Source organism: Micromonospora sp. NPDC048907, assembly GCF_055586885.1.
Map to the genome: position 1 here is coordinate 110824 of NZ_JBVJHI010000010.1, position 55221 is coordinate 166044.

Annotated in this window: 55 protein-coding genes, 1 tRNA gene and 1 pseudogene (2 of these 57 cut by a window edge); 39 read left to right on the forward strand and 18 right to left on the reverse strand. The window is 74.3% G+C overall.

The window, feature by feature from the left end; genetic code table 11:
• The 3 genes from ACZ6PY_RS27910 to ACZ6PY_RS27920 form a co-directional block, all read left to right on the forward strand.
• Window positions 1-7, forward strand: partial view of a dihydrofolate reductase family protein gene (locus ACZ6PY_RS27910; protein ID WP_466077408.1) — the 3' portion only. It extends 602 nt beyond the left edge of the window; only the last 7 of its 609 coding nucleotides appear in the window; the start codon falls outside the window, past its left edge; it ends in the stop codon at window positions 5-7.
• Between the two features lie 102 nt (window positions 8-109).
• Window positions 110-661, forward strand: coding sequence for a GrpB family protein (locus ACZ6PY_RS27915; RefSeq protein WP_466077411.1), 552 nt, complete (start codon window positions 110-112; stop codon window positions 659-661).
• Window positions 625-1110, forward strand: coding sequence for a hypothetical protein (locus tag ACZ6PY_RS27920; protein WP_466077414.1), 486 nt, complete (start codon window positions 625-627; stop codon window positions 1108-1110). The genes ACZ6PY_RS27915 and ACZ6PY_RS27920 overlap by 37 nt, the downstream gene beginning before the upstream one ends.
• A gap of 3 nt (window positions 1111-1113) precedes the next feature.
• On the opposite strand, the gene ACZ6PY_RS27925 is transcribed toward ACZ6PY_RS27920, so the two are convergent.
• Window positions 1114-1189, reverse strand: a tRNA-Arg gene (locus ACZ6PY_RS27925).
• A 167-nt stretch (window positions 1190-1356) separates the two neighbouring features.
• Here ACZ6PY_RS27925 and ACZ6PY_RS27930 point away from each other — a divergent pair.
• Window positions 1357-2094, forward strand: coding sequence for a hypothetical protein (locus ACZ6PY_RS27930; protein WP_466077417.1), 738 nt, complete (start codon window positions 1357-1359; stop codon window positions 2092-2094).
• Window positions 2095-2104: 10 nt separating this feature from the next.
• Here ACZ6PY_RS27930 and ACZ6PY_RS27935 read toward each other — a convergent pair whose 3' ends face one another.
• Together ACZ6PY_RS27935 and ACZ6PY_RS27940 are read right to left on the reverse strand one after the other, a co-directional pair.
• The gene (locus ACZ6PY_RS27935; protein WP_466077420.1) at window positions 2105-3115 is read right to left on the reverse strand and encodes an alpha/beta hydrolase; all 1011 of its coding nucleotides are present in this window, start codon (window positions 3113-3115) and stop codon (window positions 2105-2107) included.
• 88 nt (window positions 3116-3203) lie between these two features.
• Window positions 3204-3614, reverse strand: a complete 411-nt coding sequence (locus ACZ6PY_RS27940) for an HPF/RaiA family ribosome-associated protein (RefSeq protein WP_466077423.1) — start codon at window positions 3612-3614, stop codon at window positions 3204-3206.
• A gap of 278 nt (window positions 3615-3892) precedes the next feature.
• On the opposite strand from ACZ6PY_RS27940, the gene ssb reads away from it, so the two are divergent.
• The 3 genes from ssb (at window position 3893) to ACZ6PY_RS27955 (ending at window position 7366) form a co-directional block, all read left to right on the forward strand.
• The gene (gene ssb, locus ACZ6PY_RS27945) at window positions 3893-4720 is read left to right on the forward strand and encodes a single-stranded DNA-binding protein (RefSeq protein ID WP_466077426.1); all 828 of its coding nucleotides are present in this window, start codon (window positions 3893-3895) and stop codon (window positions 4718-4720) included.
• Between the two features lie 94 nt (window positions 4721-4814).
• Complete coding sequence (locus tag ACZ6PY_RS27950) at window positions 4815-5828, forward strand: cobalamin biosynthesis protein (protein ID WP_466077429.1); 1014 nt, start codon at window positions 4815-4817, stop codon at window positions 5826-5828.
• Entirely contained in the window at window positions 5825-7366 is a 1542-nt protein-coding gene (locus tag ACZ6PY_RS27955) for a cobyric acid synthase (RefSeq protein ID WP_466077432.1), read from the forward strand. The genes ACZ6PY_RS27950 and ACZ6PY_RS27955 overlap by 4 nt, the downstream gene beginning before the upstream one ends.
• A gap of 108 nt (window positions 7367-7474) precedes the next feature.
• Here ACZ6PY_RS27955 and ACZ6PY_RS27960 read toward each other — a convergent pair whose 3' ends face one another.
• Window positions 7475-7876, reverse strand: a complete 402-nt coding sequence (locus ACZ6PY_RS27960) for a rhodanese-like domain-containing protein (protein ID WP_466077577.1) — start codon at window positions 7874-7876, stop codon at window positions 7475-7477.
• Window positions 7877-7900: 24 nt separating this feature from the next.
• Between ACZ6PY_RS27960 and ACZ6PY_RS27965 the strand changes: the two are divergent.
• From ACZ6PY_RS27965 to ACZ6PY_RS27980, 4 genes and pseudogenes are all read left to right on the forward strand, one after another.
• A pseudogene (locus tag ACZ6PY_RS27965) lies at window positions 7901-8684 on the forward strand (uridine kinase family protein); the annotation flags it as partial.
• The gene (locus ACZ6PY_RS27970) at window positions 8662-10029 is read left to right on the forward strand and encodes a M20/M25/M40 family metallo-hydrolase (RefSeq protein ID WP_466077435.1); all 1368 of its coding nucleotides are present in this window, start codon (window positions 8662-8664) and stop codon (window positions 10027-10029) included. The pseudogene ACZ6PY_RS27965 and the gene ACZ6PY_RS27970, both read left to right, overlap by 23 nt.
• A gap of 78 nt (window positions 10030-10107) precedes the next feature.
• Entirely contained in the window at window positions 10108-10314 is a 207-nt protein-coding gene (locus ACZ6PY_RS27975) for a hypothetical protein (RefSeq protein WP_466077438.1), read from the forward strand.
• Window positions 10315-10422: 108 nt separating this feature from the next.
• Window positions 10423-12006 (forward strand): ATP-dependent DNA ligase, encoded by a 1584-nt coding sequence (locus ACZ6PY_RS27980; RefSeq protein WP_466077441.1) that lies wholly within the window; start codon window positions 10423-10425, stop codon window positions 12004-12006.
• A 31-nt stretch (window positions 12007-12037) separates the two neighbouring features.
• On the opposite strand, the gene ACZ6PY_RS27985 is transcribed toward ACZ6PY_RS27980, so the two are convergent.
• Window positions 12038-12853 carry an SURF1 family cytochrome oxidase biogenesis protein gene (locus ACZ6PY_RS27985; protein ID WP_466077444.1) on the reverse strand — a complete coding sequence of 272 codons (816 nt, stop codon included), beginning with the start codon at window positions 12851-12853 and terminating at the stop codon, window positions 12038-12040.
• Window positions 12854-12988: 135 nt separating this feature from the next.
• Here ACZ6PY_RS27985 and ACZ6PY_RS27990 point away from each other — a divergent pair, with 135 nt between their 5' ends.
• Complete coding sequence (locus ACZ6PY_RS27990; RefSeq protein WP_466077446.1) at window positions 12989-14356, forward strand: cobyrinate a,c-diamide synthase; 1368 nt, start codon at window positions 12989-12991, stop codon at window positions 14354-14356.
• Window positions 14353-14922 (forward strand): GNAT family N-acetyltransferase, encoded by a 570-nt coding sequence (locus ACZ6PY_RS27995; protein WP_466077448.1) that lies wholly within the window; start codon window positions 14353-14355, stop codon window positions 14920-14922. The genes ACZ6PY_RS27990 and ACZ6PY_RS27995 overlap by 4 nt, the downstream gene beginning before the upstream one ends.
• Window positions 14923-15037: 115 nt before the next feature.
• Here the strand turns inward: ACZ6PY_RS27995 and ACZ6PY_RS28000 are convergent, their stop codons facing one another.
• Window positions 15038-17170, reverse strand: a complete 2133-nt coding sequence (locus ACZ6PY_RS28000) for a transglycosylase domain-containing protein (protein ID WP_466077451.1) — start codon at window positions 17168-17170, stop codon at window positions 15038-15040.
• Window positions 17171-17302: 132 nt separating this feature from the next.
• On the opposite strand from ACZ6PY_RS28000, the gene cobC reads away from it, so the two are divergent.
• The 3 genes from cobC to cobA are packed head-to-tail and all read left to right on the forward strand — an operon-like array spanning window position 17303 to window position 20731.
• Window positions 17303-18385 (forward strand): Rv2231c family pyridoxal phosphate-dependent protein CobC, encoded by a 1083-nt coding sequence (gene cobC, locus ACZ6PY_RS28005; protein WP_466077454.1) that lies wholly within the window; start codon window positions 17303-17305, stop codon window positions 18383-18385.
• Window positions 18385-19455, forward strand: coding sequence for a nicotinate-nucleotide--dimethylbenzimidazole phosphoribosyltransferase (gene cobT / locus ACZ6PY_RS28010; RefSeq protein WP_466077580.1), 1071 nt, complete (start codon window positions 18385-18387; stop codon window positions 19453-19455). The genes cobC and cobT overlap by 1 nt, the downstream gene beginning before the upstream one ends.
• A gap of 52 nt (window positions 19456-19507) precedes the next feature.
• Window positions 19508-20731 carry a uroporphyrinogen-III C-methyltransferase gene (gene cobA / locus ACZ6PY_RS28015; protein ID WP_466077457.1) on the forward strand — a complete coding sequence of 408 codons (1224 nt, stop codon included), beginning with the start codon at window positions 19508-19510 and terminating at the stop codon, window positions 20729-20731.
• A gap of 55 nt (window positions 20732-20786) precedes the next feature.
• Here cobA and otsB read toward each other — a convergent pair whose 3' ends face one another.
• Together otsB and ACZ6PY_RS28025 are read right to left on the reverse strand one after the other, a co-directional pair.
• A complete protein-coding gene (gene otsB, locus ACZ6PY_RS28020) occupies window positions 20787-23348 on the reverse strand; it encodes a trehalose-phosphatase (protein ID WP_466077583.1) in 2562 nt (853 codons plus the stop codon).
• Between the two features lie 35 nt (window positions 23349-23383).
• Window positions 23384-24784 (reverse strand): alpha,alpha-trehalose-phosphate synthase (UDP-forming), encoded by a 1401-nt coding sequence (locus tag ACZ6PY_RS28025; RefSeq protein ID WP_091269672.1) that lies wholly within the window; start codon window positions 24782-24784, stop codon window positions 23384-23386.
• 307 nt (window positions 24785-25091) lie between these two features.
• Between ACZ6PY_RS28025 and ettA the strand changes: the two genes are divergently transcribed.
• From ettA to ACZ6PY_RS28045, 4 genes are all read left to right on the forward strand, one after another.
• Window positions 25092-26768, forward strand: coding sequence for an energy-dependent translational throttle protein EttA (ettA, locus tag ACZ6PY_RS28030; protein WP_466077459.1), 1677 nt, complete (start codon window positions 25092-25094; stop codon window positions 26766-26768).
• On the forward strand, window positions 26761-27204 hold the full coding sequence (locus tag ACZ6PY_RS28035; RefSeq protein WP_466077462.1) for an acyl-CoA thioesterase: 444 nt from the start codon (window positions 26761-26763) through the stop codon (window positions 27202-27204). The genes ettA and ACZ6PY_RS28035 overlap by 8 nt, the downstream gene beginning before the upstream one ends.
• The gene (locus tag ACZ6PY_RS28040; RefSeq protein ID WP_466077465.1) at window positions 27201-27869 is read left to right on the forward strand and encodes a DUF8185 domain-containing protein; all 669 of its coding nucleotides are present in this window, start codon (window positions 27201-27203) and stop codon (window positions 27867-27869) included. Before ACZ6PY_RS28035 ends, ACZ6PY_RS28040 begins: the two co-directional genes overlap by 4 nt.
• 131 nt (window positions 27870-28000) lie before the next feature.
• Window positions 28001-28588 (forward strand): type III secretion system chaperone family protein, encoded by a 588-nt coding sequence (locus tag ACZ6PY_RS28045; RefSeq protein WP_466077468.1) that lies wholly within the window; start codon window positions 28001-28003, stop codon window positions 28586-28588.
• Window positions 28589-28628: 40 nt separating this feature from the next.
• Here the strand turns inward: ACZ6PY_RS28045 and ACZ6PY_RS28050 are convergent, their stop codons facing one another.
• The 3 genes from ACZ6PY_RS28050 to ACZ6PY_RS28060 all read right to left on the reverse strand — a co-directional run bounded on the left by ACZ6PY_RS28050 (window position 28629) and on the right by ACZ6PY_RS28060 (window position 31794).
• Window positions 28629-29048 (reverse strand): globin, encoded by a 420-nt coding sequence (locus ACZ6PY_RS28050; RefSeq protein WP_466077470.1) that lies wholly within the window; start codon window positions 29046-29048, stop codon window positions 28629-28631.
• A gap of 49 nt (window positions 29049-29097) precedes the next feature.
• A complete protein-coding gene (locus tag ACZ6PY_RS28055; protein ID WP_466077473.1) occupies window positions 29098-30480 on the reverse strand; it encodes an MFS transporter in 1383 nt (460 codons plus the stop codon).
• Between the two features lie 249 nt (window positions 30481-30729).
• The gene (locus tag ACZ6PY_RS28060) at window positions 30730-31794 is read right to left on the reverse strand and encodes a mechanosensitive ion channel family protein (protein WP_466077586.1); all 1065 of its coding nucleotides are present in this window, start codon (window positions 31792-31794) and stop codon (window positions 30730-30732) included.
• Between the two features lie 269 nt (window positions 31795-32063).
• Between ACZ6PY_RS28060 and ACZ6PY_RS28065 the strand changes: the two genes are divergently transcribed.
• Window positions 32064-32603 carry an HNH endonuclease gene (locus tag ACZ6PY_RS28065; RefSeq protein WP_313718606.1) on the forward strand — a complete coding sequence of 180 codons (540 nt, stop codon included), beginning with the start codon at window positions 32064-32066 and terminating at the stop codon, window positions 32601-32603.
• A 9-nt stretch (window positions 32604-32612) separates the two neighbouring features.
• Here ACZ6PY_RS28065 and ACZ6PY_RS28070 read toward each other — a convergent pair whose 3' ends face one another.
• From ACZ6PY_RS28070 to ACZ6PY_RS28080, 3 genes are all read right to left on the reverse strand, one after another.
• Entirely contained in the window at window positions 32613-33485 is an 873-nt protein-coding gene (locus tag ACZ6PY_RS28070; RefSeq protein WP_466077476.1) for a class F sortase, read from the reverse strand.
• A 13-nt stretch (window positions 33486-33498) separates the two neighbouring features.
• Window positions 33499-34008, reverse strand: a complete 510-nt coding sequence (locus ACZ6PY_RS28075; RefSeq protein ID WP_466077479.1) for a hypothetical protein — start codon at window positions 34006-34008, stop codon at window positions 33499-33501.
• 91 nt (window positions 34009-34099) lie between these two features.
• A complete protein-coding gene (locus tag ACZ6PY_RS28080; RefSeq protein ID WP_313718609.1) occupies window positions 34100-34570 on the reverse strand; it encodes an Lrp/AsnC family transcriptional regulator in 471 nt (156 codons plus the stop codon).
• Between the two features lie 142 nt (window positions 34571-34712).
• Between ACZ6PY_RS28080 and ACZ6PY_RS28085 the strand changes: the two genes are divergently transcribed.
• From ACZ6PY_RS28085 to ACZ6PY_RS28150, 14 genes are all read left to right on the forward strand, one after another.
• Window positions 34713-35597: a tryptophan 2,3-dioxygenase gene (locus tag ACZ6PY_RS28085; RefSeq protein ID WP_466077483.1), complete on the forward strand. Its 885-nt coding sequence runs from the start codon at window positions 34713-34715 to the stop codon at window positions 35595-35597.
• Between the two features lie 11 nt (window positions 35598-35608).
• Window positions 35609-36916: a kynureninase gene (gene kynU / locus ACZ6PY_RS28090; protein WP_466077486.1), complete on the forward strand. Its 1308-nt coding sequence runs from the start codon at window positions 35609-35611 to the stop codon at window positions 36914-36916.
• Window positions 36917-36971: 55 nt separating this feature from the next.
• Window positions 36972-38306 carry an FAD-dependent oxidoreductase gene (locus ACZ6PY_RS28095; protein WP_466077489.1) on the forward strand — a complete coding sequence of 445 codons (1335 nt, stop codon included), beginning with the start codon at window positions 36972-36974 and terminating at the stop codon, window positions 38304-38306.
• Between the two features lie 20 nt (window positions 38307-38326).
• Complete coding sequence (locus ACZ6PY_RS28100) at window positions 38327-39808, forward strand: 2-hydroxymuconic semialdehyde dehydrogenase (protein ID WP_466077590.1); 1482 nt, start codon at window positions 38327-38329, stop codon at window positions 39806-39808.
• A 56-nt stretch (window positions 39809-39864) separates the two neighbouring features.
• Window positions 39865-40665 (forward strand): 2-keto-4-pentenoate hydratase, encoded by an 801-nt coding sequence (locus ACZ6PY_RS28105; protein ID WP_466077492.1) that lies wholly within the window; start codon window positions 39865-39867, stop codon window positions 40663-40665.
• Window positions 40662-41648, forward strand: a complete 987-nt coding sequence (locus ACZ6PY_RS28110) for an acetaldehyde dehydrogenase (acetylating) (RefSeq protein WP_466077495.1) — start codon at window positions 40662-40664, stop codon at window positions 41646-41648. Before ACZ6PY_RS28105 ends, ACZ6PY_RS28110 begins: the two co-directional genes overlap by 4 nt.
• The gene (dmpG, locus tag ACZ6PY_RS28115; protein WP_466077498.1) at window positions 41645-42766 is read left to right on the forward strand and encodes a 4-hydroxy-2-oxovalerate aldolase; all 1122 of its coding nucleotides are present in this window, start codon (window positions 41645-41647) and stop codon (window positions 42764-42766) included. Before ACZ6PY_RS28110 ends, dmpG begins: the two co-directional genes overlap by 4 nt.
• Entirely contained in the window at window positions 42763-43536 is a 774-nt protein-coding gene (locus tag ACZ6PY_RS28120) for a 2-keto-4-pentenoate hydratase (RefSeq protein ID WP_466077501.1), read from the forward strand. Before dmpG ends, ACZ6PY_RS28120 begins: the two co-directional genes overlap by 4 nt.
• Entirely contained in the window at window positions 43533-43955 is a 423-nt protein-coding gene (locus ACZ6PY_RS28125) for a RidA family protein (protein ID WP_313718617.1), read from the forward strand. Before ACZ6PY_RS28120 ends, ACZ6PY_RS28125 begins: the two co-directional genes overlap by 4 nt.
• Complete coding sequence (locus ACZ6PY_RS28130; protein ID WP_466077504.1) at window positions 43952-44476, forward strand: 3-hydroxyanthranilate 3,4-dioxygenase; 525 nt, start codon at window positions 43952-43954, stop codon at window positions 44474-44476. Before ACZ6PY_RS28125 ends, ACZ6PY_RS28130 begins: the two co-directional genes overlap by 4 nt.
• Complete coding sequence (locus tag ACZ6PY_RS28135; RefSeq protein WP_466077507.1) at window positions 44476-45477, forward strand: amidohydrolase family protein; 1002 nt, start codon at window positions 44476-44478, stop codon at window positions 45475-45477. Before ACZ6PY_RS28130 ends, ACZ6PY_RS28135 begins: the two co-directional genes overlap by 1 nt.
• A 66-nt stretch (window positions 45478-45543) precedes the next feature.
• The gene (locus tag ACZ6PY_RS28140; RefSeq protein ID WP_466077510.1) at window positions 45544-47007 is read left to right on the forward strand and encodes an amidase; all 1464 of its coding nucleotides are present in this window, start codon (window positions 45544-45546) and stop codon (window positions 47005-47007) included.
• 55 nt (window positions 47008-47062) lie between these two features.
• Window positions 47063-47368: an aa3-type cytochrome oxidase subunit CtaJ gene (ctaJ, locus tag ACZ6PY_RS28145; RefSeq protein ID WP_466077512.1), complete on the forward strand. Its 306-nt coding sequence runs from the start codon at window positions 47063-47065 to the stop codon at window positions 47366-47368.
• Window positions 47355-47768, forward strand: a complete 414-nt coding sequence (locus ACZ6PY_RS28150; protein WP_262284599.1) for a DUF5130 domain-containing protein — start codon at window positions 47355-47357, stop codon at window positions 47766-47768. Before ctaJ ends, ACZ6PY_RS28150 begins: the two co-directional genes overlap by 14 nt.
• A gap of 63 nt (window positions 47769-47831) precedes the next feature.
• Here ACZ6PY_RS28150 and ACZ6PY_RS28155 read toward each other — a convergent pair whose 3' ends face one another.
• Entirely contained in the window at window positions 47832-48395 is a 564-nt protein-coding gene (locus ACZ6PY_RS28155; RefSeq protein WP_466077515.1) for a Uma2 family endonuclease, read from the reverse strand.
• A gap of 84 nt (window positions 48396-48479) precedes the next feature.
• Window positions 48480-51026: an aminopeptidase N gene (pepN, locus tag ACZ6PY_RS28160; protein WP_466077518.1), complete on the reverse strand. Its 2547-nt coding sequence runs from the start codon at window positions 51024-51026 to the stop codon at window positions 48480-48482.
• A gap of 225 nt (window positions 51027-51251) precedes the next feature.
• On the opposite strand from pepN, the gene ACZ6PY_RS28165 reads away from it, so the two are divergent.
• From ACZ6PY_RS28165 to ACZ6PY_RS28180, 4 genes are all read left to right on the forward strand, one after another.
• The gene (locus ACZ6PY_RS28165) at window positions 51252-51875 is read left to right on the forward strand and encodes a mycothiol-dependent nitroreductase Rv2466c family protein (protein WP_313718622.1); all 624 of its coding nucleotides are present in this window, start codon (window positions 51252-51254) and stop codon (window positions 51873-51875) included.
• A 188-nt stretch (window positions 51876-52063) separates the two neighbouring features.
• Window positions 52064-52435, forward strand: a complete 372-nt coding sequence (locus ACZ6PY_RS28170) for a hypothetical protein (protein ID WP_466077521.1) — start codon at window positions 52064-52066, stop codon at window positions 52433-52435.
• 91 nt (window positions 52436-52526) lie between these two features.
• The gene (locus tag ACZ6PY_RS28175; RefSeq protein ID WP_262287462.1) at window positions 52527-53726 is read left to right on the forward strand and encodes a DUF1015 family protein; all 1200 of its coding nucleotides are present in this window, start codon (window positions 52527-52529) and stop codon (window positions 53724-53726) included.
• 72 nt (window positions 53727-53798) lie between these two features.
• Window positions 53799-54269, forward strand: a complete 471-nt coding sequence (locus ACZ6PY_RS28180; protein WP_466077525.1) for a ribose-5-phosphate isomerase — start codon at window positions 53799-53801, stop codon at window positions 54267-54269.
• Window positions 54270-54306: 37 nt separating this feature from the next.
• Here ACZ6PY_RS28180 and ACZ6PY_RS28185 read toward each other — a convergent pair whose 3' ends face one another.
• Window positions 54307-54732: a hypothetical protein gene (locus tag ACZ6PY_RS28185; protein ID WP_466077527.1), complete on the reverse strand. Its 426-nt coding sequence runs from the start codon at window positions 54730-54732 to the stop codon at window positions 54307-54309.
• Between the two features lie 47 nt (window positions 54733-54779).
• On the reverse strand, window positions 54780-55221 hold the final stretch of the coding sequence (locus ACZ6PY_RS28190) for a GNAT family N-acetyltransferase (protein WP_466077530.1). 779 nt of this gene lie beyond the right edge of the window; 442 of the gene's 1221 nt are visible here — the last part of the coding sequence; the start codon falls outside the window, past its right edge — the gene reads right to left on this strand; the stop codon is at window positions 54780-54782.

Here is a 55221-nt window from a genome sequence, read left to right on the forward strand (position 1 = left end):
CGTCTGACCGCGCGGCGCGATCGTGGGCGGTGACCGGAAACGCGACGCCCAGAGCATGCGCCCGCCCCACGCGCAGTCGCGCCGGCGGACGCGCCGCTACGGTGACGACGTGGAGGACGACGCGCGCGTGGTCGAGGTGGTGCCCTACGACCCGGCCTGGCCGGAGCTGTTCGAGGCGGAACGGCGGCTGTTGTCGAAGGCGCTGCCCGAGGCGCTGAGCGTCGAGCACATCGGATCCACGAGTGTCCCCGGCCTGGCGGCCAAGGCCGTCATCGACATCATGGTGGTGGTGCCGGAGGTGGGCGCTGTCCTCGCCGACCTCCGGCCGCTCGAACAGCTCGGGTACGTCTACCGCCCGTGGGTCTTCCCCGAGGACCGCGATCACCTGTTCTTCCCGAAGGACACCGCCGGGAAACGGAGCCACCACCTGCATGTCTTCGGCGTCCGGTCGCCGGTGCCGGGAGAGAACCGGATCTTCCGCGCCCACCTCGAGGCCAACCCGGCCGCCGCGCGCCGGTACGAGGCGGCGAAGAGGCGCGCGGCCGACCTGCATCCGCACAGCCGGGCCCGGTACGGCGCCGCGAAAGAGGAGACGATGGCGCAGTTGTCGGCTGAGGCCCGCACGTGGAGCGATTCAGCGCGGCGGCAGTCGCCGTCGTGACGGCCGAAGCAGCGGGGGCCTTTCGCCGGACGGCGATCGAGCGATCCGATCAGCGGATCTCCTGGGAACGGACGGACCAGGCCTTCTTCGCCGCCGGAGCGTGTCACATCCTGGCCTGGGTCTGCCGGGAGTCCCATCCCGACCGGCTCATCGAGATAGCCGGGGTGCGCATGGCGGGAGACTGGCAGGTCTTCCACGTCTACGCGCTCTGGGACGGCTGGGCGTTCGACCACTCGGGCTGGAATCCCGAGCCGCGACTGATGGCGGTGAACACGGCCTTCGAGGGCCGCCCGCTGGAGCGCATCACGATCACCGAAGGCCTCGCGCAGTTCTGCGCGACCCACCACTCCCGCATGCCCGACCAGTACTGGCGGGACCCGCTCCCACGCGCCCGCGACTACGTGAGCCGATACACCCCACCCTGGACGAGCTACCGGCCATCGACCTGAAGGTGGTGCGCCCGGCAGGATTCGAACCTGCGGCCTTGGGATTAGAAGTCCCCTGCTCTATCCGCTGAGCTACGGGCGCGCGTCGACGGTGTCGCGCCAAGAGGGTACCGCCGACCCTCGGCTCGCCGGGGGAACGGGTGGTAGCGGCCACGTCGCCGCTCACCGTCCTACGCCGGGCCGCGGCGGGCATCCCGGATTTCCGGGTCACGGCCCACCCGCGGCGGGCGGGTCCGTACCCTCGGCGTCGTGCTGCTCGACCAGGAAACCGAGAACGAGATCGCGTACGAGCTGTGCCAGCTCCTCGGCCGCGCCATCCTGCCCGTGAGCGGGTCGGAGGGGCCCGGTGCGCCGGGTACGACCTTCGGGACCGCCTTCTTCTACGCCGAGCTGGTCGGCGCGACCGACGACGGTGAGGTGGTGCAGGAGTGGCTGCTCACGGCCGCCGCGACCACGCGGACCCCGTACGGGGAGATCGGGCTGCGGCCGAGCGTCACCGAGCCGGCGGGGGCGGCCGCGGAGCCGATCGAGCTGCCCAATTTCGCCTACCGGTGGCTGCACCTGCCGGAGATCGGCCTGGCCGCCATGCCCACGGGCGGGCTGCACGGGCACGCCGAGGACGAGGGCTGGCGCTGGCGTACCCAGCAGGTGACCGACGCGGTCGCCGCGCCGGCCGGCACGGTCGCCCGGCTCGGCGCGGAACCCGGCTCGGCGTTCGTGCTGGCGCTCGGCGTCGGTGACGACGGGTCGCGGCCGCTGGAGGCGGTGATCGAACGGGTGGCCCGGGCCGGCGACGGGGTGCGGGTCACCACCGAGCTGCCGTCCGGGTACGTGGGCGCGCCCGTGTTCGGCGTCGAGGCGCTCGACGGGGAGCTGTCGCTGCGCTGCCTGGGCCTGCTGCTGCCGGCGGACGGCGGCGGCCACCCGGTCGCGACGTTCGACCGGATCCGGTCGGCGCTGGCCGCGGCGACCGCCGGTTACCGCTGACCGGCCCGGCTCATCCCTCGGCGGTCGCGCCGGCCGTCTCGTCGGCCGGCCGCCGCGGGGCCGGCGCGGTCGGCCCCGCGCCGAGGAAGCCCTCCGCCCAGCGCCCGACCTCCGTGAAGACCTTTTCGCGTACGGCCGGGCCGGACAGGGTCAGGTCGTGCAGCCCGCCGTCGAAGCGGGCCAGGGTGACGTGCCGGCCGAGCCGGGGCGCCCAGCGCACCATGTGCTCGACGTCGAGCACCGCGTCGGCGAGGGTTGCCGACTCGTGCCACTTCGTGCCCCGGTAGCTGCGGGTGGAGCAGGCCAGCAGCACCGGCACCGGGATGTCCAGGCCGGCCCGGAGCTGGCGTTGACCGGCGCGGATCGCGTTGATCCAGCCGGCGCGCACCGGGAACCCGGCGAGCGGCTTCCACGCCAGGTCGTACCGCCACTCGCCGCGGTGGTCCGCGTGCAGGCTCTCGCCGTACACGGTGCCCAGCCCGAACGGGAGGATGCGCTGCGGCGCCCGGCGGCCCAGCCGGGAGACGGCGGCCGCGAGGGGTCGACGGACCAGCCAGGGCGCGTTGATGTCGAAGAAGGGGCTGTTCAGGACGATCCCGTCGACCAGGCCGGCCTCGCGGCGGGCGTGCGCCCAGAGCGAGATGATCAGGCCGCCGGTGGAGTGGCCCATGGCGAGCAGGGTGTCGTGCCCCTCGTCCTCGCGGATGATCTTCGCGGCGGCGTCCAGCTCGGGGAAGTAGTCGCTCAGGTCGCGGCAGAAGTTCGGGGTCTGGTGCGGTTGCAGGCTGCGGCCGTACTTGCGCAGGTCGAGCGCGTAGAAGTCCCAGCCGCGCTCGGCGAAGAAGTCGGCGACGTGGGTCTGGAAGAAGTAGTCGACGAAGCCGTGCACGTAGAGGACGGCCCGGCCGGTGGGGCGCTCCGCCCGCCGGCGGACCAGGGTGGCGACGACCGGTCCCTCGTCGTCGGTGCCCAGGTCGATCGTCTGCCGCTCGTACGGCGGTCCCAGCACGTCGGGTTCCACGACCGCGACGGTACGCCGCCAAGCTACCCGGCGGTAGCCCCCGCCCCCGCCCGCCGGCATCCGGTGCGGGCGGGGGCGGGGGTGGGTCTCAGGCGGTCTCCGCGTCGGCCCGCTCGGCGGCCTGCGCCGGGACGCTCTCGGGCTGGTCCGTCTCGCGCAGGTGCTTGTTGTGGCGCGGCTCCTGCCGGGTCTTCGCGTCGTTGAGCCGGCGGCGCAGGTCGTCCCGGACGTCGTTGAGCGCGGCGTGCAGGTCCTCCTCGCCGGAGGTGGTGACGATCTTCTGCCGGCCCGCGACCCAGCACTCCAGGGTGACCTTCTGGCCCTTGGCGTTCCGGTCCTTGACCGACACCTCCAGCTCGGTGGCATCGGCGTGGAACCCGGCGAGCCGGGCGTCGAGGGTCGCGAACTGCTCCGCGATCCAGTTGCGGTCGCCCTGGGAGAATCCGGCGCCCACCCGCAGGCACTCGGCCACGGTCGCGGGGTTCGCCACGGCGCTCATCGCCGGGCCTCGCAGACGTCTCGGAGAAGCATCGGCGCTCCCTTTCTCTCGGTTGATCAAGTTCTTACCCAATCCGGGCAGGTCCGGAACCCGGCCTGCTGATCATGTTCTTCCGCAGGTCAGGGCCACCGGGCCGCCGGTCCTAGCAGACCGGGACCGTGATCAGGTGGTTGTCCACAGCCGGTCCGGTCGTCCACAGCCCGGCCCGGGACGGCTGGCTCCCGGGCGCTCGCCGGCCGAGGCTCGGCCCCACAAGCCGAGTTCCCCTGGGAGGGGCGATGTTCGATACGTACGTCACGATCGTCGGCAACGTGCTGACCGCGCCGGAGTGGCGCCGGACCACCCAGAGCAACACCCTGGTGGCCAACTTCAAGGTCGCCTCGACCGCCCGCCGCCTCGACCGCGAGAGCGGCCGCTGGGTCGACGGCAACAGCCTCCGGGTGCGGGTGAACTGCTGGCGGAGGCTGGCCGAGGGGGTGGCCGCCTCGGTGGCGGTCGGCGACCCCGTGGTGGTGGCGGGGCGCCTCTACACCCGCGACTGGACCGACGACGCCGGCAACCACCGCACCCTCTACGAGCTGGAGGCGGTCGCCGTGGGGCACGACCTGTCCCGGGGCCGCGCCCGGTTCCTCCGCAACCGGCCGGGCATGACGACCAGCACCGTCGAGGACGCCGAGGCGGAGAGCCGGGTGCACGGCGAGGCCACCGAGCCGGTGCCGGCCGCGCAGGCCCCGGCGTCGCTCGACGACCGGCCGTTCGACGACGAGTTCCCGCCGCCCGAGTTCAGCGTCTCCCGTGTCGGGCTCTCCGCCCGGGCGGACGCGTCGCCGGGCGACCTCGACGAGCTGGCCGACCCGTTCGACGAGCGGCCCGACGGCCCGGCCGCCGAGCCGGACGAGCTGGGCGCCGACCCGGACGAGCTGGGCGCCGACCCGGACGAGTTGGCCGCCGAGCCGGACGACGACGAGCGGGGCGCGGAGCCGGTCCCCGGAACGCGGGGCGCCGGGCCGGCCGCCGGCGAGCCGGATCCGGCCGCTGCGAGTGCGGGAGTCACCGGGACCGGCCGTGGCCGGCGGGGCCGGGGGCGGACCCCGGTGCCCGCCTGAGCAGCCCCGGATCGTGCAACGGGGGAGCGGGGTGGCGACGCCGGCGTGGCCACCCCGCCGTACGACTAGGCTGGCCGGCCGGAGGTGGTGACGGGTGCGGCAGGCGACCGCCATGGCGAACGCGGCGGGACTGGTGGCGGGCTACGCCCTGGACTCGCTGCTCGGCGATCCCCGACGGTGGCACCCGGTCGCCGGCTTCGGCCGGGCGGCCGGCGCCCTGGAACGACGGATGTACCGACCCGAGCGATCGGCCGGCGCGGCGTTCGCCGCGCTCGCGGTCGGTGCGCCGGTGCTGCTCGGGGCGGCCGCCGGCCTCGCCACCCGGCGGCACCCGGTGGCCCGGGCCGCGCTGGTGGCCGCCGGTACCTGGACGGTGCTCGGCGGGCGCACCCTGCGGCACGAGTCGCGGCTCATGGCCCGGGCGCTGCAGGCGGGTGACCTGCCCGCCGCCCGCGGCCGGCTCAACCACCTCTGCGGGCGGGACCCGTCGGCGCTGGACGAGCCGGAACTGGCCCGGGCCACCGTCGAGTCGGTCGCCGAGAACACCTCCGACGCCGTGGTCGCCCCGCTGGTCTGGGGCGCCGTCGCCGGGCTGCCCGGCCTGCTCGGCTACCGGGCGGCGAACACCCTCGACGCCATGGTGGGCCACCGCTCGACGCGCTACGCCCGCTTCGGCACCCCGGCCGCCCGCCTCGACGATCTGCTCAACCTGGCGCCCGCCCGGCTGACCGGGCTGCTCACCGTCGCCGTGGCGCCGACCGCGCACGGGGACCGTGCCACCGCCTGGCGGGTCTGGCGACGGGACCGCAACGACCACCCGAGCCCCAACGCGGGCCAGTGCGAGGCGGCCATGGCCGGTGCGCTCGGCGTCCGGCTCGGCGGGCGCAACGTCTACTTCGGACGCGAGGAGACCCGGCCGTTCCTCGGTGACGGGCCCCGGCCCGAGGCGCGGCACCTGAAGCGGGCCGCCCGGATCTCCGGTGCGGTAGGCCTGGCCGCGCTCGGCCTCGCGGCGGCGTACCCGGTGACCGTCGGTCGCCTCGTCGGCGCGACCGGCCGCGCCGCGCTGCGCGCGCTCACCGCGGCGCGACCGGGGAGCGAACGGTGAGCGGCGGGCTGCTGGTCGCCGGGACCACCTCCGACGCCGGCAAGAGCGTGCTCACCGCCGGCATCTGCCGCTGGCTGCGCCGCCGGGGTGTGTCGGTCGCCCCGTTCAAGGCGCAGAACATGTCCAACAACTCGGCCGTGGTGGTCGGGCCGGACGGGCGCGGCGGCGAGATCGGCCGCGCCCAGGCCATGCAGGCCGCCGCCTGCGGGCTCGCGCCGGACCTGCGCTTCAACCCGGTGCTGCTGAAGCCGGGCAGCGACCACGCCAGCCAGGTGGTGCTGCTCGGCGAGGCGGTCGACACGGTCACCGCCGGCAACTACCGGGAGCTGCGTCCCCGGCTCGCCGAGACGGCCTACGCGGCCCTCGCCGGGCTGCGGGCCGAGTACGACGTGGTGATCTGCGAGGGCGCGGGCAGCCCGGCCGAGATCAACCTGCGGGCCGGCGACTACGTGAACATGGGGCTGGCCCGGCACGCCGGCCTGCCGGCCGTCGTGGTCGGCGACATCGACCGGGGCGGGGTGTTCGCCTCGATGTTCGGCACGGTCGCGCTGCTCGACCCGGCCGACCAGGCCCTCGTGGCCGGCTTCGTGATCAACAAGTTCCGGGGCGATCTCGGGCTGCTCCGGCCGGGGCTGGACATGCTGCACCGGGTCACCGGCCGCCCCACCCTCGGCGTGCTGCCCTGGGCGCTCGACCTCTGGCTCGACGCGGAGGACTCGCTCGCGTACGGGCGGGTGCTCGGCCGGCCGGCGGCGCCAAGGGGCACCGATTGGCTCGACGTGGCGGTGGTCCGGCTGCCCCGGATCAGCAACGCCACCGACGTCGAGGCGCTGGCCACCGAGCCGGGCGTCCGGGTGCGGCTCACCATCGAGCCGGCCGAGCTGGCCGCCGCCGACCTGGTGGTGCTGCCCGGCTCCAAGTCGACAGTGGCCGACCTGGCCTGGCTGCGGGAGACCGGCCTGGCCGACGCCGTCCTGGCGCACGCCGCCGCGGGGCGGCCGCTGCTCGGCATCTGCGGCGGCTTCCAGATGCTGTCCCGGGCCATCCACGACCCGGTGGAGAGCCGCCAGGGCAGCGTGCCCGGCCTGGGGCTGCTCCCCGTCGAGATCACCTTCGATCCGCGCAAGACGGTCCGGCGTGCCGCCGGCACCGCCGCCGGGGACGTGCCGGTCCACGGCTACGAGATCCACCACGGCCAGGTCTCGGCCGCCGACCCGGGCCTGCCGCCGCTGCTCCGCTACGCCGACGGCGCCGGCGAGGGAGCCCGGCTGGGTCCGGTCCACGGCACCCACTGGCACGGCGCCTTCGAGTCCGACGCCTTCCGGCGCCGCTTCCTCACCGAGGTCGCCGCGCTGGCCGGGCGGACCGGGTTCAAGGTCGCACCGGACACCTCGTTCGCGGCCGCCCGGGAGCGGACCCTGGACCTGCTCGGCGACCTGGTCGAGGAGCACCTCGACACCGACGCGCTGTGGCGGCTCATCGAGTCCGGCCCGCCCGCGGATCTGCCGTTCATCCCACCCGGCGCGCCGACCGCCTGAGGGCCGGTGCGCGCCGACCGCCTGAGCGCCGGTGCGCGCCGACCGCCTGAGCGCCGGTGCGCGCCGACCGCCTGTGCGCGCCGACCGCCTGTGCGCGCCGATCGCCGGTCAGTAGCGGACGTCGGCGGGGCGGTCGGACATCGGCAGGCCCGCCTCCTGCCAGCCCTGCACGCCGCCGATCATGTCGGTGGCATGGCGCAGGCCGAGCGCCTGGAGGCCGGCGGCCGCCAGGCTGGAGCTGTAGCCCTGCCGGCACACCACCACGATCTGCCGGTCGTAGCTGGTCGACTCGGGGATGCGCCAGGCGCTGGCCGGATCCAGCCGCCACTCCAGCACGGTCCGGTCGATGACGATCGCCCCGGGCAGCTCGCCCTGCTCGCGGCGCTGCGCCTCGCTGCGCGTGTCGACCAGCAGCGCCCCGGCGCGGACCGCCTCGACGGTGTCGTGCGGGGTGAGTCGGTGGAGGCCGGCGCGGGCCTGTTCGAGGAGGGCGTCGACGCCCGGACTCATCACGTCATGGAGCACCTCCCGATGATGCCCACGGCGGAGCGGGCCCGCCCGGTGAACGGCCTGCTGGTGCCGCAGGATCCAGCGGACGGGGGACGGCTAACGTCGGCCGGGTGACGGTGGCGGTGGTCGAGGCGTACGCCGGGTTGGCCCGCCGGGTGCTGGCCGGGCCGGCGCGGTTGGGGCGTACCCGCCTGGTGGCGGTCGACGGGCCGAGCGGCGCGGGCAAGAGCGTGTTCGCGACGCGCCTCGCGGACGCCGTCGCGGCGCTGCCCGGCGGCGCCCGGCCGCCGGTGGTCCGCACCGACGACCTGCTCGACGGCTGGGACGACCAGCTCACCTTCTGGCCCCGGCTGGAGCAGTGGGTGCTCGGTCCGGTCCGGGCCGGCCGGCCGGGGGCCTACCGCCGGTACAGCTGGGTGCGCCGGTGCTTCCTGGACCGGCCGGTGCCGGTGCCGGCCGGGCCGGTGCTGATCGTCGAGGGGGTGAGCGCCGCGCGGGCGGCGATCCGGCCGGAGCTGACCCTGTCGGTCCTCGTCACCGCGCCGGCCGGGTTGCGGCTGTCCCGGGCGCTCGCCCGCGACGGCGCGGAGATCCTGCCCGAGCTGCGCCGCTGGCACGCCGGGGAGCGGGCGCACTTCGCCGCGGACGGCACGGAGGCCGCGGTGGACCTGGTGGTCGACGGCGCCCCCGACCTGCCGCACGACGCGGACCGCTACTACGTCCGCCGGCCCGCGGGGACGGGCTCGGACGGCGGGGTCCGGTAAGGCCGGCATACGATTCCGGTCATGACCACTCCGATCCTCTCCGAGTCCGAGGTGCGGGCCGCCGTCGAGCGGGAACTGCCCGGCGTCCGTGCCGACCTCGAGCGACTCGTCCGCATCCCGGGCATCGCCTTCGCGGGCTTCGACCACTCGCACGTGGAGCGTTCCGCCGAGGCGGTGGCGGAGCTGCTGCGCGGCTGCGGCCTCGACACGAAGATCGTGCGTTCCGGCGGCCAGCCGGCGGTGATCGGGACGAAGCCGGCCCCGCCCGGCGCGCCCACCGTCCTCCTGTACGCCCACCACGACGTCCAGCCGGTCGGTGACCTCTCGCTCTGGGAGTCCGACCCGTTCGAGCCGGTGGAGCGGGACGGCCGCCTCTACGGCCGCGGCGCCGCCGACGACAAGGCCGGCATCATGGCGCACGTCGCGGCGCTGCGCGCGTTCGGCGACCGGCTTCCGGTCGGCGTGGTCCTCTTCATCGAGGGCGAGGAGGAGTACGGCTCGGACTCGCTGGAGCGGCTGCTGGCCGAGCACCGCGACGAGCTGGCCTCGGACGTCATCGTGATCGCCGACTCCGGCAACTGGGACATCGGGGTGCCCGCGCTGACCACCTCGCTGCGCGGCATCGTCAACTGCTTCGTCGAGGTGCGCACCCTCGACCACGCGGTGCACAGCGGCATGTTCGGCGGCGCCGTGCCGGACGCGCTCACCGCCCTGGTGAAGCTGCTCGGCACGCTGCACGACGACGCCGGGAACGTGACCGTCGAGGGGCTGGTGGGCCGGGAGGGCGCCACCGTCGACTACCCGGAGGACCGGTTCCGCGCGGAGGCCGGGCTGATCGAGGGCGCGCAGCTCTTCGGCAGCGGCCGGATCACCGACCGGCTCTGGACCAAGCCCGCCCTGGCCATCCTCGGTGTCGACGCCCCGGCCACCGGGGAGGCGCCGAACGCGCTGGTCCCGGCCGCCAAGGCCAAGCTGAGCGTGCGGCTGGCGCCGGGCGACGACCCGAAGCAGGCGTACGCGGCGCTGACCGCGCACCTGGAGAAGCACGCGCCGTGGGGCGCCCGGGTGACGGTGACCTTCGAGCACGACGGCGCGCCCTGTGTCATCGACGCCACCGGGCCGATGTTCGAGGCGGCGCGCGCGGCGTTCCGGGGCGCCTGGGACGGCACCGACCCGGTCGACATCGGCGTGGGCGGGTCGATCCCCTTCATCGCCACCTTCCAGGAGATGTTCCCCGGCGCGGCGATCCTGGTGACCGGTGTGGAGGACCCGCACGCCCGGGCGCACGGGCCGAACGAGAGCCTGCACCTGGGCGAGTTCGCCCGGGTCTGCGTGGCCGAGGCGCTGCTGCTCGCGAAGGTCGCCGAGGCGGCCGCGAACCGCTCCTGAGGCGTCGAAACCGTAACTTCGGGGTCGATGTCGGAGTTTGCGGTGTGTCGGGCGGCGGGGTGTTATAGCCTCTCGAACATGCGTACGAATGACGAGATGTCGCGGCTCCAGGCCGCCGTCAGTGCTCTGGGGGACGTCGATGTCTCCGCGTGGCCCGAGGACGCGCTCAAGGACCAGCTCGGCGAGCTCTCGGCCGTCCTGGTCGCGCTCGACACGCTGCTCACCCGGGTCGCCGACGAGGTGCGCGCCCGCGGCCTCCGCATCGAGGAGCCCGTCTCGGCCTGAGCCGGCCGCCGCCTGCCCGCTCGTGGGGAGTTGACGTTCCTGGGGGACGCCAACCCCCCACGGCCGGGAAGCGCCCGGCTGTCGGGGGTGGCTGGCAGGATGAGGGACGTGCGCTTCCTTGAGCTGGCGGCCACGTCGGCGGCCGTGGGCGCCACCAGCGGCCGACGGGCCAAGGTGGAGCTGCTGGCCGCCGCGCTGCGGTCGCTCGATCCCGACGAGGTGCCGGCGGGCGCCGGCTACCTGGCCGGCGAGCTGCGGCAGCGGCAGACCGGGGTGGGTTGGGCGAGCCTGCGTGACCTGCCCCCGCCGGCGGCCGAGCCGAGCCTGACCGTGGGCGGCGTCGACGCGGCGATCGAGGAGATCGCGGCCGTCGGCGGCGCGGGCTCGCAGGCCCGGCGGCGCGAGCTGCTCGGCCGGCTCTTCGCCGCGGCCACCGCCGACGAGCAGCGGCTGCTGGCCGGCCTGTTCCGCGGCGAGCTGCGCCAGGGCGCCCAGGCCGGCCTGCTCACCGAGGCGGTGGCCCGGGCCGCGGACGTGCCGGTCGCCGCCGTGCGGCGAGCCCTGCTGCTCGCCGGTGACCTGCGGGCGGTGGCGGTCGCGGCGCTCTCCGGCGGGGCGGCCGCGCTGGCCGGGTTCGGGCTCCAGGTGGGCCGCCCGCTCGCCCCCATGCTGGCGCAGAGCGCGCCCTCGGTCGACGAGGCGCTCACCGCCACCGGCACCCCGGCGGTGGTCGACGTCAAGCTCGACGGCATCCGCATCCAGGTGCACCGGTCCGGTCCGGACATCGCGGTGTTCACCCGGAGCCTCGACGACATCACCGGCCGGCTGCCCGGGGTCGTGGCCGCGGTCCGCGCGCTGCCCGCCCGCGAGCTGGTGCTCGACGGCGAGGCGATCGGGCTGGACGCCGAGGGGCGCCCGCTGCCCTTCCAGGAGACCTCCAGCCGGGCCGCCCGGCGCATCACCCCGAGCACCACCGGCGGCACTCCGGTGGCACCCGCCGTGCTCGCCGCGGCCGAGCGCACCGGCGAGACGGTGCTGACGCCGTACTTCTTCGACCTGCTGCACCTCGACGGCACGGACCTCATCGACCTGCCCGGCCGGGAGCGGTGGGCCGCGCTGGCCGGCGCGGTCGACCCGGCGCTGCTGGTCGGCCGGGTGGAGGTGGACGACGCCGAGCAGGCCGGCGCCGCCTTCGCGGCGGCGGTCGACGCCGGCCAGGAGGGGGTGGTGGTCAAGGACCCGGCCGCCCCCTACGACGCCGGCCGGCGGGGCGCGGCCTGGGTCAAGGTGAAGCCGCGGCACACCCTCGACCTGGTGGTGCTGGCGGTCGAGTGGGGCAGCGGCCGGCGGCAGGGCTGGCTCTCCAACCTGCACCTGGGCGCCCGCGATCCGCGCACCGGCGACTTCGTCATGCTCGGCAAGACGTTCAAGGGGCTCACCGACGAGCTGCTGCGCTGGCAGACCGAGCGGTTCCTCGCGCTGGCCGTGGAGAAGGGCGACTGGGTGGTCCGGGTCCGGCCGGAGCAGGTGGTCGAGATCGCCTTCGACGGGGTGCAGACCAGCAGCCGCTACCCGGGCGGGATGGCGCTGCGCTTCGCCCGGGTGCTCCGCTACCGGGACGACAAGAGCGCCGCCGAGGCGGACACCATCGACGCGGTCCGGGCCATCCACGCCGGTCGGGTCACCGGCTGACCCGAGGGCCTGGTCCGCCGCCGAGCGGGGATCAGGTGGCGGCCGGCTCGGCGGCCCGGTCCACCGGCTCGCGCGGCCCGTCGAGGCCGGCCAGCCGGCGCGCCTCCCGCCGGGCGACCCAGCCGTAACCCACCAGGCTCATGCCGGCGAAGAGCCACCACTGCAGCACGTAGCCGAAGTTCTGCCAGTTGTTGGTGTGCCCGATCGGCACCGCCTGGAACGTGGGGTCGGCGGCCGGGGTCTGCTGGTCGAGCAGCACGTAGCCGCCGGACACCGGGTAGGGCAGCTGCTTCGCCAGGCGGGGGATGCTGATCCGCCGGGTCTCCAGCTTGCCGTCGCGCCGGTCGACCGCGCCGCCGCCGCTCTCGCTGGACACCAGCCGGCCGGTGACCGTCACCGCGCCGGCCGGCGCGGCCGGCACCGGCGGCTGGGCGGTGGCGTTCCCGCCGGGGACGGGCGGGACCCAGCCGCGGTCGACCAGCACGGCGCTGCCGTCGTCGAGGACCAGCGGGGTGAGCACCTCGAAACCGACCTTGTTGTCGACGGTGCGGCCGCGGACCAGGACGACGTTGGCGCTGTCGTACCGGCCGGTGGCGGTGACCCTGGTCCAGGTGAGCCGGTCGGCCGGGGCCGGGCCGGTGGTGCCCGGGCCGCCGGTGGGCGCCGGCAGGGCCTCGCGCAGCGGCGCGGGGGTCATGGTGGCGCCGGCGTCGATCCGCTCGTTGATGGCCGTCCGGCCCCGGTAGCGGTCCAGCTGCCAGTTGCCGAGGAAGACCATCACCGCGGCAGCGACCAGGGTCAGCGCGAGATAGCCGAGCCAGCGTGGGGTCAGCAGAAACCGGTACACGTTGGCCAAGGCTACCCGTATGAGCGGCGCCACTGGCCCGCGCCGGGCCGGATCGGGCCGGTCGCCGGCCGCCGTGCGTCGGTCCGGGCGGGTATGGTCACGCGGGCGGAAACCACCCCAGAGCAGGAGTCGATGATGACCGTCGTGCCGCGCGTCGTGCTGAGCGCGCCCTCCTCGGGGCACGGCACCGGTGCCCTCTCGCTGGGCCTGCTCGCGGCCCTCGCCGACCGCGGGCTGGACGTGGCCGGGTTCAAGATCGGGCCGGACCAGGTCGACGCGGCCTACCTGGGGTTGGCCGCCGGGCGCCCGGGGCGCAACCTCGACCCGCGGCTGGTCGGCCCGGAGCGGGTCGCCCCCCTCTTCGCCCACGGCGCCGCCGGCGCGGGGTTCGCGCTGGTCCAGGGCACCATGGGGCTCTACGACTCGATCGCCGGCCGGCCGGAGACCGAGTCCACGGCGGCCGTCGCGACCGCGCTGCGCAGCCCGGTGGTGCTGGTGGTCGACGTGGCCGCGATGGGTCAGTCGGTGGCCGCCCTGGTGCACGGCTTCCGGGCCTACGACGAGCAGCTCTGGCTGGGCGGCGTGATCCTCAACCGGGTGGCGTCGCCCCGGCACGAGGCGATGCTGCGGGAGGCGCTCGACGACGTGGGGGTGCCGGTCTACGGCGCGCTGCGCCGCCACGAGCTGCCTCCGGTGCTGCCCGCCCGCCGGCACGGCCTGGTGCCGGTGGTCCAGCGCGACGCCGAGGCCCAGCGGGCGGTGCGCCGCCTCGGCGAGGCGGCCGCCGCCACGATCGACCTCGACCGGCTGCTGGCGCTGGCCCGGTCCGCCCCGGAGCTGACCGCCGCGCCGTGGTCGCCGGAGCCGGCCGACCCGCCCGCCGCCGGGGAACGGCCGGTGGTCGCCCTGGCCGGCGGCCCGGGTGGCAGCTACAGCCACCCGGAGACCGCCGAGCTGCTGCGCGCGGCCGGCGCCGAGGTGGTCACCGTCGACCCGCTGCGCGACGGGTCGCTGCCCGCCGGCACCCGCGCGCTTGTCGTCGGCGGCGGGCTCCCGGAGACGTACGCGGAGCAGCTCTCCGCCAACCGCCGGCTCTGCATCGCGGTGGCCGAGCTGGCCCGCACGGGGCGTCCCGTGGTCGCCGAGGGTGCCGGCCTGCTGTGGCTGGCCCGGGAGCTGGACGGCCTGCCCATGTGCGGGGTGCTCGACGCGGTCGGCGCCAGCCGGGACGGCCTGGTCGTCGGCTACCGGGAGGCGACCGCGGCCGTCGACAGCGTGGTGGCCCGGGCCGGCGCCACGGTGGTGGGGCACAAGCAGCACGCCGCGGTGCTCACCCCGCGGGCCGGGGAGCGGGCGGCCTGGCGCTGGGAGGGTGGGGCCCCGGAGGGGTTCGTGTGGCGGGGCGTGCACGCGTCGCAGCTCGTGCCGCACTGGGCCGCGTACCCGGGGATGGCGGCCCGGCTGGTCGCGGCGGCCGTGGCCCCCGCGGAGGCCCCGGCGTGATCGGGCAGGTGGCGGTGCGCCGGTTCCCGGCGCTGACCGTCTCCACCCCGCGCACCGAGGTGCGCCAGCTCGCCGCGGCGGACGCCGAGGCGGTCGACGAGGTGTTCGCGGACCGGCAGACCCAGCGCTGGCTGCCGCTGGCCGACTCCTCGGGGCAGATCGACGGGCGGGCCTGGTGCACGGAGCTGGCCCGGCAGCGCCGGGACAGCGGCGACGGCGACCACTGGGCGGTGGTCCGCCGCGAGGACCGGCGGGTGGTCGGGTGTCTGTGGACCCGCCGCACCGACTGGGGCGCCCGGCTGACCGAGGTGTCCTACGCGATCGCCCCGCACGCCCGCGGCTACGGCCTGGCCGCCGAGGCGGTCGACGCGGTCGCCATCGCGCTGATCCTGGAGCACGGCTTCCAGCGGGTCGAGCTGCGGGTGGCGCCCGGCAACGTCGCCTCCCGCCGGGTGGCGGAGAAGGCCGGCTTCAGCTACGAGGGCCTGCTCCGCAACGCCGGCTTCGTGCACGGCGCCCGCGTGGACCTGGAACTCTGGTCCTTCGTGAGCGCCGACCTCCGCTGATCCCCGGCCACCGGAAGTCGATCAAGAGGTTCGCGCGCGGAACCGGCTGGTTCCTGACGCAAACCTCTTGATCGACTAACCCGGGCGCACCCCCGGGCGGTTCGGGGTGGTGCGGTCAGCCCACGATCTGGTCGCTGGGTGGGGTGAACTGGCGGGTGGGTTGGCCCTTCAGGGCGTCGCGGAGGGTCATGGCCACCGCGTTCACCGGGATCATCGACTGGCCGTCGCCCACCGCGTTGAACGGGTTGTCCGGGTCGGCGATGAAGCTCGCCGCCGCCAGTTCCGGCGTGTAGCCGACGAACCAGGCCGACCGGGTGCTGTCCGTGGTACCCGTCTTGCCGGCGACCGGTCGGCCGACCGTGCCCCGCACGCTGTCCGCGGTCGACCAGCCGCCGCAGCCCCCCTTGGCCGGGGTGTCACCGGTCGGGCAGCGGGCCGCGTCGGTGGCCGCCCGGGCCGCGTCGGCGCTGACCACCTGCCGGCAGCGCGGCTTGGCGATCTCCCGCTGCACCCCGCCCGGCGTCCGGTACGCGGCCGGCGTGCCGTCCCGGTTCATGATCGAGTTGACCGGGATCGCCTCGCAGTAGCGTCCGTCGGCGGCGACGGCCGCGTACGCGTTGGCCATCTCCAGCGGGGTGGCGTCGGAGACGCCCAGGGTGAACGCTCCCCACTTCTTCACCTTGGTCGGGGACGCCTGGTCGCGGTCCACGTCGGTGCGCCAGCGCAGCCCGAGCTGTTCGGCCAGCCGGACCGCCCGGTCCGCGCCGACCTGCTCCTCCAGCCACACGAAGTACGTGTTCACCGACTTCCCGAAGCCGGACCACATGGTCTGCTGGCCGGTCATCGCGCCGCTGGCGTTCGACGGGGCCCAGCCGTCGTACACCGACGACTTGTACCGGTACGGGGCGTTGAACGAGGTCGAGAGCTTCATCCCCGAGTCGAGGGCGGCGAGCATCGGGAACATCTTGAACGTCGATCCGGCCTGGTAGCCGGGGAGCGTGCCGCCGCCGAGCAGCGGCGCCACCGTGTTCGGGTAGTTCGCCTTCACCTTCGGGCCGGCCTCCGGATTGGAGCTGGGCCCGTTCTCGCTCAGGTCCAGGGAGTAGTTCCGGTTCACCGCCATCGCCTTGATCCGCCCGGTGCCGGGTTCGGCGACGACGACCCCGTTGGCGAACGGACTGCCGGTGTTGTCCTTGGCGCCGACGTTCTTCTCGGCCGCCGCCTGGATCTTCGGGTCGATGCTCAGCACGATCCGGTAGCCGCCGCGGCGCAGCTTGTCCATCCGTTCCAGCCGGTTCTCCCCGAACGCGGGCTGCGCGCTCCACCAGTTCTTCAGGTAGTCGCAGGCGAAGCCCCAGGTGCGGTACTGGTTGTTGATCGAGGCGCAGTCGTTCGGCGGGTCGGTGAGCTTCAGCTTGATCGGCTCGGCCTTGGCCGCCGCCGCGGCGTCCGGCGAGAGGTAGCCGAGGCGGGTCATGTTGTCGAGCACGTAGTTGCGCCGCCCGGTGGCGTCCTTCTGGTCGGAGGTGATCGGGTCGTACTCCGACGGGGACTTGACCAGGCCGGCCAGGGTGGCCGCCTCGACCGGGGTGAGGGTGGCCGGTGTCTTGGAGAAGAAGATCTGCGAGGCCGCGTAGATCCCGTACGCCCGGTGGCCGAAGTAGGCCGAGTTCAGGTAGCGCTCGAGGATCTGTTCCTTGCTGACGTGCTTCTCGATGTCCAGCGCCATGCGCATCTCCTTGACCTTGCGCAGGCTGGTCTGCTGGGTGGCCTCCTGGACCTCCTTCGGGGTCTTCGCGCTGTCCCGCAGGGCCATCCGGACGTACTGCATGGTGATCGTCGAGGCGCCCTGGGAGACGCCGCCGGACCGGGCGTTGGACACGAAGGCGCGGGCCACGCCCTTCGGGTCGACGCCGTGGTGCTGGTAGAAGCGGTTGTCCTCGGCGGCGACGATCGCCTGCTGGATGTTCGGCGACATGTCGTCGATCTTGGTGTACTGCCGGTACTCCTCGTAGAACATCGTCAGCACGGTCTTGCCGTCCGGCGCGTACAGGTACGAGGTCTCGGCGGGCAGCGCGGTCTTCAGGATGTTGGTCTTCTGCTCCACTGCGTGTGCGGTGGCCTTGGCCCCGATGCCGGTGACGGCGGCCAGCGGATAGGCCGCGGCGGCGACCACGATGCCGGCGATGAGTCCGGCGCGGAGGAGGGGCACGGCACGACCAGCGGAGGCAAGGGGTCGGTTGCTCACGTGGTCAAGCTATGACATTTCCGATTCGGAAATGAGAAGAATTCATAAACGGGCGAGTGGTTCAGCGGTGGTGACGCGGCCCACGCCGGGATGCGCTGTCCCGGGCGGCGGCTTCCCGGCAGGATCGCGGACATGCGTGCTCAGCTGATCGGGACCGCCGCCGCGGCGGCCGAGCCCGACCTCGGCCACCACGGGGACGCCGAGGCCACTCCCGGTCTGGTCGACCTGGCGGTCAACGTCCGCCGCGCCCCGATGCCGGACTGGCTGGCCGACCCGCTGGTCGCCGCCATGGGCGCGCTCGCCGCGTACCCGGATCCCGGCCCGGCCCGGGCCGCCGTCGCCGCCCGGCACGGGCGTCCCCCGGAGGAGGTACTCCTCACCGCCGGCGCCGCCGAGGGCTTCGTGCTGATCGCCCGGGCACTGCGCGAGGCCCGGCGGCCGGTGGTGGTCCACCCGCAGTTCACCGAGCCGGAGGCCGCCCTGCGGGCCGCCGGCCACACCGTCGAGCGGGTGCTGCTCGACCCGGCCGACGACTTCCGGCTCGACCCGGCCCGGGTGCCCGCCGACGCCGACCTGGTGCTGCTCGGCAACCCCACCAACCCCACCTCCGTGCTGCACCCCGCCGGGGCGCTCGCCGCGCTGGCCCGCCCCGGCCGGGTGCTCGTGGTCGACGAGGCGTTCGCCGACACCACGGCGGCCCCCGGCGTGGACGGCGAGCCCGAGTCCCTCGCCGGCCGCCGCGACCTGCCCGGTCTCGTCGTGGTCCGCAGCCTCACCAAGACCTGGGGACTGGCCGGGCTGCGGATCGGCTACCTGCTCGGCGACGCCGCGCTGCTCGCCCGGCTCGCCGCCGCCCAGCCGCTCTGGGCGGTCTCCACCCCGGCGCTCGCCGCCGCCACGGCCTGCGCGTCCCCGGCCGCCGCCGCGGCCGAGCGCGCCATCGCCGCCGGGCTCGCCGCCGACCGCGACCACCTGGTGGCCCGCCTGTCCGGCCTGCCCGGGGTACGCGTCGTGGGCCGCCCCGCCAGCGCCTTCGTCCTGGTCCACCTGGCCGGCGCCGCCGGCGTGCGCGAGCGGCTGCGGGAGCGCGGCTGGGCGGTCCGCCGCGGCGACACCTTCCCCGGGCTGGGCCCGGACTGGCTGCGGATCGCGGTGCGCGATCCGGCAACGACCGACGCCTTCACGGACGTGCTGGCGGAGATCCTGGAGGCATGATGTTGGAGTCCACCGTCGCGGCGATCCGGCCGCTCGACGAGGCCGCCATGGCGGCGGCCCGCGAACTCCACGGCCGGCTGACCAAGCCCGCCGGCTCGCTCGGCGCCCTGGAGCCGCTCTCCGTACGCCTCGCCGGCCTCGCCGGGACCTGCCCGCCGCCGCTGCCCGAGCCCGCCGCGGTGGCGATCTTCGCGGGCGACCACGGCGTGCACGCCCAGGGCGTCACCCCGTGGCCGCAGGAGGTCACCGCCCAGATGATCGGCAACTTCCTGGCCGGCGGCGCGGTGGTCAACGCGTTCGCCCGCCAGGCCGGCGCCTCGGTCACCGTGGTGGACGTCGGTGTGGCCACCCCGCTCCCGGCCGACCCCGCCCCCGACCCGGCCGGCCCCCGCCTGGTCGCCGCGAACGTGCGGCCCGGCACCCGGGACCTGACGGTCACCGCCGCGCTCACCCGCGACGAGGCCCGCGCGGCCGTGGAGGTGGGCATCCGGGTGGCCGGGGAACTGGTCGACGCCGGGGCGGGCATCCTGCTCACCGGGGACATGGGCATCGGCAACACCACCCCGGCCGCCGCGCTGATCGCCGCGTTCACCGGGGCCGACCCGGCGGCGGCGACCGGGCGGGGCACCGGGGTGGACGACGAGACGTACGCCCGCAAGGTCGGCGTGGTGCGGGCGGCGCTGGACCGGCACGCGCCCGACCCGGCCGACCCGCTCGGGGTGCTGGCCGCGGTCGGCGGCCTGGAGCACGCCGCGCTCGCCGGGCTCATCCTCGGCGCCGCCGCGCGCCGCGTCCCGGTGCTGCTGGACGGCGTCATCGCGGTCAGCGCCGCGCTGGCGGCCGCCGCGTTCGCGCCGGACGCGGTCGGCGCGATGGTCGCCGGGCACCGCTCGGCCGAGCCGGGCGCCACGGCCGCGCTGCGGCACCTCGGGCTGGACCCGCTGATCGACCTCGGGCTGCGGCTCGGCGAGGGCACGGGCGCGCTGCTCGCGCTCCCGGTCGTCACGGGCGCGGTCCGGGTGCTGCACGAGGTCGCCACCTTCGACTCGGCGGGGGTGGCCGAGAAGTGAGCGGGCGCAACCTCCGGTTCAGCGTGTTCCGTCGCAGCGGGACGGCGACGACGTGAGCGGCAACCCGTACCCCCTCGGGTTGCGGCTGGCCGGCCGGCGGGTGGTCGTGGTCGGCGGGGGAGCGGTGGCCACCCGGCGGGTGCCCGCGCTGCTCGACGCCGGGGCGGACGTCCTGCTGGTGGCGCCGGAGCTGACCCCGGCGCTGCGGGCGCACGTGGACGCCGGCCGGCTGCACTGGGAGCCGCGCCGGTTCGCCCCGGCCGACCTGGACGGCGCCTGGCTGGTCCAGGTGGCGGTGGACGACCGGATCGCCGCGGCCTCGGTCAGCGCCGCCGCCGCCGAACGGCGCATCTTCTGCGTCCGCGCCGACGACCGGACCGCCGCCACCGCGTGGACCCCGGCGGTGACCCGGCACGGCCCGGTCACCGTGGCCGTGCTCGGCGGCGGCGACCCCCGCCGCGCCATGAACGTCCGGGACGCGATCCGCGCGCTGCTGGGTGCGCGGACGGACCCGCTGCTGGCGCCCGCGGAGGTGCCCGCCGCCGCGGCCGGCGGGCGGGTGGCGCTCGTCGGGGCGGGCCCCGGCGACCCCGAGCTGATCACCGTGAAGGGCTGGCGGCTGCTGACCGAGGCGGACGTGGTGGTCGCCGACCGGCTCGTCCCCGGGCTGCTCCTCGACGAGCTGCGGGCGGACGTCGAGCTGGTCGACGCCTCCAAGATCCCGTACGGGCCCGCGCGGGCCCAGGAGGAGATCAACCGAATCCTGGTGGACCGCGCCCGGGCCGGGAAGGTCGTGGTCCGGCTCAAGGGTGGCGACCCGTACGTCTTCGGCCGGGGCGGCGAGGAACTGCTGGCCTGCGCCGAGGCGGGCGTGCCGGTGACCGTGGTGCCCGGGGTGACCAGCGCGATCTCGGTGCCCGCGGCGGCCGGGGTGCCGGTCACCCACCGCGCCGTGGCGCACGAGTTCACCGTGGTCTCCGGGCACGTCGCGCCGGACTCGCCCGACTCCCTGGTCCGGTGGGAGTCCCTCGCCGGCCTGCGCGGCACCCTGGTGATCCTCATGGGCCTGAAGAACCTCGCGGCGATCAGCGCCGCCCTCGTGGCGCACGGCCGGCCGGCGGACACCCCGGCCGCGGTGATCCAGGAGGGCACCACCGGCGGGCAGCGGGCCCTCCGCTCGACCCTCGGCGCGGTGGCCGCCGACGTGGCGTCCGCCGGCCTGCGCCCACCCGCCGTCGTCGTGGTCGGCGACGTCGTCGGCGCCCTCGACGCCTGAGCACGCGAGCGGCCCGGGACCAACCGGTCCCGGGCCGCCGCCGTGGCCGGTCAGGTCACTGCTTGAGCATGTTGTCCAGCATCAGGGCGCAGCGGATCAGCCCGAGGTGGCTGTAGGCCTGCGGGTGGTTGCCCAGCCCGCGCTCGGCCAGCGGGTCGTACTGCTCGGGGAGCAGACCGGTCGGCCCGGCCGTGTCGACCATCTGGGCGAACAGCTCCTCCGCGTCGCTGCGCCGGCCGGTGCGCAGGTACGCCTCGATCAGCCACGCCGTGCAGATGTGGAAGCCGCCCTCCCGGCCGGGCAGGCCGTCGTCCCAGTGGTAGCGGTAGACGACCGGTCCGCTGCGCAGCTCCGCCTCGATCTTCAGCACCGTGGACAGGAAGCGCGGGTCGTCCCCGGCGAGCAGCCCCGAGATGCCGATCCAGAGCGACGAGGCGTCCATCTCCTCGTACCCGTAGGCGACGCTGTACGCCTCGGCCTCCGGGTGCCAGCCGTGCTCCAGCACGTTGTCGGCGATCCGGTCGCGCAGCTCGACCCACTCCGGCCGGTCCTCGCCGCCGTGCTGCCGCACCACGTGCAGCGCCCGGTCGACGGTCATCCAGAGCATGACCTTGGAGAAGACGTGGTGCCGGGGCGGGAGGCGGGCCTCCCAGATGCCGTGGTCGGGCTCGTGCCAGCGGCGGCGGACCGCCTCGACCATGTTCTCCAGCACCCGCCACTCGTCGTCGCGGACCGAGCCCCGGGCGTCGGCCACCGCGGCGATCAGGTCCGCGACCGGCCCGAAGACGTCGAGCTGGAGCTGGTGGTTGGCGAGGTTGCCGACCCGGACCGGCCGGGAGCCGGCGTAGCCGGGCAGGGTGTCGATGACCGCCTCGGCCCCCAGCTCGTAGCCGTCGACCGTGTAGAGCGGGTGCAGCCGCTCCGGGTGCCCGCCGGTGCGGTCGATGACGCCGTCGACCCAGCGCAGCAGGCCTTCCGCCTCCTCGGTGGAGCCGAGGTCGACGAGCGCGCGGGCGGTCATGGCCGCGTCGCGCAGCCAGCAGTAGCGGTAGTCCCAGTTGCGGACGCCGCCCAGCTCCTCGGGGAGCGAGGTGGTCGCCGCGGCGAGGATCGAGCCGGTCGGCTCGTGGCAGAGCCCGCGCAGGGTGAGCGCGCTGCGGGCCACCAGGTCCCGGGCCGTGCCGGGCAGCCGCAGCGAGGCCACCCAGTCCTTCCAGGGCTGCTCGGCGGCGGCCTGCCGCTCGTGGATCGGCACCCGGTGGTGTTCCAGGCTCTGGGTGCCGAAGCGCAGCTCCAGCACCACCTGTCCGCCGGCGGCGGACAGGTCCACGACGGCCTTGGCGGTCTCGTAGCCGGCGTCGTTGGTGACCTCCCACTCGACGCCCGGCGAGTAGAGGGCCACCGGCTCGTTGGAGCCGAGCACCAGCAGCCCGTCGTCCAGCGGCTGGAGCTGCACGGCGACCTGGCCGAACTCGGGGCGCGGGGCGAACTCGATCCGGGCCCGCCCGCTGCCGCTGAGCACGCGGACCAGCGTCGAGTCGCCGGTGACGACCGCCGGGTCGTCGGGCGTGGTCTCCCTCGCCGGCAGGTCCAGCCAGTCGGTCACGGTCAGGCCGGACCAGCGGGTCTCCACCGTCATGGTGTTGCTGCGGTAACGCTGGCCGAGCGGGATGCCACCCCGCTGGGGGCCGACCGTGAAGTGCCCGGCCGGGCTGCCGCCGACCAGGTCGGCGAAGATGGCCGCGGAGTCCGGCTTCGGGTGGCACAGCCAGGTGATCTTGGCCTCGGGGGTGACCAGCGCGACCGTGCGGCCGTTGGCCAGCATCGAGTGCCGCTCGATCGGCACCGCCCGCTCGCCGAAGAGCCAGTGCCGCCGGGTCTCCAGCAGCAGGCCCAGCGCCCGGGCCGCCTCGATGGGCTCGGCCACCCGGAAGTCGGCCCGGGTGTCGCCCGGGCCGATCTTGATGCCGACGTCCGGCCCGTGCAGGTTGCCGAAGGCGTTCTCGTCGGTGACGTCGTCGCCGATGAACAGCACCGCGCTGGCCGCGAGCTGGGTGCGGAGCTGGTCGACGGCGGTGCCCTTGTGGGTCGCCACCACCGACAGCTCGATGACCTCCTTGCCCTGGGTGACGGTGACGTCCGCCCAGGTGGCGGGGCCGCTGCGGACCGCCTCGATGGCCGCGGCGGCGATCTGCGGGTCCACCCCGCGGGTGTGCACCGCGACGCTTGCCGGCTTGCGCTCCAGGCGGATGCCCGGGTGGGCCGCGGCGATCTCGCGCAGCTCGTTGCGGAGCCGGTGGCGGACCGCGATCAGCTCCGGCGTCAGCCGCTCGACGAAGCCGATGTCGAACTCCGAGCCGTGGCTGCCGACCAGGTGCACCTCGCTGGGCAGCCGGGAGAGCGTGGCCAGGTCACGCAGCGCGCGGCCGGAGACCACGGCGACGCTGGTCTGCGGCAGGGACGCGAGAGCCCGGACCGCGGCCACCGACTCCGGCAGCGGCACGGCCTTGCTCGGGTCCTCGACGATCGGAGCCAGGGTGCCGTCGTAGTCGCAGGCGACCAGGAGCTGGGGGACCCGGGCGATGCGGCCGATCGCGGCGCGCAGCTCGGGATCCATCACCCCGCCGGGCGGAGTGGTGGCGGCAGAGGAGCTCACGCCGCCTCCGCATCGGGCACGCCCAGTTCGGTCAGGAAGGACTTGGCCCAGTGGCCCACGTCGTGGCTGCGCAGGTGGCGTTGCATTATCCGCATCCGGCGGCGGGCCTCGGGTTTCTCGACGTGCACGGCGCGCAGCAGCGCGTCCTTGACCGCGTCGGGGTCGTGCGGGTTGCACAGGAACGCCTGGCGCAGCTCGGTGGCGGCGCCGGCGAACTCACTGAGCACGAGCGCGCCGCCCTGGTCGGCGCGCGATGCGACGTACTCCTTGGCCACCAGATTCATTCCGTCTCGCAGCGGGGTCACCATCATCACGTCTGCCGCGACGTACATCGCGGCGAGTTCGGAGCGACTGTACGACTGATGCAGATAATGCACCGCCGGCACGCCGACCCGTCCGAATTCACCATTAATCCGGCCGACCTCGCGCTCGACCTTCACCCGAAGTGCCTGGTAGTGCTCCACGCGCTCGCGGCTCGGTGTGGCGACCTGCACCATGACCGCGTCGGGGACTGTCAACTTTCCGTCAGCGAGGAGTTCGCGGAAGGCCTTCAGCCGGAGCTCGATGCCCTTGGTGTAGTCGAGCCGGTCCACGCCCAGGATGATCGTCTTGGGGTTGCCCAGCTCCTCGCGGATCTGCTTGGCCCGGGCCTGGATCGCCGGGTCCTCGGCCAGCCGCTCCATCTCCCGGGTGTCGATCGAGATGGGGAACGCGCCGGCCTTCACCTGCCGGCCGTCGACCTGGATCATCTGCCCCTCGTAGCGGAGGCCGAGCAGGTGCCGGGCCAGCCGGACGAAGTTCTGGGCCGCCAGCCGCTGCTGGAAGCCGACCAGGTCGGCGCCGAGCAGGCCGCGCAGGATCTCGGTGCGGAACGGCATCTGCATGAACAGCTCGATCGGCGGGAACGGGATGTGCAGGAAGAACCCGATCCGCAGATCCGGCCGCAGCTCGCGCAGCATCGCGGGCACGAGCTGGAGCTGGTAGTCCTGCACCCAGACCGTGGCGCCCTCGGCCGCCACGTCCGCCGCGGCCTCCGCGAACCGGGCGTTGACCAGGCGGTACGCCTCGCGCCAGCGCCGCTTGTAGGCGGGGGTCTCGACGGCGTCGTGGTAGAGCGGCCAGATGGTCGCGTTCGACTGCCCCTCGTAGTAGCGCTCCAGCTCCTCGGCGCTCAGCGGCACCGGGTGCAGCCGGATCCCCTCCAGGTCGAAGGGCTCGGGGGCGGCGCCGGTGCCGCCGGCCCAGCCCACCCAGGTGCCCTGGTGCTCGGCGAGGACCGGGTGCAGCGCGGTCACCAGGCCGCCCGGGCTGCGACGCCACTGCCGCCCTTCGGGTGTGCTCACCTCGTCGACCGGCAGTCGGTTCGCCACAACGACAAAGGAGCTACGGACGGTCACGATCGGCCACCTCCGGTTGCTGACGGGTCCACCGCGCTGAGCGTACTGAGCGTAGCTGCGGCCTCTGTTGCCCCGTGCCGGAGTTCCCTACCCGTCCCGGAAGCGCCGAATCCACATCGTGATCTTGTCGACAGCGGCGGCGCGCCGCGCACTCGGGGGCGGGGTGATGTGGGCGGACCGGGGCGTACCTGTCAGGATTGACGATGGCGTGCGCGCGGCCGGCCCCGGCCGGCGGCGGCCGGCGGACCTCGCAGCCCGCGCCCGCGCCCGTAGCTCGCGATCGCAACCGACGGAGGTAGCCCGCACCGTGGCCCAGTTCATCTACGTCCTGGAAAAGGCGCGCAAGGCGCACGGCGACAAGGTCGTGCTCGACAACGTGACGCTGAACTTCCTGCCGGGGGCCAAGATCGGTGTGGTCGGTCCGAACGGCGCCGGTAAGTCCAGCCTCCTCAAGATCATGGCAGGTTGGGACCAGCCGAGCAACGGCGAGGCCCGGCTCATGCCCGGCTACACCGTGGGGATGCTGGCCCAGGAGCCGGCGCTCAACGACGCCAAGACCGTCCTCGGCAACATCGAGGAGGCGGTCGCCGAGACCAAGGCCAAGCTGGAGCGGTTCAACAAGATCGCCGAGCAGATGGCGACCGACTACTCCGACGAGCTGATGGAGGAGATGGGCAAGCTCCAGGAGGAGCTCGACCACGCCGACGCCTGGGACGTCGACTCCAAGCTCGAACTGGCCATGGACGCGCTGCGCTGCCCCCCGCCGGACGCCGACGTGACCCAGCTCTCCGGCGGTGAGCGCCGCCGGGTGGCGCTGTGCAAGCTGCTGCTGGAGGCGCCGGACCTGCTGCTGCTCGACGAGCCCACCAACCACCTGGACGCGGAGAGCGTGCAGTGGCTGGAGCAGCACCTCGCCAAGTACGCCGGCACGGTGATCGCCATCACCCACGACCGGTACTTCCTCGACAACGTGGCCAACTGGATCCTGGAGCTGGACCGCGGCCGGACCTACCCGTACGAGGGCAACTACTCCACCTACCTGGAGAAGAAGGCCGCCCGGATGGCGGTCGAGGGCCGGCGCGACGCCAAGATGAAGAAGCGCCTCGACGAGGAGCTGGAGTGGGTCCGCTCCAACGCCAAGGCCCGGCAGACCAAGTCCAAGGCCCGCCTCGACCGCTACGAGGAGATGGCCACCGCGGCCGAGCAGACCCGCAAGCTGGACTTCGAGGAGATCCAGATCCCGCCGGGCCCGCGCCTGGGCAACACCGTGATCGAGGTCAAGGACCTCGTCAAGGCGTTCGGCGACCGGGTGCTGATCGACAACCTGAGCTTCTCGCTGCCGCGTAACGGCATCGTCGGCGTGATCGGCCCGAACGGCGTCGGCAAGACCACCCTGTTCAAGACCATCGTGGGCCTGGAGGAGCCGACCGGCGGCTCGGTGCGCGTCGGCGAGACGGTCTCCCTGTCGTACGTCGACCAGAGCCGGGCCGGCCTGGCGGGGGACAAGACGGTCTGGGAGACGGTCTCCGACGGGCTGGACCACCTCCTCGTGGGCAAGGTCGAGATGCCGTCCCGGGCGTACATCGCCGCGTTCGGCTTCAAGGGCCCGGACCAGCAGAAGCCGACCAAGGTGCTCTCCGGCGGCGAGCGCAACCGGCTCAACCTGGCGCTGACCCTCAAGATCGGCGGCAACGTCATCCTGCTCGACGAGCCGACCAACGACCTCGACGTCGAGACGCTCGGCAGCCTGGAGAACGCGCTGCTGGAGTTCCCCGGCTGTGCCGTGGTCATCTCCCACGACCGGATGTTCCTCGACCGCGTGGCTACGCACATCCTGGCCTGGGAGGGCGACGACCAGAACCCGGCACGGTGGTTCTGGTTCGAGGGCAACTTCGAGGCCTACGAGAAGAACAAGATCGACCGACTCGGCGCGGAGGCCGCCCGGCCGCACCGGGTGACGTACCGCAAGCTCACCCGTGACTGACCGGTTCGTCTACGACTGCGCGCTGCGCTGGTCCGACCTGGACGCGTACGGCCACGTCAACAACGCCCGCTTCCTCACGCTCTACGAGGAGGCGCGGGTGGCGATGATGTTCGCCGGCGGCCGGGCGTGGGGGGTGGGCTCGTTCGCCGACGGGGTGGTCATCCGCCGGCACGAGGTCGACTACCTGCGCCCGGTCGACTACGCCCTGGGCCGGGCCACCGCGGAGGCGGCCCCGACGGTGCGGATCGAGCTGTGGGTGGAGGAGATCCGGGCGGCCTCCTTCACGATCGCCTACGAGCTCTACGACCGCGACGTGCTGGCCAGCCGGGCGCGCTCGGTGCTGGTCCCGTTCGACCTGACCGCGCAGCGGCCGCGCCGGATCTCCGCGGACGAGCGGGCCTTCCTGCTCCGGTACGCGCCGGGGCTGCCCGGATGAGCACGGCGGCCACCGGGCACGGGCTGGGTGGGGTGCCCGACGCGGGCGCCTTCCTGGCCCGCCTGGTCCGGCTGGACCCGGGCACCCTGGTCCGGCTCCGGCCGGTGCCGGGTGCCGGGCGCACCGCCCTGTGGGCCCGGCTGCCGTGGGACGTGCTCGTGGTCCGGACCGTCCCGGGCACGGCGCCGGGCGACGTCACGGTGGCGGCGGGGGAACTGCTGGCGGAGCTGTCGGCGGGTGGCGACGCGCTGCCCCGGCGCCGGGACGACGGGTGGCGCTGGCCGCTGCCGCCGGCGGCCAGCCGGCCGGTGGAGGCGCTGCCCGCCACCGAGGTCCAGCGGATCGCCGCCGCGGCGGCGGGGACGCTGCGCGAGGCGGCCACCCACGGCGTGGCGGGCCGGGCGGTGGGCCAGCGGGCGCTGCGGGACGCGCTGCTGGACCACGTCGCGGTGGTGGTGACCCCCGACGAGGCGCCGGACGCGCCGGTGGAGGTGCCGCAGCGGCTGGTGCAGGGGCTGGTCCGGATGGGCTTCCTCGGCGCCGGCGACGTTCAGGTACGGGTCGCCGGCCGTTGGGTCGGGCTCGTCGGACCGTACGGAGCGGCCTGGTCGCGGAAGGTCGCGGACCTGGCGCTGACGCCTATCGGAGTTCATCCGAACGGATGACCCCTGGTCGTTCTTCCGGTTTGGGGCGGCCGTTGGGGGGATGCCTCCTGCCGGCTGTCCGGGTACCGTCCATCCTCGGATCCAACGCACCGTAGGCGGCTGGATCCGCTGGGGAGTGAGGTGCGCGAGCGATGCCGTGGTGGTCATGGCGCCCAGGTCCCGCCGGAGGCGGCGGCGACCCGGAAACTCGAAGCGGGATCACAGTGGATGACACCGTCCGGGTCGGGCCACCGACCCCCCGTCAGCCGGCGGACGACGCGGCGGCCGCCGAGCGGCAGGTGATCGCCGACATGCCGGCAACCGTCGCCCCGGTCACCCTCCGCCGGGTCTGCGACGCGCTCGACCTGCTCGACGTGCGCTACCTGGCCGACGGCGACGGGAACCTGCTGGCCATGTGGGAGCGGCACGCGGTGCTGGTCACCCTGGAGGGCCCCGAGGACGAGATCCTGGTGATGCGGGCCCGCCCACACGCGACGGTCCCGCCGGACTGGGCCGACCGCGCCTACCGGGTGGTCAACGAGTGGAACCACACCCGGCGGTTCTGCAAGGCCTACATCGGCGACCCGACCGAACGCGGCCAGCTGCCCATCTACGCGGAGCTCCAGGTCCCGCTCGGTGCCGGCACCCACGACGCGCTGCTGGTCGAGATGCTCGACTGCGGCGCCGCGGTGGCCACCACCTTCGTCGACTGGCTGCACGACGAGGGCGCCCTGCTCTGAGACGCCGCCGGGCCCGCTCCGGCCCGCCGCCGCCGTCCGGTCAGCCCTCGGCCGCCGGGTCCTCCATCACGTTCACCATGAAGTAGGCGGCCCGCTCCAGGTAGTCCCAGAGCGCGGCGGCGAGCTGCGGAGGCAGGTCCAGCCGGTCCACCGCCCGGCGCATGTGGTGCAGCCAGGCGTCCCGCTCGACCGCGCCGATCCGGAACGATGCGTGCCGCATCCGCAGCCGCGGGTGGCCACGCTGCTCCGAGTAGGTGTGTGGGCCACCCCAGTACTGGATGAGGAAGAGGGTCAGCCGGTCGGCCGCGGGGCCGAGGTCCTCCTCCGGGTACATGGGCCGCAGCAGCGGGTCGGTGGCGACACCGGCGTAGAACTCGTCCACCAGCTTGCGGAAGGCGGGTTCGCCGCCGATCGCCTCGAAGAGGGTCATCGACTCGCCTGGGGAAGTCACGCCATCCATCCTGCCAGGTGCCGCCCGGGGCGGCCCAACGCCCACCTCCCGGCGGGAGTCAGGTCACCGCGTGCCGGCGCCGGCCGCGGTCGCCGGGCCGCTCGCCCGCCACGCCCCGGCCCGGGGTGTGCCCGCCGCTCTCGTCACGGGCGGCCGTGGCGGCGGACTCCGCCCGGGCGGCCGCGACGGCCGCCTCGACGGTGGCCGGGCGCGGCCAGGTGAGCACCGCGAGGAGCATCAGCAGCACGCCGGCGGCGCTCCACGCGCCGACCACCGAGGGAATCGCGAACCGCTCGGCGAGCGCCCCGGTGGCCAGCACGGCGGCGCCCTGGATGATCTGGGTGCCGCTGGCCATCACACCGAAGGCCCGGGCCCGGTAGCCCTCCGGCAGCGCCTGGACGAAGAGCCCGTTGGCGACCGGGATGAGCCCCGCCACCGCGAAGCCGCACGCGGCGGCGAGGAGCGCCACCACGACCGGCGGCGGGTCGAGCAGCGCCGGGACCAGCACTGCCGGGGCGATCACCGCCAGCGGACGCATCAGGGTCAGCCGGCGGGCCGGGCCGACGAACCGCCCGACGGCGAGCCCGCCGAGCACGTACCCGACCGGGTTGGCAGCCATGATGACCGCCTGGGCGGTGCCGGTGTCCATGCCGTCCCCGGCCCGCTCGGCGGCCCACGCCGCGGCGAGCCCCTCCGGGACGATCGAGAAGACCATCGCGCTGAACACCAGCACGGCGATGGCGCGCAGCACCGGGCGGCCGAAGACGAGCCGGAAGCCCTCCGCGGTCTCCCGCAGCAGGTGGCTGCGGTGCGCCTCGGTCATGGCCGGCGGCCGGTCCCGCAGGCCGAAGCGGACGAGCGCCGCGGAGACGCCGAAGGTGGCCGCGTTGATCAGCAGCGCGGCGGCCGGATTGACCGCGGCCACCGCCGCCCCGAGCAGGTAGCCGAGGACCTGGGCGGCCTGCCCGCTGCTCACCGAGACCGACAGGCCGACCACCAGCCGGTCGCCGGCGAGGATCTGGGGCATCAGCGCGGACCGGGCGGCCTGGCTCGGCGGGTTGGCCAGCGTGGCGGCGAAGATCAGGGCGAGGACCGCCCAGGGCGGCATGCCGGGCAGGGCGACCAGCACCATGAGGAGCATCCGGACCACGTCGCAGGCCACCATGACCTGCCGGTACCGGTAGCGCTCGGCGAGCGCGGAGAGCAGCGGACCGCCGACCAGCCAGGGCAGGTAGCTCGCCGCGAACGCGGCGGCGGACAGCGCCACCGAGTCGGTCTGCCGGTAGACGAGGACGGTCACCGCCGCCTTCGCGACGTAGTCACCGATCCAGGACAGAGCGCTTGCCGTGAAGAGGACCCGGAACTCCGCGAGGCTGAAAACGTCGCGGAAAGTGGCCGGCCCCTCCGGGGCGGGTCGCTCGTCGGACACCGTCGCCTCCATCGTTTCCGGGTCGACCACTCGTGATGGTCCGACCTGGAAACCGTCGTCAGATCTACGGATCAGCGAGGACACCAGCACGCTCCCCTGGGGAGCGTGTTCACCGGATTCTGCCCGATCGTCTGACAACTGGCTAGGGTGAACGGATTGATCGTCACATCTCCGACTGAACGAACGGACGATACCCGAGGGGCCGCGCGGCGCGCGACCCCGGAATTTCGTCGGGCCCGTCGAGCCGACCGGTGACGCGGGTCAGGTGGCCCCGCCGGTGCCCGTCTCGCCCCCGCCCGGGGCGCGGGTCGGCAGGCCGGGATAGAGCCGCGCCGCGGCGATCCGCGCCGTGATGCCCGAGTTCTCCAGTGCCTCGGCGAGCCGGCGGCGCAACTCGCGGCCGACCGCGAACTGCCCGTCGGCGGTGGTCTTCACCACGGTGCGGATCACCGCGCCGTCGACCGTCATCTGCTCGACGCCGAGCACCTCCGGCTCCTCGACGATCTGCGGCGCCAGCTCGGGGTCCAGCGCGACCGAGGCGGCCGCCGTCCGCAGCACCGCGGTGGCGTCCTCGGTGCCGGCGAAGCCGATCGGCAGGTCGACCACGACGAGGGCCCAGCCCTGGCTCTTGTTGCCCACCCGGATGATCTCGCCGTTGCGGATGTACCAGAGCACCCCGCGGCCGTCGCGGACCGTGGTGACCCGCAGGCCCACCGCCTCCACCACGCCGGTCGCCTCGCCCAGGTCGACGGTGTCGCCGACGCCGTACTGATCCTCGATGAGCATGAACAGGCCGGCGATCAGGTCCTTGACCAGACTCTGCGCGCCGAAGCCGAGGGCCACGCCGGCGATGCCGGCGCTGGCCAGCAGCGGGGCCAGGTCGAAGCTGAACTCCTTGAGCACCATGAGCAGGGCGATGCCGAAGATGAACGCGGTGACCATGCTGCGCAGCACCGAGCCGATCGCCTCGGCGCGCTGCCGCCGCCGCTCGGGCACGAACTGGTCCGGTTCGAGCGTGGCACTGGGGATCCGCTCACGCAGCGGGCGGAGCATGGTGGGCACCGCGCCCTCGGTGGTGGTCCGGACCAGCCGGTTGATGGTGCGGTGCAGGGCCCACCGGGCGGCCACGGCCAGCAGCAGGATCAGCACGATCCGCAGCGGCTTCAGCAGGATCCAGTAGCTGCTCTCGGCGAACCAGGCGGAGTTGGTGACCTTGTACACCCACTCGCAGGAGCTGCTGCCCTGGCAGTCCGGGCGCCGGTCGGAAACGGCGGACAACACGGTGGCGATCAGGTCGGAGAGACTCACCCTGCCTTCGTACCGCAACACCGCTGGGCGCCCGCTGGCGACCCGCCCCGGCCGCGGCCGGCGGGGCGGCGGACCGATCATGCGGGGCGGAACCGGTCATCCTGGCACGGACGGAGAAAGCTTCATGAGGGTACCCCGGATTAGTGCGTGCAATCCGGGGCGCGATCAGGGACTATTGGCGCAACGGACGTCGGTGATCCGGCCGGCGTCGGTGTCGTTCCCCGCTGCCCGCGGGGCGCGCCCGGCGTCATGGTGGCCGGAGCGGCTGGACCGGGAGGGTGAGCGCGATGCCTGACATACGACCCACGGCGGGCTCCGGTGCACTCGTTCTCAACGCCACCTACGAGCCCCTGTGTGTCGTGTCGGTGCGTCGCGCGGCGATCCTCGTGCTCTCCGCCAAGGCCGTCTGCGTGGCCGACGGCGAGGGCATCCTGCACAGCGCGCGCAACGCGCTCCCGGTCCCCTCGGTGGTCCGGTTGACCCGCTACGTCCGGGTCCCCTACCGCACCCACGTCGGGCTCTCCCGGCGGGCGATCTTCGCCCGGGACGGCTGGCGCTGCGCCTACTGCCGCGGCCCGGCGGAGACCATCGACCACGTCTTCCCCCGCAGCCGGGGCGGCCGGCACGCCTGGGAGAACGTGGTCGCCGCCTGCGCCCGCTGCAACCACACCAAGGGCGACAAGACGCCGGCCGAGCTGGGGTGGCGGCTGCACAGCCTCCCGGCCGCCCCGAAGGGCACGGCCTGGCGGGTGCTCGGCCACCGGGCGCCCGACCCCCGCTGGGCGGACTGGCTCGACCTGCGCGAGCCGGAGCCCGAGGCGGCCTGAACGGCCCCCTCAGCGTGCCTTCACCAGCGAGGCGTAGACCACCAGGTTGTCCGCGTACCCGGTCTCGCCGCCCACCCAGCGTCCGCCGCAGGTGATCAGCCGCAGGTTGGGGCGGCTGAAGTCGCCGTAGACCTCGCGCACGGGCAGCCGCTCCTTGCCGTACCGCTCGATCGAGGTCACCTCGAAGACGGCCACCGAGTGGTCCTGCCGGGTCACCTCGATCCGGTCGCCGTCGTCCAGGTCCTTGAGGTCGTGGAAGACGGCCGGCCCGGTGGTGGTGTCGACGTGCCCGACGAGGACGGCCGGGCCGTACTGCCCGGGGGTCGGTCCCTGCTCGTACCAGCCGACCTCGCCGGCCCGGCCGACGTCCGGCACCGCGATGCTGCCGTCCGGGGCGATGCCGACCCGGTGCACCGGCGCCCGCAGGTCGATCTTGCCGATCGTCAGGTCGGTCGGCGGGCTGCCGGACAGCACCGGGAACTTCTTCGGCGGCGGGCGCAGGCCCGCGGTGAGCTGCTCCGGCAGCACGCTGATACCGGTCAGCCGCTCCACGCCGAGCATCGCCACGATCGTCGCCATCAGCGCCGCGACCACCAGCACCGGGACGCCGGGGCCGCGCTGCGCGGCGTACCGCCAGCGGCCGGCGGCCGTGGCCTGCCGTGCGGGCGCCACCGGGCGGGCCTGCGGGTCCGCGGTGGTGACGCTGGCCGAGAAGGCGTGGCCGGCGGCGCGGGTGAACCGGCGTGCGGCGCGGGACACGAGCCGCAGCCCGTCGGCGACCCGGGAGCCGGTCCGGTGCGGGCCCCGGCGGGCGGCGCCGGCGGCCCGGCGCGGGTCCGGCCCGGGACCGGTGCGGTCGTGGCGGCGCGGTGAGCGGGCCATGGCCGCACCCCCGTCAGACGCGGCTGCCGGACTTGCGGCGGGCGCCCACCCCGGCCACCACGGCCACCGCGACCAGGCCGCCGACCAGCAGCAGCGAGCCGGCGCCCCGGCCGCCCGCCGTGCCACCGCCACCGGTCGCCGGACCCTTGCTCGGCTGGGCCATGTTCAGCACGGTGAGCATGGTCGAGGCGGTCTTCCCGTTGGAGCAGTCCAGGTTCACCGGGTAGTCACCGGGCGCCTTGTTGCCGGGAATGGTGACCGCTCCGGTGAGGAAGCCGTTGTCCGGCCGGAGCATCACCCGCCCGAAGGCGTCCGAGGTGACCTGGGCCTGCCGGTCGTTGTTGCCGTCGCAGCTGGCCCGGATGCTCACCCGGGAGCCGGCCTGGACGCTGTTCGGCGTCACCTCGACGAAGACGTTCTCCCCGGCGCGGGCCGGAGCGGCGGTGCTCAGGACGAACGCCGCGACCAGGCCGAGAAGGCCCAGGACGGCCCAGAGCGCGCGGTGTGACAGGAGCCCTCGCATGATTCCCCCCTTCCGGTGCGGCGCACCGGAATCCTGCTGACGGGCAGCGCGGGCTGCATTCCCCCTGACGCGGGGGCAAACCCGGGGCGGATCAGCGGCGCCGGCCGGTAGGGGACGCCCCGGGCGGCGGGAGCGGGGTGACCGGGTGCCAGTCCAGCGGGGTGGAGAGCACCATGGTGCTCGACGGCTGGCCGTACGGGGCGAGCCGGTCGATGACCCCCTCGAACTCGCCCATCGTGCCCGCGGCCACCTTGAGCATGCTGCACGCGTCGCCGGTGATCCGGTGGATCTCCATGATCTCCGGCCAGTCCGCCACGGCGGGGTCGTTCAGGATGCACCGGGACCCGTAGCAGGACATCCGGATCAGCGCGAGCACGGTCCGGCCGGCCCGGGTCAGGTCCACGTGCGCGTGGTAGCCGGTGATCACCCCGGACTCCTCCAGCCGCCGCACCCGCTCGGCCACGGCGGGCGGGGACAGGTGCACCCGGCGGGACAGCTCGCTGTAGGAGAGCCGGGCGTCGGCCTGGAGTTCGCGGAGCAGGGCCCAGTCCATCTCGTCCACGCGGTGACCTTTCTTCCGTGAAGTCGAGGGGCGGAGATGCCTTCGACGCGACAGGTGAGACCACCGTAGCGCCGTCGAACAGGCATTCCATTCGCGGATCAACCAGCGGCATCATGTCGTCTACCCCGGCGTACGGAGGGAGATGACGGTGGAACAGACGACAGCGGTGCGGCCGGCCACCCCGCAGCAGCGGGCGGCCCGGGCGGCGCGCAACGGTGGCAAACCCACCCTGGAGTTCGCCGACCGGGTGCCCTACGACGCCTACGTGCACGCGAGCACGCTGCACCAGCTCCAGCAGCCGCTCAGCGACGACCCCGGCGAGATGTCCTTCCTGATGGTCAGCCAGATCATGGAGCTGTACTTCAAGCTGACCTGCCACGAGCTGCGGCACGTCCAGCGCGAGCTGCGGGCCAACCGGATCTGGGACGCCCTGCCCCCGCTGCGCCGCGCCGCCCTGCACATCGAGGGGCTCAACGCCGCCTGGCAGGGGCTGCGCTGGATGACGCCGGCCGACTTCAACCGCTTCCGCGACCGGCTCGGCGAGGGCTCCGGCTTCCAGTCGGCCATGTACCGGCAGCTGGAGTTCCTGCTCGGCCTGCGCGACCCGGCGCTGATCCGCCCGTTCCGCCGGCAGACCGAGGTGCACGCCGAGCTGACCGCCGCACTGGCCACGCCGAGCCTCTGGGACGACGTGGTGGCGCTGCTCGCCCGGCGCGGCTTCGAGCTGCCCGCCGACCTGCTGGACCGGGATGTGACGACCGAGCACGAGCCGCACCCGGCCGTCGAGGCGGCCTGGGTGCGGATCTACGCCGACGGCGGCCCCGACAACCACCTGCGCCTGCTCGGCGAGGCACTGAGCGAGGTGGCCGAGGGGTTCGGCGACTGGCGCTGGCACCATGTCAAGGCCGTGCAGCGCTCGATGGGCGCCAAGGTCGGCAGCGGCGGCTCCGCCGGGCTGGCCTGGTTGCAGCGGAGCATGGCCCGGGTGGTCTTCCCGGAGCTGTGGTCGGCCCGAACCGCGATGTGACCGGAGGAACCGTGCGGAACACCGAAACCGAGGCGCCGGGCTTCGGCGGCGCCGAAGCCGAAGCGCGGGCGCTCGACGCCGCCGACCCCGGCCACCGGCACCTCTTCCTCGTGCCGCCGGCCGAGGGCGGGCGCTACCCCGAGGTGGCGTACCTGGCCGGCAACTCGCTCGGCCTGCAACCGCGGGCCACCCGGGAGGAGCTCCTCGCCGACCTGGACGCCTGGCGGCGGCTGGGCGTGGAGGGGCACCTGGAGGCGGAGCGGCCCTGGCTGCCGTACCACGAGCTCCTGACCGCGCCGGCCGCGCGACTGGTCGGCGCCCGCCCCGCGGAGACCGTGGTGATGAACTCCCTCACGGTCAACCTGCACCTGCTCATGGTGAGCTTCTACCGGCCGGCGGGGGAGCGGACCCGGATCGTCATCGAGGACAGCGCCTTCCCCTCGGACAGCTACGCGGTGCGCAGCCAGGCGCGGTTCCACGGCCTCGACCCGGACACCGCCGTCGTCCGCCTCCGGCCGCGTACCGGCGAGGACACCCTGCGGACCGAGGACGTCCTGGACTTCCTGGCCGCCGAGGGGCACACCGTGGCGCTGCTGCTGCTCGGCGGGGTCAACTACCTGACCGGCGAGCTGATGGACATCCCGGCGATCACCGCCGCCGGGCGGGCGGCCGGTGCGGTCGTGGGCTGGGACCTGGCGCACGCGGCCGGCAACGTGCCCCTCGCCCTGCACGACTGGGACGTCGACTTCGCCGCCTGGTGCTCCTACAAGTACCTGAACTCCGGGCCCGGCGCCCTCGGCGGCGTCTTCGTCCACGAGCGCCACCTCGGCGACCCCGCACTGCCGCGCTTCGAGGGCTGGTGGAGCACCGAGGCGGCCACCCGGTTCGAGATGACCCCGGTGTCCCGGCCGCCCGCCACCGTCGAGGCGTGGCAGATCTCCAACCCCCCGATCTTCGCGATGGGCCCGGTGCGCACCTCGCTGGAGCTGTTCGACGCGGTCGGCATGCCCGCGCTGCGCGAGCGCAGCCTCCGGCTCACCGGCTACCTGGAGCGGCTGCTCGACGAGGTGACGGCCGACCGGCCGCTGACCGTGGTCACCCCGCGCGACCCGGCCCGCCGGGGCTGCCAGCTCTCCGTGCGGATCGGCGCGGGCAGCGCCAACGAGCTGACCAAGCGGCTGCGGCACGAGCACGGCGTGATCGCCGACGCCCGGGAGCCCGACATCGTGCGGTTCGCGCCCGTGCCGCTCTACTCGACGTACCACGACTGCTGGCGGGTCGCCGACGCGCTGGCCGCGACGGTGGAGGTGGATCGGTGAGCGCGGGGAGTGAGCCGGGTTCGCGAGCCGCACAGTCGCGAACGAAGGAGGCGCAGTGAGTGTCGAACGCGAGGAGGTCGCGGTCGTCGGGGCCGGCCTGGCCGGTTGCCTGCTGGCCTGCTTCCTGGCCCGGCGCGGCTACCCGGTCGCCCTCTACGAGCGGCGGCCGGACCCGCGCACCGGGAGGGTCGAGCGGGGCCGCTCGATCAACCTGGCGCTCTCCGAGCGCGGCCTGGACGCGCTGCGCCGCATCGGCCTGGACCACCAGGTGATGACCGACGCGCTGCCGATGCGCGGCCGGATGATCCACCCGGTGGAGGGCGAGCCGCAGTTCCAGTCGTACAGCGTCTCGGGCGACCGGGCGATCAACTCGATCAGCCGGGGCGCGCTGAACAACGCGCTGCTCGACGCCGCCGCCGCGCTGCCGGGTGTGCGGATCGCCTTCGACCACCGGCTCGTCGGGCTCGACCCCGCCACCGGTGAGATGACCTTCGAGACCCCGCAGGGCAAGGTCGGCGAGACCGCGTCGGTGGTGCTCGGCGCCGACGGCGCCGGCTCCGCCGTGCGCGGGCAACTCCTCGCGTACGGGGCGGTGAGCGAGAGCCTCGACTTCCTCGACTACGGATACAAGGAACTCACCATCCCGCCGATCGGCGGCGAGTTCGCGCTGGACCCGGGCGCGCTGCACATCTGGCCGCGCGGCACCTCGATGATGATCGCGCTGCCCAACCCGGACCGCTCCTTCACCTGCACCCTGTTCTGGCCGACCCACGGCACGCAGAGCTTCGCCTCGCTGGGCAGCCCGGCCGCCATCGAGCGGTACTTCGCCACCCACTACCCGGACCTGGTCCCGCTCGCCCCGAACCTGGTCGACGACTACCAGCACAACCCGGTCGGGGTGCTCGGCACGGTCCGCTGCACCCCGTGGCAGCTCGACGGCCGGGTGGGCCTGCTCGGCGACGCGGCGCACGCCATCGTCCCGTTCTACGGCCAGGGCGCGAACTGCGCCTTCGAGGACGTGGTCGAGCTGGACCGCTGCCTGGACGAGTGCGACGACCGCTGGGCGTCGGCGCTGCCGCTGTTCCAGCACCGCCGGCAGGCCAACGCCGAGGCGATCGCCCGGATGGCGCTGGCCAACTTCGTGGAGATGCGGGACAAGGTCGCCTCGCCGGTGTTCCAGACCCGCAAGAAGATCGAGCACGCGCTGGAGCGCGCCCTGCCCGGCCGCTACGTCTCGCAGTACGAGCTGGTCTCCTTCTCCACCACCCCGTACGCCGAGGTGCGCCGCCGGGTGCGCCGCCAGTACGGGATGGTGGGGGCGGTGGCCGCCGGTGCGGTGGCGGCGCTGGCCGGGGTGGCGGTGGCGCTCGGCCGAGGGAGGCGAGGATGACCCTCTGGGATCCCCGGCTGATGGCCGGGCACGCGCCGGACGGCCCCGGCCTGCTGCGCAACTTCGTCGGCGGGTCCTTCGTGGACGTCGGGCCACGGTTCACCAAGCGCAGCCCGGTGACCGGCGAGCCGGTCTTCGAGGTGGTGGAGGCCGGCGAGTCCGTCGTGGACGGCGCGGTCACCGCGGCCCGGGCGGCGCTGCGCGGCCCGTGGGGCCGGATGGGCGAGCGGGAGCGCGCCGAGGTGCTCCGCCGGGTCGCCGACGAGCTGGAACGCCGCTTCGACGACCTGGTCGCCGCCGAGGTCGCCGACACCGGCAAGGCCATCTCCCAGGCCCGCACGCTGGACATCCCGCGCGGGGCGGCCAACTTCCGGGCGTTCGCCGAGATCGTGGCGACCGCGCCGACCGAGTCGTTCACCACGGTCACCCCGACCGGCGGCCGGGCGCTGAACTACGCGGTCCGCAAGCCGGTCGGCGTGGTGGCGGTCATCGTGCCGTGGAACCTGCCGCTGCTCCTGCTCACCTGGAAGGTCGCCCCGGCCCTGGCCTGCGGCAACGCCGTGGTGGTCAAGCCCAGCGAGGAGACCCCGGCCTCGGCCACCCTGCTCGCCGAGGTGATGGCCGCGGCGGGCGTGCCCGACGGCGTGTTCAACCTGGTGCACGGCCTCGGCCCCGGCTCGGCCGGCGAGCACCTCACCCGGCACCCGGGCGTCGACGCGATCACCTTCACCGGGGAGTCGGCCACCGGCAGCGCCATCATGCGTGCCGCCGCCGACGGGGTGAAGGCGGTCAGCTTCGAGTTGGGCGGCAAGAACGCCGGCCTGGTCTTCGCCGACGCCGATCTGGACGCGGCGGTCGCCGGCTCGGTCCGGTCCAGCTTCACCAACGGCGGCCAGGTCTGCCTCTGCACCGAGCGGATCTACGTGCAGCGGCCGGTGTTCGAGGAGTTCACCGCCCGGCTGGCCAAGCGCGCCGACGAGCTGGCGTACGGCTGGCCGGCCGACGAGGCCACCGTCAACATGCCGCTGATCTCGCACGGCCACCGGGACAAGGTGCTCGGCCACTACGAGCTGGCCCGCACCGAGGGCGCCGAGGTGCGCACCGGGGGCGGCACGCCGCGCTTCGGTGACGCCCGCGACGGCGGCGCGTACGTGCAGCCGACCGTGCTCACCGGGCTGGGCCCGGACGCCCGCACCAACACCGAGGAGATCTTCGGCCCGGTCGTGCACGTGGCGCCGTTCGACGACGAGGACGAGGCGTACGCCCTGGCCAACGGCACCGACTACGGCCTGGCGGCGACGGTCTGGACCCGGGACGTGGGCCGGGCGCACCGGGCCGGCTCCCGGCTGGACGCCGGCATCGTCTGGGTGAACACCTGGTTCCTGCGCGACCTGCGCACCCCGTTCGGCGGGGTGAAGGCGTCGGGCATCGGCCGGGAGGGCGGCGTCCACTCCCTCGACTTCTACTCCGAACTCACGAACGTCTGCGTGGACCTCGCATGAGTGCGCGGCCCGGGCAGAATGGCCGGCGTCCCAAGCGAACGCAGCGAGGAGCCGGCATGACCGTGGACATCGAAGCCGCCAACCGGGAACTGGCCGTGGCCCGGCAGGAGGAGAAGCCGTGCCCGCCGCTGCGCGGACGGCTGCTGCCGGAGGGCGACATCGAGGCGGCCTACCAGGTGCAGCAGGTCTACACCCGGCAGCGGCTCGGCAAGGGCCACCGCCGGGTCGGCGCGAAGATCGGCCTCACCTCCCGCGCCGTGCAGGAGAACTTCGGCGTCTTCCAGCCCGACTTCGGGGTGCTCTTCGACGACATGGCGGTCGGCGACGGCGTCGAGGTGCCGATGAGCCGGCTGCTCCAGCCCCGGGTGGAGGCGGAGATCGCCTTCGTGCTCGGCGCTGACCTGCGCGACGAGCGGGTCACCGCCGTCGACCTGATCCGGGCCGTCGACCACGTGCTGCCGGCCATCGAGATCGTCGACTCCCGGATCGCCGGCTGGGACATCTCCATCGTGGACACCGTGGCGGACAACGCCTCCAGCGGGCTGTTCGTGCTCGGCACCGCGCCGCGGCGGCTGTCCGACGTGGACCTGCGGCTCTGCGGCATGGTCCTGGAGCACGCCGGTGAGCCCGTCTCGGTCGGCGCGGGGGCGGCCTGCCTCGGCAATCCCCTGCACGCCCTGGAATGGCTGGCCGGCACCATGGCCCGCGCCGGCGACCCGCTGCGGGCCGGGGACGTGGTGCTCTCCGGGGCGCTCGGCCCGATGGTGCCGGTGACACCGGGCGCGGCGTACGAGGCGCGCATCTCCGGGCTCGGCTCGGTGCGGACCTGTTTCTCGTCGTCGGAGGGGGCGGCATGACAGTCGGCGTGGCGGTGCTCGGGTCGGGCAACATCGGCACCGACCTGATGATCAAGGCGCTGCGGCTCAGCACCGACCTGCGGATGGTCGCGATGGCCGGGATCGACCCGGCCTCCGACGGTCTGGCCCGGGCCCGCCGGCTCGGCGTGGCCACCACCGCCGAGGGCGTGGACGGCCTGGTCGCCATGCCCGAGTTCGCCGACGTCGAGCTGGTCTTCGACGCCACCTCGGCCGGCGCGCACCGGCGCCACGACGCGGTGCTGCGCGCGCACGGCCGGACCGTGGTCGACCTGACGCCGGCCGCGGTCGGCCCGTACGTGGTGCCGCCGGTCAACCTCGACGAGCACCTGCGTGAGCCCAACGTGAACATGGTGACGTGCGGCGGGCAGGCCACCGTGCCGATCGTGCACGCGGTCGGCCGGGTCACCCCGGTCGCGTACGGGGAGATCGTCGCCTCGATCGCCTCGAAGTCGGCCGGGCCGGGCACCCGCGCCAACATCGACGAGTTCACCGAGACCACGGCCCGGGCCATCGAGGTGGTCGGCGGCGCCGAGCGCGGCAAGGCCATCATCGTGCTGAATCCGGCCGACCCGCCGCTGCTCATGCGGGACACCGTCTACTGCCTCTGCCCGGACGCCGACGCCGACCGGGCCGCGATCGCCGCCTCCGTGGCCGACATGGTGAAGGCCGTGCAGGAGTACGTCCCCGGCTACCGGCTCAAGCAGGACGTGCAGTTCGACCGGGTGGACACCTACGCGCCGGTGCTGGGCCGGCACTTCACCGGGCTCCAGGTGTCGGTCTTCCTGGAGGTCTCCGGCGCCGGGCACTACCTGCCCGCGTACGCCGGGAACCTGGACATCATGACCTCGGCCGCGCTGCGCACCGCCGAACGGCTGGTCGCGCTCCGGAAGGTGGCCGACGTGAGCGCGAGGAGTGCAGCGGAGCGGAGCCCCGCGGTCGCGAACAACGGGGGGATCGCATGACCGACCTCTACATCCAGGACGTGACGCTGCGCGACGGCATGCACGCCATCGCCCACCGGTACACCGTGGACCAGGTGCGGACGATCGCCGCCGCGCTCGACGCGGCCGGCGTGGCCGCCATCGAGGTGGCGCACGGCGACGGCCTGGCGGGCTCCAGCGTCAACTACGGCCACGGCGCGGCCGGCGACGCCGACTGGATCTCGGCGGCCGCCGAGGTGCTGACCAGCGCGCGGCTCACCACCCTGCTGCTGCCCGGCATCGGCACCATCGCCGACCTGAAGGCGGCGAAGGCGCTCGGGGTGACCAGCGTCCGGATCGCCACCCACTGCACCGAGGCGGACATCTCCGCCCAGCACATCTCCTGGGCCCGGGAGAACGGCATGGACGTCTCCGGGTTCCTCATGATGTCGCACATGAACGACCCGGCCGGGCTGGCCGCCCAGGCCAAGCTCATGGAGTCGTACGGGGCGCACTGCGTCTACGTCACCGACTCCGGCGGGCGGCTGCTGATGTCCGACGTGGCGCAGCGGGTCGACGCGTACCGGCAGGTCCTCGACCCGGAGACGCAGATCGGTATCCACGCCCACCACAACCTGTCGCTCGGCGTGGCCAACAGCGTGCTGGCGGTCGAGCACGGCCGGATCCCCGGCCCCGGGCCGGCCGGTGCGGACGCCCCGCACGGCCGCACCGTCCGGGTGGACGCGTCGCTGGCCGGCATGGGCGCGGGCGCCGGGAACGCGCCGCTGGAGGTCTTCGTGGCGGTCGCCGAACTGCACGGCTGGAAGCACGGCTGTGACGTGTTCGCACTCATGGACGCGGCCGACGACCTGGTGCGCCCGCTCCAGGACCGGCCGGTCCAGGTCGACCGGGAGACGCTCTCCCTCGGGTACGCGGGGGTCTACTCCAGCTTCCTGCGCCACGCCGAACGGGCCTCCGCGAAGTACGGGGTGGACGTCCGCTCGATCCTCGTGGAGCTGGGCCGGCGCCGGATGGTCGGCGGCCAGGAGGACATGATCGTGGACGTGGCACTCGACCTGGCCGGTGAGGAGGCCGTGAGCGCGAGGAGTGAGCCGGGTCTGCGAGCCCCGCAGTCGGGAACGAAGGGTGGCGCAGCATGATCGGGCCGGACATCGCGGGGATCGCCGAGAAGCTGGGCGCGGCCGCCGACACGGCCACCGCGATCCCGCAGCTCGCCGCCGAGGCGGGCCTCGACGTGGACACCGCGTACGCGGTGCAGGCCGCGCTGCTGCAGCGCCGCCTCGACCGGGGGGAGCGGCTGGTCGGGCTGAAGATGGGGCTGACCAGCAAGGCGAAGATGGCCCAGGTCGGCGTGGACGAGGTGATCTGGGGTCGGCTCACCGACGCCATGCGGGTGCCCGACGGCGGCACCGTCGACGTGGCCGGTTTCATCCACCCCCGGGTCGAGCCGGAGGTGGCGTTCCTGCTGGACCGCCTCCCCGAGCCCGGTGAGCCGGTCGGCGCGTTCACCGAGGCGGTCCGCGCGGTCGCCCCGGCGCTCGAACTGATCGACTCCCGGTACGCCAACTTCACCTTCTCCCTGCCCGACGTGGTCGCCGACAACACCTCGGCCGCCGCGTTCGTGGTGGGGCCCTGGTCGCCGGTGCCGGACGGGCTGGACAACCTCGGCGTGCTGCTGGAGATCGACGGGCGGGTGGCCCAGGTCGGCTCGACCGCCGCCATCCTCGGTGACCCGCGCCGCGCGCTGGACGAGGGCATCCGCCTGGCCGGCCGGCACGGCGTGCGGCTGCGCGAGGGCTGGGTCTTCCTGGCCGGCGCGGCCACCGCCGCCGTGCCGCTGCGCCCCGGCGCGCACGTCCGGGCCGTGGTGGAGAAGCTCGGTTCCGCCGCCCTGAAGGCGCTGCCGTGACCGCCCGGGTGGTGGCCGGGAAGGCCGTGCCGCGCGGCGCCTTCCCGCACGTCAAGGTCGCCGGCGGGTTCGTCTTCGTCTCCGGCACGTCGTCGCGCCGCCCGGACAACACCTTCGCCGGGGTGACGGTGGACGAGTTCGGCACCACCGACCTCGACATCCGGGCGCAGACCCGGGCGGTGATCGGGAACATCCGGGACCTGCTCCGCTCGGTCGGCGCCGACCTGGCCGACCTCGTGCAGGTCACCAGCTACCTGGTCAACATGAACGACTTCGGTGGCTACAACGAGGTGTGGGCGGAGTTCTTCGACGCCACCGGGCCGACCCGGACCACGGTGGCCGTGCACCAGCTTCCGCACCCACACCTGCTGATCGAGATGCAGGCCGTGGCCCTACTTCCGTCGGGAGGTCCGTCATGAGTGAGATCGCCGAGCCGTTCAGCTTCTCCGGCTGGATCGGGGAGAACCAGCACCTGCTCAAGCCGCCGGTGGGCAACAAGGAGATGCTGCCGGGCAGCGACGACTTCATCGTCATGGTGGTGGGCGGCCCGAACCAGCGGACCGACTTCCACGTCGACCCGTACGAGGAGTTCTTCTACCAGGTCAAGGGCAACATGCACATCAACCTCATGCTGCCCGAGGGCCCGCGTACGGTGCACGTGCGCGAGGGTCAGATGTGGATGCTCCCGCGCAACACCCCGCACTCGCCCCAGCGCCCCGAGGCCGGCTCGATCGGCATGGTGATCGAGCGGGTCCGCGAGGAGGGCACGCTGGAGAAGTTCCAGTGGTACTGCTCCGAGTGCAGCCACAAGGTGCACGAGGTGGAGCTCCAGGTCCGCGACATCGCCGCCGACCTGCCGCCGGTCTTCGCGGCGTTCTACGCCGACGAGAAGGCGCGCACCTGCACCAATTGCGGCGCGCTGCACCCGGGCAAGGGCTGATGCGCCCACGCGTCGTCGACGTGCACACGCACGTCGTACCCAGGGGGTGGCCGGACCTCGCCGCGGCGTGCGGCGGGTCCGGCTGGCCCTGGCTCCGGGTGGACTCCGAGCGCGCCGCCATGATCATGGTGGGGGAGACGGAGTTCCGGCCGGTCGGCGCGGAGTGCTGGGACGCGGAGACGCGGCTCGCCGACATGGCCGCCGACGGTGTCGACGTGCAGGTCGTCTCGCCCACGCCGGTCTTCTTCAGCTACGACCGGCCCGCCGACGAGGCCGTCAAGGTGGCCCGGATCTTCAACGACCTCACGCTGTCGGTCACCGCGGCCGGCGGCGACCGGCTGGTGCCGTTCTGCCAGGTGCCGTTGCAGGACCCGGACGCCGCCTGCGCCGAGCTGGACCGCTGCCTGGCCGCCGGGCACGCCGGGGTGGAGATCGGCAACCACGTGGGCGACCGCGACCTCGACGACGCCGGCATCGTGCAGTTCCTGACCCACTGCGCCGAGGTGGGCGCGCCGGTCTTCGTGCACCCGTGGGACATGCCGGGCGGGCCCCGGCTGGACCGCTGGATGGCCCGCTGGCTGACCGGGATGCCGGCCGAGACGCACCTGTCGGTGCTGGCGCTGATCCTCGGCGGCGTCTTCGACCGGGTGCCCGAGTCGCTGCGGATCTGCTTCGCGCACGGCGGCGGCAGCTTCCCGTTCTGGCTGGGCCGCGCCGACAACGCCTGGCACCGCCGCGGCGACCTGGTCCGCGGCGCGTCCAGCGCCCCGCCCAGCGCCTACGTCGACCGGTTCAGCGTCGACTCCGTGGTCTTCGACCCGGCCGCGCTGCGGCTGCTCGTCGACACGATGGGGGAGGACCGGGTGCTGGTCGGCAGCGACTACCCGTACCCGCTGGGGGAGCGCCCGGTCGGCCAGGTGGTCCGCAAGGCCGACTTCCTCACCGCCGACCAGCGCGACAAGCTGCTGTCCCGCAACGCCCTGCGCTTCCTGCACGGCTGAGCGCGGCCGGCCGGCGCGCGGTCGGTGGTGAGTGCGAGGGCCGCGGTGACCAGGCAGGATGGGGGCATGGCCGAGCCGCACGACCTGACCGCGCTGGAGCAGGCCGCCGCGATCCGCCGGGGTGAGCTGTCCAGCGTGGAGCTGGTGGAGCACCACCTGCGCCGGGTGGACGCGCTCGGCGACACCCTCGGCGCGTTCGTCACCGTCATCCCGGAACGCGCGCGGGCGGCGGCGGCCGCCGCCGACGCGGTGCCGGTGGACCGGCGCGGCCCGCTGCACGGGGTGCCGACCGCCGTCAAGGACCTCACGCTCACGGCCGGGGTGCGCACCACCTTCGGCTCGGCGGCCTTCGCCGACTTCGTGCCGCCGGTCGACGCCGACGTGGTCCGGTTCATGGCCGCCGCCGGGCTGGTCAGCCTCGGCAAGACCACCACCTCGGAGCTGGGCTGCTCGCTCTACTCGGAGGGCCTCGTCGCGCCGCCGGCCCGCAACCCGTGGGGCCTCGCCTACACGGCGGGCGGGTCCAGCGGCGGCGCGGCCGCCGCGGTGGCCGGCGGGCTGGTCCCGGTGGCGCAGGGCTCCGACGGCGGCGGCTCGCTGCGCATCCCGGCGGGCCTCTGCGGCCTGGTCGGCTACAAGCCCAGCCGGGGCCTGGTCTCCGGCGGCCCGATCGGCTTCGGCGCCTTCGGGCTGCCCATCAGCGGCCCGCTCGGCCGCACCGTGACCGACGTGGCCGCGCTCCTGGACGTCCTGGCGCAACCGGTGCCCGGCGAGCCCTACCTGCCGCCCGTCGCCCCCACCGGCGGCTACCTGGGCGCCGCCCGGGCCGCCGCGCCGGGCCGGCTGCGGATCGGCCGGTTCACCACCCCGATGCTGGCCGACGAACCGGTCCACCCGGACTGCGTGGCCGCCGTCGACCGGGCCGCCGCGCTGCTCACCGACGCCGGCCACGAGGTGGTCGACGTTCCCGCGCCGCTCGGCCCCGAGGCGTGGCCGCTGTTCGAGACTGTCTGGTACGTGCTGGCGCTCGCGCCCGTGCCGTCCGAGCGGGAGAGCGACCTGCTGCCGCTGACCCGGTTCCTCCGGGCCCGGGGCGCGGCCGTCGGGGCCGGCCCGCTGATGGCCGCGCTCGGCGAACTCCAGGCGCAGGTACGCCGTGGCGTGCGCCGTACCGCCGGCTGCGACCTGCTGCTCTGCCCCACCCTGGCGGCCCCGCAGGCGCCGGTCGGCGCGTTCGCGAGCCTCGACCCGGCCGAGGATTTCGACAGGCAGCGGCGGTTTTCGCCGTACTGCGCCATCTTCAACGTCACCGGCGACCCGTCCGTTTCGCTGCCGGTGGGCCGCACCGGCGACGGGATGCCCGTCGGCGTGCTGCTCACCGGCCGCTACGGAGACGACGCGACATTGATAGGCACTGCCGCGCAACTGGAGCACGGCTGTGGCGGGTGGGATCAGCACCCCGCAATCTGGCGGGCCGTCGACTCCGCTAACGTGAACAGCACAAGCGGAGTCGGGCGCGAGTCGTCATGACCGTCCACCCGACCCGAACATTCCTGGTCTCTCTTTCCGCCTGGGGGCGTTGGGATTGTCTGTTACCGAGACGTTGCTGGTCTTCGTCGGCATCCCGGCGGCCGCGGTGCTGGTGATCGCCGGACTGGCGGCCGCCGGCAGTCGCGGCGGCGGCGGTGGCGGCGCCAAGCGCTACCGGCCGGGCCGGCCCTTCGACTTCACTCCGGTCTGGTTCCTGGGCCGTCCGGAGCAGCTGGCCGACTCGGCCGGCACCGCACTGGCCGCCGGGGCGCAGGCGCCGGCGCTGACCAGCCGCAAGCAGGAGCAGGCCGGCCGGCAGGCACCGGCCGGTGGAACCGGAGGCGCAAGTGACCGTTGGTGAGAAGCAGGCCGCGGCGGGGACCGGCAACCCGCCCGAGGTCCTGGACGGGCCGTTCTCGACCCGTCAGCTGCTCCGCATCGACGAGGCGCTCCGCCTGGCCGACCAGGGCACCGGCCTGGTCTTCTCGGTCTACGTGGGCGGCCTCGACGAGCCGATCCGGGAGCACGCCGAGCGGCTGCACCGCCAGCTCGCCGAGCCGGACCGGTCGGTGCTGATCGCCGTCTCGCCCAACCAGCGGCAGCTCGAGATCGTCACCGGCCGCTACGCGCGCAAGCGCATCCCGGACACGTACGCGAAGCTGGCCGCGCTCTCCATGGTGGCCTCCTTCGGCGGCGGCGACCTGGCCGGCGGAATCATCCAGGGCCTCGACCAGCTCGCCAGCCACGCCGGCAAGGGCTGAGCCCACCCGCACACGACGAAGCCCGGCCCGCGAAACGCGGGCCGGGCTTTCTCGTCCGGTCCGTCAGCGCGGCCAGGTGCTCGGATCGAGGCGCATCGGCCAGGGCTCGTCGACCTGCACCGGGTCGTCCGGCCCGATCGTGCCGAGCGGGTCATAGTGCACGCCCTTAGCCAGTTGATAGCGGTACACCACCGGGCCGAAGTCACCCCGCTCCACTCGCCAGTAGTGCGGGATGCCGGCCTCGGCGTAGAGCGCCGGCTTGGTGAACCGGTCATGGCGACGGCTGTTGGGCGACTCCACCTCGACGACGAGCGCGACGTCGGCCGGATCCGTCCACAGCTGGCCCCGGGGAGTGTCCGGCTTGAGCACCGTGATGTCCGGGATGAGATTGCCGTCGGGGATGCGCACGCCGGTTTCGCGGATCACTCGCCAGCCTGCCGGGGCCGCCTGACGCAGTGACATCCGGATGTCATCGGCCAACTCGTGGTGGTCCGGCCCGGCAGGTGGCGTCACGTGCAAGCTCCCGTCGATGAGCTCGTAGCGGCTTCCGTTCTCGGGCAGGTCGAGAAGGTCCTGCTCACGCCAGCGTCTTTCCGGTGGGCGCCACTCGTGGGTCGGCTGTGCCATCACGTCCACCTCCTCTCTCTCACGATAACGGCCGGGGCCGGCGCGGGCTCCCGCCCACGCCGGCCCCGGCCGCGCACTCCTCGATCAGGCGGTCTGGGCGTCCCGGGCGCGGGCCTTGAGGGCCCGGGCCACCCCGTCGCGGCCCTCGGCCACCAGCCGGCGCAGCGGCGCCGGCTGACCCTCCTGGGTCAGCCACGCGTCGGTGGCGGCCACCGTGTCGTCCTCGACCAGGTACGCCGGGTAGGCGAGCTGGACGAACTCCTGCGCCGGCTCGCTGTCCCGCTGCGCCCACACCTGCGCCACCGTGGCGAAGTACTTCTCCCGGTACGGCGCGGTGAGCTCCACCTGCGCCGGGTGGGTGAAGCCCTGCAGCAGGGCCCGGTTGCGCCAGTTCGGCAGGGCCTCCGGGCCGGTGAGCTGCGCCCACACCGCCGCCTTGTTCTCGGCGGTCGGCACCAGCGCGTGCGCGTACGCGGCCTCCCGCTCGCCGCTGGCGGTCCGGTCGCGGGCCAGCTCGGCCTCCACCTCGGCGGCCCCGGCCGCCCCGTTGGCCACCAGCGACTGGAGGACGGTCCAGCGCAGCTCGGTGTCCACGGTGAGGCCGCCCGGCACCTCGCCGCCGTCCAGCCAGCCGCGCAGCGCGGCCAGGTCCTCGGCCGAGCGGGCCGCGGAGGCGTACGCCCGGGCCCAGGCGAGCTGGAAGCCGCTGCCCGGCTCGGCCGCGGCGAGCGCGGTGCGGGCCGTGCGGGCCAGGTCGCCCCAGCCGGTCGGCGCCCAGGCCGGGTCGGCGTAGAAGGTGAGCGTGGTGGTCGCCTGCCGCAGGGTGGCGGTGACCAGGTTGATGTCGGTCTCCGCCGGCAGCCCGGCCAGCACCAGCGCCACGTAGTCGCGGGCCGACAGCTCGGCGTCGCGGGTCATGTCCCAGGCGGCGGTCCAGCAGAGCGCCCGGGCCAGCGACGAGTCGAAGCCGGCGATGTGCTGCACCACCGTCGCCATCGACCGCTCGTCCAGCCGCAGCTTGGTGTAGGTCAGGTCGTCGTCGTTGAGCAGCAGCACGTCGGCGGCGGGCTTGCCGTGCAGCACGGACAGCTCGGTCAGCTCGCCTGTCACGTCGACCTCGACCCGCTCGCGGCGGACCAGCCGGCCGTCGGTCAGGTCGTAGAGGCCCACGCCGATCCGGTGGGTCCGCAGCGTCGGGTGCCCGGCCGGCGCCTCCTGCCGCACCAGCACCCGCTCGTACGCGCCGTCGGCGCCGATGGTCACCTCGGGGCGCAGCGTGTTGACCTGCGCGGTCTCCAGCCACTGGGCGGCGAACTTGCGCAGCTCCCGGCCGGAGGCCGTCTCCAGCTCGGAGAGCAGGTCGTCGAAGGTGGCGTTGCCCCAGGCGTGCTTGCCGAAGTAGGCCCGCAGGCCGGCCACGAACGGCTCCTCGCCCACGTACGCGACGAGCTGCTTGAGCACGCTGGCGCCCTTGGCGTAGGTGATGCCGTCGAAGTTGACCTCGACCGCCTCCAGGTCCGGCATCTCGCAGTAGACCGGGTGGGTGGAGGAGAGCTGGTCCTGCCGGTAGCCCCAGTTCTTCCGGATGGACAGGAAGGTCGTCCAGGCGTCGGAGAAGCGGGTGGCGTGGGTGTTGCACCAGTGGCTGGCCCACTCGGCGAACGACTCGTTCAACCACAGGTCGTTCCACCAGCGCATGGTGACCAGGTCGCCGAACCACATGTGGGCCAGCTCGTGCAGGATCGTGTTGGCCCGCTGCTCGTACTCGAAGTCGGTGACCTGCGAGCGGAAGATGTAGTGCGACTCGGCGTGCGTGACGCAGCCGAAGTTCTCCATGGCGCCGGCGTTGAAGTCCGGCACCCAGAGCTGGTCGTACTTGGGCAGCGGGTAGCGCACCTGGAACTTCTCGTGGAAGAAGTCGAAGCCCTGCTTGGTGATCAGGAACAGGTCGTCGGCGTCCAGGTACCGCGCCATCGAGGCCCGGCAGTAGACGCCCAGGTCGATGCCGTCGTGGCTGTCCCGCACCTCGTGGTACGGGCCGGCGCACAGCGCCGTGATGTAGGTGCTCATCCGCGCCGACTCGGCGACGTGGACGGTCTTGAGCGCCTCGCCGGCCGGCTCCTCGCGCTCCACCGGCATGTTGGACACCACCCGCCAGTGCTCGGGGACGGTGGCGTGCCAGGTGTAGACGCTCTTCAGGTCGGGCTGGTCGAAGCAGGCGAACACCTTCTGCGCGTCGGCCGTCTCGAACTGGCTGTAGAGGTAGGTCTCGCCGTCGACGGGGTCGACCGTGCGGTGCAGGCCCTGCCCGCTGTTGGAGTAGCCGAAGTCGGCGTCGACCACGAGGACGTTCTCGGCGGCCAGGCCGGTGAGGGTGAGGCCCTTCTCGGCCGACCAGCCGGAGAGGTCGACCGGCGTGCCGTTCAACGTCGCCGACCGCACCGACTCGGCGGCCGTCTCGATGAAGGTGCTCGCTCCCGGCTCGGCACAGCGGAACCGGACCTCGGTCACCGACCGGAACGTGCGGCCGTCGGCCTGCACCGCGGTCGACAGGTCAAGGTTGATGTCGTACCCGGTGACGTCGAGCAGGCGGGCCCGCTCGGTGGCCTCGACCTGGGTCAGGTTGCGCACTCCCGGCACTGTTCGTCTCCATCCCACTCGTCTCGCCGCGCCCCGCGGCACCGGCCCCCCGGCCCGCTCGTGACGGCCGGTCCGAAACCGAGTCTTCCATGCACGGACACCCTTCGGTGGCCGAGGTCACGCTCTCATTCCGGTACCGACCGATGCCGCGGGGGGTGAGGATCGGAGGGGAAGGCGCCGGAGCTCCGGCGCGTGGAGTCGTGAAGGGATGACACCGTGACCGAACGTGTCGCCGTGGACATGTGGTTCGACCCGCTGTGCCCGTGGGCGTGGATCACCTCCCGCTGGCTGCTGGAGGTCGAGCAGGTCCGGGACGTGGACATCCGGTTCCACGTGATGAGCCTGTCCGTGCTCAACGAGGGCCGGGACCTGCCGGAGCAGTACCAGGATCTGATGAAGAAGGGCTGGGGCCCGGTGCGGGTCTGCATCGCCGTCGAGCAGGCCCACGGCGGGGAGGTGCTGGGCAAGCTCTACACCGCGATGGGCACCCGGATCCACCTGGGCAAGGAGGAGTTGGGCCGGGAGATGCTGGCCGGCGCCCTCACCGACGTCGGGCTCGACCCGGCGCTCGCCGACGCCGCCGAGTCGACCGAGTACGACGAGGCGCTGCGCGCCAGCCACGAGGCGGGCATGCGGCCGGTCGGCACCGACGTGGGCACCCCGGTGATCCACGCCCCGGGCCCGGACGGCCGCCAGGTCGCCTTCTTCGGCCCGGTGATCACCCCGGCGCCGAAGGGCGAGGCGGCCGGCCGGCTCTGGGACGGCGTCCTGCTGGTGGCCGGCACGCCCGGCTTCTACGAGCTGAAGCGCACCCGGGAGGTCGGCCCGGTCTTCGACTGAGCCGCACGGAAGGGCCCCTCTCGACGCCTCCGGCGGGACGCGAGCCCCCTCCGGACACCCCGAACCCCGCGCCGTCCTCCGTCACCAGGGCGGCGCGGGGCTCGTTTCACCGGGTGTTCCAGCCGGCGGCCCTCCGGGGTCGCACCCCGGCAGCTCCTGGAGGCGTTCCCATGGGTAAGCACCGCCGCATGTCCGACGACGCGCCGGTGACGGAGACCGAGGACCTCGGTCCGACGTACTGGTCCGTGGCGGAGGGCGACTGGCCGGACGTCCGGCCGTCCCTGCCGGCCGAGATGGTGGACCTGCTGGCTCCCCCGATCGTGGTCGGTGTGGCCCGGGTGGTGGCCACCTCGCGGATGACCCCACCCGCCGGCGAGGGCCTGCCGCCGGGCACGCCCGGCCCGGTGCGGTCCGGCACCAGCGGTCGTCCGGTCCCGGCGGGGTCCACGACGGTACGCCTCAACGCCGGCACCGCCTCCCGCCCCGCCTCCCCGGCGCCCGGCCGCCGCCCCGCCGCCGGCCGCCATCGCAGTGCCACCTCCGCCGAGCGCACCGCCTGAACGCTGACCGGCGGGGCCGCTCCTTTCATCTGGTGGACGGCGTGCGGGTCCGGCACCGGCGGTTCCGGTGGCGCGGGTAGCGTCAGCGGGCATGACGGTCGTGCATCCGATCGCCCGGGCCTGGATCACCACTGGCGGCACCGGCGCGCAGAACTACGACGAGTTCGCCGACGACGCGGAGATCACCGCCATCGTCGAGGCGAACCCGCACAGTGCCTTGGGCATCGAGATGCCCCACCGGGCGCCGGGCAGCCTCGGGAAATCCTTCCTCGACGCGCTCCCCGACGCGGTGGGCCGCCTCGCCGAGGCCAAGGCGGACGGCAGCTACACGCCCGCCGAGCACGTCGTGGTCCTCTACCGGATCAGCGCGCCGGGCGAGGAGAGCGCGTACGGGCTGTTCGCCATGGTCGACACCGACCAGATCTCCACCCGGGCCGACGAGCCCGGCCTGGTGATCCGCAACGAGGACGTGTTCATCGCGAAGGTGCGGGAGCGGGTCGCCCTGGCCGAGGCGCTGGGTCACCTGCTCTCGCCCGTACTCCTGCTGCAGACCGGCCGCGGCGACGAGCTGCACGCGGCGCTCGCGGCGGCGACCGAGTCGGCGGGCGCACCCGCCGCCACCGACGTGGACCAGGCCGGCCGCACGCACGCCATCTGGCTGCTCGGCCCGGGTCCGGCGCAGGACGAGCTGACCGCCCTGGCCGGCGGCGGCGAGCTGGTGGTCGCCGACGGCAACCACCGCAGCCTGGCCGCGCAGACCGGCGGCTTCCCGCGCTTCCTGTCGGTGATCACCACGCCGGCCTCGGTCGCCATCCAGCCCTACAACCGGCTGGTCAGCGAGCTGACCACCACCCCGGACGAGCTGCTCGACCGGCTCCGCGCCGCCGGTGCGGAGATCACCCCGGTCGCCGGCCCGGTCGGCGTCCCGGCGACCGGCGGCGCCGTGCACCTCCACCTCGCCGGCCAGGGGTACGCCGTGCGCCTGCCGCAGGTCGGCGGCGGCCGGCTGGAGAACCTCGACCACGCCCTGGTCGAGCGGCTGCTGCTGCGCGACGCGCTCGGCCTCGACCCGGGCGACAAGCGGATCACCTACGTGGGCGGCGACTACCCGGCGAGCTGGCTCACCGGCGAGGTCGACGCGGGCCGCGCGGAGCTGGCCGTCCTCGTCGCGCCGGTGACCGTCGACGACTTCGTGGCGGTGAACCTGGCCCGGGAGAAGATGCCGCGCAAGAGCACCTGGTTCACCCCGAAGGCGCGGGCCGGCCTGGTCGTCGCCGAACTGCCCCGGTGACCGTGTGACGAATCCGCCTCCGTGCCGCCGCCCGCGCACCGGCACGGGGGCGGGCCTGTCAGACTGCGCGGTATGCGCGTCTACCTGGGATCCGATCACGCCGGCTTCGAGCTGAAGGTGCACCTCGCCAACCACCTGGCCAAGCAGGGGTACGAGGTGGTCGACGTCGGCCCGCACGCCTTCGACCCGGACGACGACTACCCGGCCTTCTGCCTGCACACCGGCACGCGCGTGGTCGACGACCCGGGCAGCCTCGGGGTCGTCATCGGCGGGTCCGGCAACGGCGAGCAGATCGCCGCCAACAAGATCGCCGGCGTCCGGGCGGCGCTCGCCTGGAACATCGACACCGCCCAGCTGGCCCGCGAGCACAACGACGCGAACATCATCGCGGTCGGTGCCCGGCAGCACACCCTGGACGAGGCCACCGCCCTGGTCGAGACGTTCCTCAGCACGGCCTTCTCCGGCAACCCGCGGCACGCCCGCCGGATCGCCCAGGTCGCCGACTACGAGCGGAGCCGGGAGCTTCCCGACCTGCCCGCCTGACGCCTCGCCGACGGGCGCGGCCGCCGGGTCGCGCCCGTCACCGCCCGCTGCGGGGCAGGTCCTCGCGGGGCACCCAGTTGCGGCGGACGATCACCACGCGGGCCTCGGCCTCGGCCAGGTCCTCCTCGCTCGGCCGGGCGGCGTCCCGCGCCCGCAGCGCGGCGGTCACGCTCACCTGGGAGGAACCCGAGCCCACCAGGCCGCGCAGCCCCCGCTCGCCCTCCTCGCCGGCCGGCCCCGGCCGCCGGCCCCGCGGTTCCGACTCCGGCTCGGCGCGTCGGGCGCCGCGCGGCGCCCGGAAGCCGTCGTCCGGGTCCGGCCCGGGGCGCCGGGCACCGCGCGGCGGCCGCGGGTCGTCGCCGTCGTGCACCCCGGCCGTGCTCGCGCTCGCACCCTCGTGCTCCGGCGTCCCGCCGTCGCCGTGGTGCCGCAGCCGCCGCCGGCGCCGCTCCGCATCACCCATCACCCGACCGTACCGGGCACCTGCCGGGCGCGGCAGGTGGCGGGGAGTCAGAAGACCTCCATGGGAGCGGGAGCGCGGTGCCAGCCGAGGGCCGCGCTCACCGCCACCGCCGTCCCCGGGATCAGCTCCCGGACCCGGCCGGCGGCGACGAGCGCGACCAGGCCGGCGCCGCCCAGGTAGAGCTCGCCGAGGGCGCGCACGTCGCAGGCCAGCCCGGCCGGCGCCGAGGTGGCCGTGCACTCCGCCCCGGACGGGCCGCCGACCAGCCGCCACCGGCCGCTGTTCTCCGGCAGGAGGTCGTCGGTGACCTCGACCACCACGTCGACGTCGGTGGCGTACCGGCGGGCGGCCAGCGCGGCCGGCACGTCCACGACCCGGACCCACAGGGCGTCGGCGAGCCGGGCGCCGAGCTGCCGCGGCTCGTCCACCAGCCGGAACAGCGGCTCGTCCACGGCGGCGATCGGGAACGACACCCGGCGGGTCAGGTCG

Coding starts and splice junctions, on each gene's coding strand:
- ACZ6PY_RS28065 (WP_313718606.1), top strand. CDS start 32,064: ATGCCTGACATACGACCCACGGCGGGCTCCGGTGCACTCGTTCTCAAC.
- ACZ6PY_RS28055 (WP_466077473.1), bottom strand. CDS start 30,480: ATGGAGGCGACGGTGTCCGACGAGCGACCCGCCCCGGAGGGGCCGGCC.
- ACZ6PY_RS28130 (WP_466077504.1), top strand. CDS start 43,952: ATGAGTGAGATCGCCGAGCCGTTCAGCTTCTCCGGCTGGATCGGGGAG.
- cobT (WP_466077580.1), top strand. CDS start 18,385: ATGTTGGAGTCCACCGTCGCGGCGATCCGGCCGCTCGACGAGGCCGCC.
- ACZ6PY_RS27975 (WP_466077438.1), top strand. CDS start 10,108: ATGCGTACGAATGACGAGATGTCGCGGCTCCAGGCCGCCGTCAGTGCT.
- cobC (WP_466077454.1), top strand. CDS start 17,303: ATGCGTGCTCAGCTGATCGGGACCGCCGCCGCGGCGGCCGAGCCCGAC.
- ACZ6PY_RS28155 (WP_466077515.1), bottom strand. CDS start 48,395: ATGGCACAGCCGACCCACGAGTGGCGCCCACCGGAAAGACGCTGGCGT.
- ACZ6PY_RS28170 (WP_466077521.1), top strand. CDS start 52,064: ATGTCCGACGACGCGCCGGTGACGGAGACCGAGGACCTCGGTCCGACG.
- ssb (WP_466077426.1), top strand. CDS start 3,893: ATGTTCGATACGTACGTCACGATCGTCGGCAACGTGCTGACCGCGCCG.
- ACZ6PY_RS28100 (WP_466077590.1), top strand. CDS start 38,327: ATGGCCGGGCACGCGCCGGACGGCCCCGGCCTGCTGCGCAACTTCGTC.
- ACZ6PY_RS28085 (WP_466077483.1), top strand. CDS start 34,713: ATGACGGTGGAACAGACGACAGCGGTGCGGCCGGCCACCCCGCAGCAG.
- ACZ6PY_RS28185 (WP_466077527.1), bottom strand. CDS start 54,732: ATGGGTGATGCGGAGCGGCGCCGGCGGCGGCTGCGGCACCACGGCGAC.
- ACZ6PY_RS28075 (WP_466077479.1), bottom strand. CDS start 34,008: ATGCGAGGGCTCCTGTCACACCGCGCGCTCTGGGCCGTCCTGGGCCTT.
- ACZ6PY_RS27970 (WP_466077435.1), top strand. CDS start 8,662: ATGACCACTCCGATCCTCTCCGAGTCCGAGGTGCGGGCCGCCGTCGAG.
- ACZ6PY_RS28175 (WP_262287462.1), top strand. CDS start 52,527: ATGACGGTCGTGCATCCGATCGCCCGGGCCTGGATCACCACTGGCGGC.
- ACZ6PY_RS28105 (WP_466077492.1), top strand. CDS start 39,865: ATGACCGTGGACATCGAAGCCGCCAACCGGGAACTGGCCGTGGCCCGG.
- ACZ6PY_RS28050 (WP_466077470.1), bottom strand. CDS start 29,048: ATGGATGGCGTGACTTCCCCAGGCGAGTCGATGACCCTCTTCGAGGCG.
- ACZ6PY_RS28180 (WP_466077525.1), top strand. CDS start 53,799: ATGCGCGTCTACCTGGGATCCGATCACGCCGGCTTCGAGCTGAAGGTG.
- ACZ6PY_RS28070 (WP_466077476.1), bottom strand. CDS start 33,485: ATGGCCCGCTCACCGCGCCGCCACGACCGCACCGGTCCCGGGCCGGAC.
- ACZ6PY_RS28120 (WP_466077501.1), top strand. CDS start 42,763: ATGATCGGGCCGGACATCGCGGGGATCGCCGAGAAGCTGGGCGCGGCC.
- ACZ6PY_RS27960 (WP_466077577.1), bottom strand. CDS start 7,876: ATGAGTCCGGGCGTCGACGCCCTCCTCGAACAGGCCCGCGCCGGCCTC.
- ACZ6PY_RS28045 (WP_466077468.1), top strand. CDS start 28,001: ATGCCGTGGTGGTCATGGCGCCCAGGTCCCGCCGGAGGCGGCGGCGAC.
- ACZ6PY_RS28140 (WP_466077510.1), top strand. CDS start 45,544: ATGGCCGAGCCGCACGACCTGACCGCGCTGGAGCAGGCCGCCGCGATC.
- ACZ6PY_RS28110 (WP_466077495.1), top strand. CDS start 40,662: ATGACAGTCGGCGTGGCGGTGCTCGGGTCGGGCAACATCGGCACCGAC.
- ACZ6PY_RS28040 (WP_466077465.1), top strand. CDS start 27,201: ATGAGCACGGCGGCCACCGGGCACGGGCTGGGTGGGGTGCCCGACGCG.
- ACZ6PY_RS27990 (WP_466077446.1), top strand. CDS start 12,989: ATGACCGTCGTGCCGCGCGTCGTGCTGAGCGCGCCCTCCTCGGGGCAC.
- otsB (WP_466077583.1), bottom strand. CDS start 23,348: ATGGATCCCGAGCTGCGCGCCGCGATCGGCCGCATCGCCCGGGTCCCC.
- dmpG (WP_466077498.1), top strand. CDS start 41,645: ATGACCGACCTCTACATCCAGGACGTGACGCTGCGCGACGGCATGCAC.
- ACZ6PY_RS27940 (WP_466077423.1), bottom strand. CDS start 3,614: ATGAGCGCCGTGGCGAACCCCGCGACCGTGGCCGAGTGCCTGCGGGTG.
- ACZ6PY_RS28135 (WP_466077507.1), top strand. CDS start 44,476: ATGCGCCCACGCGTCGTCGACGTGCACACGCACGTCGTACCCAGGGGG.